Annotated in this window: 31 protein-coding genes, 1 tRNA gene and 1 pseudogene (1 of these 33 running past the window's edge); 7 read left to right on the top strand and 26 right to left on the bottom strand. The window is 69.0% G+C overall.

All coding sequences use genetic code 11. The features are described 5' to 3' along the window. Positions 1-1,877, top strand: partial view of an efflux RND transporter permease subunit gene (locus K8625_RS41060; RefSeq protein ID WP_223785771.1) — the 3' portion only. Its footprint begins 1,717 nt before the window's first position; only the last 1,877 of its 3,594 coding nucleotides appear in the window; its start codon lies beyond the left edge, outside the window; the stop codon is at positions 1,875-1,877. 96 nt (positions 1,878-1,973) lie between these two features. Then, positions 1,974-4,853, top strand: a complete 2,880-nt coding sequence (locus K8625_RS41065; RefSeq protein WP_223785772.1) for a PAS domain S-box protein — start codon at positions 1,974-1,976, stop codon at positions 4,851-4,853. An 8-nt stretch (positions 4,854-4,861) separates the two neighbouring features. Here the strand turns inward: K8625_RS41065 and K8625_RS41070 are convergent, their stop codons facing one another. Next, positions 4,862-7,666, bottom strand: a complete 2,805-nt coding sequence (locus K8625_RS41070) for an aminotransferase class I/II-fold pyridoxal phosphate-dependent enzyme (RefSeq protein ID WP_223785773.1) — start codon at positions 7,664-7,666, stop codon at positions 4,862-4,864. Positions 7,667-7,925: 259 nt separating this feature from the next. Here K8625_RS41070 and glsA point away from each other — a divergent pair, with 259 nt between their 5' ends. The 3 genes from glsA to K8625_RS41085 all read left to right on the top strand — a co-directional run bounded on the left by glsA (position 7,926) and on the right by K8625_RS41085 (position 12,384). Then, positions 7,926-9,089 carry a glutaminase A gene (gene glsA / locus K8625_RS41075; RefSeq protein WP_223751570.1) on the top strand — a complete coding sequence of 388 codons (1,164 nt, stop codon included), beginning with the start codon at positions 7,926-7,928 and terminating at the stop codon, positions 9,087-9,089. A 256-nt stretch (positions 9,090-9,345) separates the two neighbouring features. Continuing rightward, positions 9,346-10,542, top strand: coding sequence for a porin (locus tag K8625_RS41080; RefSeq protein WP_223785774.1), 1,197 nt, complete (start codon positions 9,346-9,348; stop codon positions 10,540-10,542). Between the two features lie 423 nt (positions 10,543-10,965). Continuing rightward, positions 10,966-12,384: a sigma 54-interacting transcriptional regulator gene (locus K8625_RS41085; protein ID WP_223751568.1), complete on the top strand. Its 1,419-nt coding sequence runs from the start codon at positions 10,966-10,968 to the stop codon at positions 12,382-12,384. 3 nt (positions 12,385-12,387) lie between these two features. On the opposite strand, the gene K8625_RS41090 is transcribed toward K8625_RS41085, so the two are convergent. The 5 genes from K8625_RS41090 to K8625_RS41110 all read right to left on the bottom strand — a co-directional run bounded on the left by K8625_RS41090 (position 12,388) and on the right by K8625_RS41110 (position 22,048). Further along, positions 12,388-13,788: a serine/threonine-protein kinase gene (locus K8625_RS41090; RefSeq protein WP_223785775.1), complete on the bottom strand. Its 1,401-nt coding sequence runs from the start codon at positions 13,786-13,788 to the stop codon at positions 12,388-12,390. A 3-nt stretch (positions 13,789-13,791) separates the two neighbouring features. Beyond that, positions 13,792-15,282: a hypothetical protein gene (locus K8625_RS41095; protein ID WP_223785776.1), complete on the bottom strand. Its 1,491-nt coding sequence runs from the start codon at positions 15,280-15,282 to the stop codon at positions 13,792-13,794. A gap of 165 nt (positions 15,283-15,447) precedes the next feature. After that, entirely contained in the window at positions 15,448-19,329 is a 3,882-nt protein-coding gene (locus K8625_RS41100; RefSeq protein ID WP_223785777.1) for a serine/threonine-protein kinase, read from the bottom strand. A gap of 13 nt (positions 19,330-19,342) precedes the next feature. Beyond that, entirely contained in the window at positions 19,343-21,214 is a 1,872-nt protein-coding gene (locus K8625_RS41105) for an OPT family oligopeptide transporter (RefSeq protein WP_223785778.1), read from the bottom strand. Between the two features lie 84 nt (positions 21,215-21,298). Further along, a complete protein-coding gene (locus tag K8625_RS41110) occupies positions 21,299-22,048 on the bottom strand; it encodes a MerR family transcriptional regulator (protein WP_223785779.1) in 750 nt (249 codons plus the stop codon). 54 nt (positions 22,049-22,102) lie between these two features. Between K8625_RS41110 and K8625_RS41115 the strand changes: the two genes are divergently transcribed. After that, positions 22,103-22,612, top strand: coding sequence for a GyrI-like domain-containing protein (locus tag K8625_RS41115; RefSeq protein WP_223751562.1), 510 nt, complete (start codon positions 22,103-22,105; stop codon positions 22,610-22,612). 59 nt (positions 22,613-22,671) lie between these two features. Continuing rightward, positions 22,672-24,048: a hypothetical protein gene (locus K8625_RS41120; RefSeq protein WP_223751561.1), complete on the top strand. Its 1,377-nt coding sequence runs from the start codon at positions 22,672-22,674 to the stop codon at positions 24,046-24,048. An 11-nt stretch (positions 24,049-24,059) separates the two neighbouring features. On the opposite strand, the gene K8625_RS41125 is transcribed toward K8625_RS41120, so the two are convergent. The 20 genes and pseudogenes from K8625_RS41125 to tuf all read right to left on the bottom strand — a co-directional run. Beyond that, positions 24,060-25,064, bottom strand: coding sequence for a carbohydrate kinase (locus K8625_RS41125; RefSeq protein WP_223785780.1), 1,005 nt, complete (start codon positions 25,062-25,064; stop codon positions 24,060-24,062). Between the two features lie 34 nt (positions 25,065-25,098). Next, entirely contained in the window at positions 25,099-25,833 is a 735-nt protein-coding gene (gene recO / locus K8625_RS41130) for a DNA repair protein RecO (RefSeq protein WP_141326210.1), read from the bottom strand. An 8-nt stretch (positions 25,834-25,841) separates the two neighbouring features. Beyond that, complete coding sequence (locus K8625_RS41135; RefSeq protein WP_223751559.1) at positions 25,842-26,228, bottom strand: RodZ family helix-turn-helix domain-containing protein; 387 nt, start codon at positions 26,226-26,228, stop codon at positions 25,842-25,844. A 22-nt stretch (positions 26,229-26,250) separates the two neighbouring features. Next, positions 26,251-27,012 (bottom strand): social motility TPR repeat lipoprotein Tgl, encoded by a 762-nt coding sequence (gene tgl, locus K8625_RS41140; RefSeq protein WP_141326208.1) that lies wholly within the window; start codon positions 27,010-27,012, stop codon positions 26,251-26,253. 33 nt (positions 27,013-27,045) lie between these two features. Further along, positions 27,046-27,510, bottom strand: a complete 465-nt coding sequence (locus tag K8625_RS41145; protein WP_046713319.1) for a hypothetical protein — start codon at positions 27,508-27,510, stop codon at positions 27,046-27,048. 25 nt (positions 27,511-27,535) lie between these two features. Beyond that, positions 27,536-28,264, bottom strand: coding sequence for a hypothetical protein (locus K8625_RS41150; RefSeq protein ID WP_223751557.1), 729 nt, complete (start codon positions 28,262-28,264; stop codon positions 27,536-27,538). Positions 28,265-28,393: 129 nt separating this feature from the next. Further along, positions 28,394-29,134: a lytic transglycosylase domain-containing protein gene (locus K8625_RS41155; RefSeq protein ID WP_141326206.1), complete on the bottom strand. Its 741-nt coding sequence runs from the start codon at positions 29,132-29,134 to the stop codon at positions 28,394-28,396. Next, positions 29,131-29,481 (bottom strand): phasin family protein, encoded by a 351-nt coding sequence (locus tag K8625_RS41160; RefSeq protein WP_141326205.1) that lies wholly within the window; start codon positions 29,479-29,481, stop codon positions 29,131-29,133. Before K8625_RS41160 ends, K8625_RS41155 begins: the two co-directional genes overlap by 4 nt. 171 nt (positions 29,482-29,652) lie before the next feature. Beyond that, a complete protein-coding gene (locus K8625_RS41165) occupies positions 29,653-30,144 on the bottom strand; it encodes a hypothetical protein (protein WP_223751556.1) in 492 nt (163 codons plus the stop codon). A 218-nt stretch (positions 30,145-30,362) separates the two neighbouring features. After that, entirely contained in the window at positions 30,363-34,577 is a 4,215-nt protein-coding gene (gene rpoC, locus K8625_RS41170) for a DNA-directed RNA polymerase subunit beta' (protein ID WP_141326203.1), read from the bottom strand. 133 nt (positions 34,578-34,710) lie between these two features. Then, the gene (rpoB, locus tag K8625_RS41175; RefSeq protein WP_223751555.1) at positions 34,711-38,940 is read right to left on the bottom strand and encodes a DNA-directed RNA polymerase subunit beta; all 4,230 of its coding nucleotides are present in this window, start codon (positions 38,938-38,940) and stop codon (positions 34,711-34,713) included. A 178-nt stretch (positions 38,941-39,118) separates the two neighbouring features. Further along, complete coding sequence (gene rplL, locus K8625_RS41180) at positions 39,119-39,493, bottom strand: 50S ribosomal protein L7/L12 (RefSeq protein ID WP_223751554.1); 375 nt, start codon at positions 39,491-39,493, stop codon at positions 39,119-39,121. A 99-nt stretch (positions 39,494-39,592) separates the two neighbouring features. Further along, positions 39,593-40,114, bottom strand: a complete 522-nt coding sequence (gene rplJ, locus K8625_RS41185; RefSeq protein ID WP_141326200.1) for a 50S ribosomal protein L10 — start codon at positions 40,112-40,114, stop codon at positions 39,593-39,595. Between the two features lie 387 nt (positions 40,115-40,501). Further along, positions 40,502-41,212: a 50S ribosomal protein L1 gene (gene rplA, locus K8625_RS41190; protein WP_141326199.1), complete on the bottom strand. Its 711-nt coding sequence runs from the start codon at positions 41,210-41,212 to the stop codon at positions 40,502-40,504. A 34-nt stretch (positions 41,213-41,246) separates the two neighbouring features. After that, positions 41,247-41,693, bottom strand: coding sequence for a 50S ribosomal protein L11 (gene rplK, locus K8625_RS41195; RefSeq protein ID WP_015349101.1), 447 nt, complete (start codon positions 41,691-41,693; stop codon positions 41,247-41,249). Between the two features lie 134 nt (positions 41,694-41,827). Further along, the gene (gene nusG / locus K8625_RS41200; protein ID WP_046713309.1) at positions 41,828-42,370 is read right to left on the bottom strand and encodes a transcription termination/antitermination protein NusG; all 543 of its coding nucleotides are present in this window, start codon (positions 42,368-42,370) and stop codon (positions 41,828-41,830) included. Further along, positions 42,370-42,813 (bottom strand): preprotein translocase subunit SecE, encoded by a 444-nt coding sequence (gene secE, locus K8625_RS41205; protein WP_223751553.1) that lies wholly within the window; start codon positions 42,811-42,813, stop codon positions 42,370-42,372. The genes nusG and secE overlap by 1 nt, the downstream gene beginning before the upstream one ends. Before the next feature lie 101 nt (positions 42,814-42,914). Then, a tRNA-Trp gene (locus tag K8625_RS41210) sits at positions 42,915-42,990 on the bottom strand. A 23-nt stretch (positions 42,991-43,013) separates the two neighbouring features. Further along, the gene (gene rpmG, locus K8625_RS41215) at positions 43,014-43,178 is read right to left on the bottom strand and encodes a 50S ribosomal protein L33 (protein WP_015349099.1); all 165 of its coding nucleotides are present in this window, start codon (positions 43,176-43,178) and stop codon (positions 43,014-43,016) included. 101 nt (positions 43,179-43,279) lie between these two features. After that, positions 43,280-43,414 (bottom strand): annotated as a pseudogene (tuf, locus tag K8625_RS41220) (elongation factor Tu); the annotation flags it as partial.

A 43,414-nucleotide genomic window follows, 5' to 3' on the forward strand; every position in this document is an offset into this window, starting at 1 on the left:
GCTCGATGTCCATGGGGTGGAAGCCGCGCATCGCCGCGTGGCTCGGTCCCACGAAGCTGGCCACCGCCATCCTCTTCGCCACCCTCACCAACATCGCCGCCTACCTGCCCTTCCTCTCGCTGCCTGGAGACACGGGCAGGTTCATCCGCACCCTGCCCATCGTCCTCACGCTCTCCCTGGTCGCCTCGCGCGTGGTCTCCATGACGTTCATCCCGCTGCTGGGCTCCGCCATCCTCCGCGCGCCCGAGACGGAGACTCCCGCATCGGAACAGAAGACCTCGCGCTTCGCCCGGAGATACCAGCAGGTCGTCGGCTGGGCCATCGACCACCGGCTGCTCGTCGTCGGCGTGGCGCTGCTCGTCCTCATCGCGGGCGCGCTCGTGGGCACCCGCGTCCGCTCCGCCTTCTTCCCCAAGGACCTGTCCTATCTGTCCTACGTGGACGTCTGGCTGCCCGAGGACGCCACCCTCACCGCGACGCGCGACACCGCCAGGGACGCCACCCGCATCCTCCAGGAGGTGGCCGAGGAGTACGGCAAGGCCCACCCGAGCGACGGCAAGCCGCGCCAGGTGCTCGAGTCGGTGACGGAGTTCATCGGCGGCGGAGGTCCCCGCTTCTGGTTCTCCGTCGCACCGGAGCTCCAGCAGCTCAACTACGCGCAGCTGGTCATCCAGGTCCGCGACAAGGAGGACACCCGCATGCTGGTGCCCTTGTTCCAGGACGCGCTGTCACGCCGCATCGCCGGGGCGCGCGTCGACGTGCGCGAGCTGGAGACGGGCAAGCCCGTGGGCATCCCCGTGTCCATCCGGGTCTCCGGCGAGGACATCTCCGTGCTGCGCGACATCGCCGAGCAGGCCAAGGCCATCTTCCGCTCCGTCCCCGGCACCGCGCGCACGCGCGACGACTGGGGCAGCGACACGTTCTCCGTGAAGCTGGAGGTGGACCCGGACCGGGCCAACCTCGCGGGCGTCACCAACCTGGACGTGGCCACGTCCTCCGCCTCGGCGATGAACGGCATGACGGTGGGTCAGCTGCGCGAGGGCATCCATCAAATCGACATCGTCGCCCGGCTCCGCGCCGAGGAGCGCGCCCAGCTGGGTGACATCGAGAACCTGTACATCAGCTCGCGCAGCGGGCCCCAGAAGGTGCCCCTGCGGCAGGTCTCCCGCGTCGCCTACTCGCTCCAGACGGAGAAGATCCGCCGCCGCAACCAGTTCCGCACCATCACCATCTCCACGTTCCCGCAACAGGGCGTGCTCGCGTCGGAGGTCCTGAAGGAGGCCCGTCCAAAGCTCGATGAGCTCCAGCAGCACCTGCCCATCGGCTACACGTTGGAGATCGGCGGCGAGGCGGAGGAGCAGAAGAAGAGCTTCGCGAGCATGGTCGTCGTGCTCGGCATGCTCATCGTCGCCATCTACGTGGCGCTGGTCATCCAGTTCAAGAACGCCGTCAAGCCGCTGGTCGTGTTCGCCGCCCTGCCCTTCGGCGCGGCGGCGGCGCTGGTGTCGCTGGTCCTCATGGGCGCGCCCTTCAGCTTCATGGCCTTCCTGGGCATCATCAGCCTGATGGGCGTCATCGTCAGCCACATCATCGTGCTCTTCGACTACATCGAGGAGGCCCACGAGCGCGGAGAGTCCCTGCGCGAGTCCCTGCTCGACGCCGGGGTCCACCGCCTGCGGCCCGTGCTGGTGACGGTGGGAGCCACCGTGCTGGGGCTCATCCCCCTGGCGCTGCACGGCGGCCCGCTGTGGCAGCCGCTCTGCTACGCGCAGATCGGCGGACTCACCGTGGCCACGGTGCTCACCCTGCTGCTCGTCCCCGTCCTCTACACGCTCTTCGTGAGGGACCTGCGCTGGATTCATTGGGAGGAGCGCTGAAGCAGGCGGCGGAGCGGTCGCCGCCGCGACATTGGTCAACGACAGGACGTGACTCCAGTTTCGTGGATGGAGGTTTCGTCGCGCCCTCTGGAAAGGGTGCTCGACTGGCTGGTCCCGCTCGTGTGCACGTTCACCGTCCTGGTGACGGCCACCGTGCTGGCGGGCTGGGCGATGGCCAGCGAGCGGCTCACCCGTGTGGTCTTCCTCCCGGGAGCCGGGGTGATGATGCCCCTCACCGCCGTGGGGCAGTTCTCCATCGGCTGCGCGCTGTGGCTGCTGAGGAGGAAGTCGGCGGAGCGCCTGGCAAGGGGACTGGGGCTGGCACTGGCGCTGCTCGCCATGGTGCTGGGCGGACTGGTGCTGCTCGAGTACCTGACGCGGCGGGATTTCGGGATCGCCCCCCTCTTCTTCGCGGACACCCTCACCCGGCTGTCGCCACACATGCCGGGCCGGCCGTCTCCCCTGACAGCGGCGAGCCTGGTGCTGCTCGGGTCCGCGCTGCTGCTGCTGCACGTCAGGACCCGCTCGGGGTGGCATCCGGCCCGTCCGCTCGCCCTGCTCGTCGCGCTCGTCTCCGCCCAGGCCCTCATCGGCTATGCGTATCTGGAGGAGGCTCCGCTGACCGCGTTCATCGGGCAGCGGGCCTTCGGGCCCTACACGCCCATGGCGCTGCACTCGGCGCTGTTGTTCCTGCTGCTCTCGGTGGGAATCCTCTCCGTGCATCCCCGATATGGACTGATGGGGGTGCTGCTGCGGGACGATGCCGGCGGCCTCATGGCGCGCAGGCTGTTGCCCGCCGTCATCACCCTGCCACTGCTCGTGTGGGGGCTGCGGCTGGTCAGCGAGGAGCTCGGCTTTCGCAGCGGCCCGTTCGGCACGTCGGTCTTCGCGCTCGTCACGGTGCTCGCCTTCGTGCTCCTGCTGGCTCGCAACGCGAACGCCCTCTCCCGACTGGATGCGCGCCAGCGCGAAGTGGCGCAGTCGCTGCGCATCTCCGAGGCCCGCTTCGCCGGCATCGTCAACAACGCCGCGGACGCCATCATCGCCGTCGACGAGCAGCGGAACATCACCCTGTTCAACACCGGCGCCGAGCGCATCTTCGGCTACGCCGCGGGCGAGGTGCTGGGCAGGTCGATGGACCTGTTGCTGAGCGGCCCCCTGGACCTCCCGGCGCGGGAGGCCGCCGGAACAGGCCCGGGCGACGAGGAGGGAAGACCCCTGTCCGGCCGTCGCAGGAGTGGGGAGGTGTTTCCCGCGGAGGCCACGCTCGCCGACGTGCGGGTGGATGATGTCGCGTTCAGGGCCGTCATCCTGCGCGACCTGAGCGCGCGGGTGCGAGCGGAGGAGGCCCGGCGCAACCGGGAGGAGCTGTTCCGCACCGCCTTCGACCATGCCCCCATCGGCATGTCCCTGGTTGGCCTGGACGGACACTTCCTGAACGTGAACGAGGCGCTGAGCCAGATGCTCGGGTACACGCGCGAGGAGCTGTGCGCGATGACATTCCAGGACCTCACCCACCCGGAGGACCTGGAGGGGGACCTGCTCCAGGTGGGGCGGCTGCTGGATGGGGAGCTGGGCACGTATCAGCTCGAGAAACGCTACCGTCACAAGCTGGGCCACTTGGTGTACGTCCTGCTCACCGCGTCCCTCGTCCACGATTCGAAGGGCAGACCGCTGCACTTCATCTCCCAGGTGCAGGACATCTCCGAGCGCAAGCAGCAGGAGCGGGAGCAGCGCCTGCTGGCGGAGGCCGGGCCCAGGCTCGCCAGCTCGCTGGACCCGGGGACGACGGTCACCACGGTGTCGCGGCTGCTCGTCCCAGCGCTCGCGGACTTCTGCGTCGTGACGATGATCGACGAGCACGGGAAGGTCCAACGCCGCGAGTGCCTCGCCTCCACGCACGAGAGGACGCTGTTGATGGAGGAGCTGTTCGGCGCGTATCCGCAGGCCCACCTGCGGCGGGGACATGCGTTGGCGGAGGTCTTCACCAGCGGCCAGTCGCTGCTGCTGGAAGAGGTCCCCGCGTCGCTCCTGGAGAGCACCGCGGAGGATGCCCGGCACCTGGACCTGCTTCGACGGCTCGCGCCCCGCTCCATCATCGTGGTGCCGCTGAGCGCGCGCGGGCACACGGTGGGCGTCGTCGCGCTGGGCACCTCCGAGTCCGGGCGGAGCTACGGGCGTCGGGACCTGGCGCTCGTCGAGGAGCTGGCGCGGCGCGCGGCGCTGGCCATCGACAACGCGAGCCTGCATGCGCGCTCCGAGCAGGCCACGCACCTTCGCGACGAGGTGCTGCGCATCGTCGCCCATGACCTGCGCGCGCCCCTGAATGTCATCTCGCTGAGCGCGGGGACGATGATGAAGCGCTCGCCGGCGGAGCGCGCCGCGGACTCGCGTCCACTGACCTCCATCCAGAAGGCGGTCACCCGGGCGACCGCGCTCATCGCGGACCTGCTGGATGTCGCGCGGATGCAGGGCGGCAGCCTCACCGTGGACCGTCGGCCGGAGTCGACGATGGCGCTGCTCACGGAGGCATTGGAGCTGCACCGGGCGCTGGCCGAGGCCCAGTCCGTCCATCTCCAGTTGGACGTCAGCCGCGACACGCCGGACCTCTTCGTGGACCGGGACCGGGTGCTGCAGCTCTTCTCCAACCTGATTGGCAACGCGCTGAAGTTCACCCCGATGGGCGGCTGCATCGTCCTGCGCGCGCGCCCGTGGGGGGAGATGGTGCGCTGCTCGGTGAGCGACACGGGCTCGGGGATTCCCCCCGAGGACCAGCACCACCTGTTCGAGCCCTTCTGGCAGGCCCGGAGCCGCGCCAAGGAAGGCGCGGGCCTTGGGCTCACCATCGTCAAGGGCATCACCGAGGCCCATGGCGGCCGGGTCTGGGTGGACAGCCAGCCCGGACTCGGCACCACCTTCTACTGCTCACTGCCCGCCATCCACTCGGCGGACAGCTCCCTCACCTGGCACGTCTGAGGCCGCGCTCAGTGCGTCGCGGGCGTGGACCCGTTGTGGCCCGGCGCGTGGCGTGGGCCGCGCGTACGGGGCTCGGGGACCTCCGGTGCCGGGGTGCTCGCGGCGCGCTCCAGTGCGTCCTCCGTGAAGACACTCAACCCGAGCTCCGGCCGGTAGCCGTGGACCTCCTTCACGTCCAGCTTCCGCATGAACTCCACGATGCCCGGGCTCACCTCCTGCCCCGGCACCAGGATGGGGAAGCCCGGCGGATACGGCACCACGAAGCGCGTGGACACCAGCCGCCGCCCCGAGTCCAGCGCCTGCGCGGCCTCCGGCAACGTCACGAACTCCGCGTTCTCCTCGCGGTACGCCAGGAAGAAGGCGCTGCGCAAGTCGCCCTCCCCCACTCCGCCCGACGGCTGGAACGCCGGATGGAACCCGCTGAAGTCCGGCAGCGGCGGCAGCTCCTCGGTGATGGCGCGCACCTTCGCGTCGAACAGCCTGCGCTCCGCGCCCGTCGCCTGCGCCAGCGTCGCCTCCAGTCGCTCCGCCTCGTGCCGGAGCCCGTCCAGGAGGAACGACAGCGAGCCCCACGTCACGCCAATCGTCGCGTTCATCAGCACCGTGTTGATGGACGTGTGGTTCACCTGGATGCCCAGCCGCTCCATCAACACCTTGCTCCGGAACTCGAACCCGTTGCGCCCGGTGAGCGCGGTGAAGAGCGTCAGGCGCGTCGGGTCCAGCACGAACTCGTCCTGCGCCCACGCCCGCGTCATCTCGTCCACGCCCGCCGAGCCCGGCCCCACGTAGCGGTTCAACCCCGAGCTCCGGAACACCTCCGGCACCATCTGCTCCGCGTCCAGCAGCCGCAGGTAGCGATGCAGCAGCGGGTCCTCGCGCAGCCGCTCGCGCATCCGCATCGCCAGCTGGTAGGCCTCCTTCACCATCGCGAAGCCCTCCAGGTCCATCTGTCGGCGCGCCAGGTCCAGCGACGCCACGAGCTGGTGGTTCGGCGACGTGGTGATGTGCGTGAAGTACGCCTCCGTCAGAGGCGCGGCCGCGCGGCGCTCGAAGTCCTCGTCCCAGACGTGCAGCATCGAGGCCTGACGGAACGCCGACAGCGACTTGTGCGTGGACTGTGTCGCGTACACGCGCACGCGCACCTTGTCCGGGTCCGGCAGCAGTCGCTCCTCCAGCGCGCGGGCCCCCGCCACCGCGTCCCCGTCTCCGCGCCGTGCACGCCACGCCCGGTACTCCTCGCGGTACGCGCGGCTGCGCAGCCGCTCCGCCAGCTTCTGCGCGGTCCGCATCGCCGTGCGCTGACGCGCCAGCGGCATGAACGTGGCGTAGGCGAACCACGCCTCATCCCAGAGGAACGCCAGGTCCGGCTTGATGGCCAGCAGCTCCTCCATCACCCGCTCCGGGTGGTAGACGAGCCCGTCGAAGGTGCAGTTGGTCAACACCACCAGCTTCACCCGGTCCAACCGCCCCGCGGACTTCAGCTCCAGGAGCTTCGCCTTCAGCGTGCTCAGCGCCACGCCGCCGTACATCGCGAACTCCCGCACCGGATACGCATCCAGGTACACCGTGTGCGCGCCCGCCAGCACCAGCCCGTAGTGGTGCGACTTGTGGCAGTTGCGGTCGATGAGCACCACGTCACCGGGCTGGAGCAGCGTCTGGTGGACGATCTTGTTCGCCGTCGACGTGCCGTTGGTGACGAAGAACGTCTGCTGCGCGCCGAACGTCTTGGCCGCCTTCTCCTGCGCCTGCTTGATGGAGCCCGTCGGCTCCAACAGGGAGTCCAGTCCACCCGCGGTGGAGGAGGACTCCGCCATGAACAGGTTGGGCCCGTAGAACTCCCCCATGTCCCGCAGCCAGCGCGAGTTGTACACCGAGTGGCCTCGGGCAATCGGCAGCGCGTGGAAGTTGCCGATGGGCCGCGAGGCGTAGTGCTTGAGCGCGTCGAAGAACGGCGTCCGGTAGCGCTCGCGCACGCCGTCCACCACCGTGACGTTCAGCTCGTGCGCGGACTCGTACCGGTAGAAGACGCGGTCGAACAGGCGCTCGGTGTGCATCTCCCGCCCCACCAGGGACTCGTCGGTGATGAGGTAGACGTTGAGGTGTGGACGCAGCCGCCGCACCCAGCGCGCCACCACGAGCCCCGCCTCGTCGCCGTTGCGCTCCGCCTCCGTGAGGATGGGCTCCAGCGTGGAGCGAAGCTGCTTCACGGGCGAGCGCGAGCGCAGCGGCAGGTCCTGCCGCACCACGCACACCTGCACGTCGTCGTTGACGAGCACCGCCACCAGCGCGTCCTCCACCGAGCGCACCTGGAGCAGCTCGTAGAGGAACTGGTGCTCCCCGCGCTGCGCCTCGAGCATCCCGCGGTGGACCCGCTCGAAGTCCGCCGCCGCCATGTCATCCACCACCAGCGTGGTGAAGTAGTGCGAGCCCTCCGGCGCCGCCGCGCGCGTCCCATCCAGGTCCGTGAGCAGACAGGCGCGGTCGCGATGCAGGCTCAACAGGCCCACCAGCCGACGCACCTCCTCGGCCAGCTCCTCCACATCGTGCCGACGCGCCATCTCCGCCAGCCTCTGCAGCCGGGCCTCGCCCGGGAACACGAAGAGCCGCTCGATGGGATGCACCTCCGCGAAGAGCGAGAGCACCTGCTCCATGTGCTCGGGCGACACCTGCCCCTCGGCGTGCCGCGCCTCCAGCCGCGTCACCTCCTCCCGCAGCCGGTTCCACACGTCCAGTCGGACCTGCTCGGGATTGAAGACCGCGGACAACAGGTGTGCCTGGACACCGGACTCCAGCGAGCTCAGGGGCTCCGCCATGGCGGCACGCCCTCCTTTCGTCGACGGGCACGGGCGGAGCGCCGTGCGACTCGACGTCGGACAAGGTAGGCGCCACGTCATCGACGCGAAGCCCGGACGGCGGGGAGGGTTCCTGGGCCCACGCATGGACGCGAGGGCCTCTTCGCTCGTGCGCTCCCGGCGTTGCCGCGCGGCCGGGCGGCCCCCACTCCTCAACCACCGAAGCCGACGCGCCAGCAGCCTGCGCTCGCGGGCGCCCACGTCGCTGGGAGGAGATGACATGAAGCTCGCAAGTCGCGGTCGCAGAAGCTGGTTGCTCTCCACATGTCTGCTGGCCCTCACCGGCCCCGGTGTCGCGCTCGGCGCGGCGCCCAGGTCCAAGCCCGCCGCGTCCCAGACGACCGCCCGCCCCTCCCCGGGAGACGAGGCGATGCCGTCCGAGACGGACATCCAGCAGGCCCTCCAGAAGGCCCACACGCAGTTCAAGGGGAACAAGGAAGGCAAGAACGCGGACTACATCCCGTACCTGGCCACGGTGAACCCCAACCTCTTCGGCCTCGCGCTCGTCACCGTCGACGGGAAGATCTACACCGCCGGCGACGCCGCCTCGCCCTTCCCCATCGAGTCGCTCTCCAAGCCCTTCACGCTGGCGCGGCTGATGGAGGAGGTGGGCGCCAAGAAGGTCGAGGACAAGATTGGCGTGGACGCCACCGGGCAGCCGTTCAACTCCATCGTCGCCATCGAGATGAACGAGGACCACCGCGCCGGCAATCCGCTGGTCAACGCGGGCGCCATCACCTCCGTGAGCCTGATTCCCGCGAAGACGCCCGACGAGCGCTGGAGGAAGATCAGCGGCAACTTCAACGCCTTCGCGGGCGAGCCGCTCTCCGTGAACGAGGAGGTCTACAAGTCGGAGACGGCCACCAACACGCGCAACCAGTCCATCTCCGCGCTGCTGGAGTCCTATGACGTCCTCGGCTCTCCGCGCGAGCAGGCGCTCGACCTCTACACGCGGCAGTGCTCGGTCAACGTCACGGCCCGGCAGCTGGCCACCATGGGCGCCACGCTCGCCAACGGTGGCATCAACCCCGTCACGGGTGAGCGGGTCATCAGCCCGGACACCGCGCGGCGCACCCTGGCGCTGATGGCCACCAATGGTCTGTATGAGAACACCGGCGAGTGGCTCTATCAGGCCGGCGTCCCCGCGAAGAGCGGCGTGGGCGGTGGCATCGTCGCCGTGGTGCCGGGCCGCTACGCCATCGCGGCCTTCTCCCCGCCGCTCGACAAGGCGGGCAACAGCGTGCGAGCCCAGCGCGCCATCACCCATGTCGTGAACTCGCTGGGTGACAACCTGTACGCCGCCACGCCTGGCGGCGCGGGCACGATGGGGACCGGTGGCGCGGGCCGCGACGGCGCGGAGCAGAAGACGCCTCCGTCGCCATAGACCCTCGCCGCCGTGGTTCGCGGGCGCCTCTTCCCATCACGAGGGAGGGGCGCCCTCTCACGTTGCGTGTTCGATGAGCCCCGTCCACGAGGGCGAGGCCGCTGTCCGTCAGCCATCGTCGCGCCGCGCCCGCCGTCCGCTCGCGGATAGCGCACGACGCCCCCGACTGGCGCCCTCCAGCCGCATGCCCACCGTGCCGCTCGGCCCCTGGCGAGTCGCCTCGCTTGGGGACCGCGCTCATTCGAGGGAACAGGGCATGCGCTGGATACGAGTGGCGGCGGTGGTGGCGGGCGTGAGCGGACTGCTCGCCCCGACGGAGAGTCACGCGCAGGACGAGAAGAAGGACGACGACAAGCCCACCATCACCGGAGGCTATGATGAGAAGAACGGCTTCCACGTCCAGTCCGAGGACGGGAACTACCTGCTCGGCATCGGGCTGCAGGCTGGCTACAAGCTCGAGCCCGTCTTCCTGGATGGCAAGGCCGAGTCCCGCACGGCCTTCTCGTTCCTGCGCCCCATCATGCGCGGCAACGTCTTCCGCCCCTGGATTCGCTTCTGGACGTCGCTGGAGCTGGCGGACCCGCCGCTGTACCTGCTCGACTCGCTGGTGGAGATCCAACCCTGGGACGAGCTGGGCGTGCGCGCGGGCCAGCAGTACACCCCGCTGAGCCGTCACGAGTCCTGGGGCCCGCAGCAGATCCTCTTCCCCGAGTTCTCCACCATCGCCAACTACTACTGGACCGGTCGCGACAAGGGCGTGACGTTCTTCGGGACCATGGACCGGCTGGAGTACTACGTCGGCGTCTACGGCGGCTCTCCGCTGCGCAGCGTCCGCTCCGAGTCCGACAAGTATCAGCTCAACGCGCGCGCCACCTTCTCCCCCATGGGCAAGCCCGGCTACGGCGAGCTGCCGTACATCATGTCCGGCGACAAGGAGCCGCCTCCACTCAACGTGTCCTTCACGCTGCAGGGGGCCGCCGGCGACGTCTCCCAGGTGAAGGAGAACTTCAACCCGGAGTCCGGCGTCTTCGAAATCCTGCGCGAGGGTGAGCGCCGCTTCGTCACCGGCGGCGTGGACCTGTTCATCCAGGCGCGGCGCTTCAGCCTCTTCGGCGAGGCGTACATCAGCCGCGTCGACCCGATGAACAACGCGCGCAACTTCTCCAGCTTCGGCGCGTGGGTGCAGGCGGACTACGTCGTCTACAAGAAGACCGTGGATGTGGGCGTGCGCCTGAGCTACCTCAACCCGAGCTTCGACCTGGACGACGACCTGCTCTACATCGGCGAGGCCCAGCTCGCCTGGTTCGTCAACGCGCCGCACCTGGCGTTCAAGCTGCGCTACCAGATTGCCCACCAGGAAGCCGCCAACGGCGCGGAGGACGCCTCCGTCGTCATTCCGAAGGACCCCGGCACCTCGCAGCTCATCACCCTGCAGCTCAACCTGGCGTTCTAGCGCCCCCGTCTTGCGAGCATCCAGGCGGCGCATGCCGTGCGCCTGTCGATGGCCAGGAGACGCCGCCGCCAGGCGCCCCATCGACGGCAGGGCCCGCACCTGTAGCGCCCCACGCTACAGGCGGGCCGGATTTGTAACCCTCCAGGCTACGCCCCTGTCTCGAGGGCGGGAGTGACCCCAGGGTGAGGGTGGAACGGCACACCCGCTGCATTGTCGTGGACTGCCACACGGTCGGGCGCAACCCACCACGACCGTGCGCTCCGTGCAGCAGGGGGGCCGGGGGGCGGAGAGGGGGGACGCGGGGCCCGGCCGGGAGACAGACCGAGCCGGGCCTCCGCGGGGGCTTTCACGGAGCAACCTGACGGATGGGACAGGATGGACGACCGGAACTTCGCGTCACGTGGCCATGGTATCTTGAAGCTCATGTCTGCTTCCGACCGGGCCCGCACACCACCTCCGATTCCCGACGTGAAGAGTGATCCGGTCTGGAAGGTCGAGGCACGGGACTCCGGCGACGAGGCGCTCCACGTCACGCTCCCCTACGAGCAGGGCCGCCGCGCGTATGACGCCTCCACCGTGCGCCGCTTCCGGCTGACGGTGGTGGAAGGCCCCCAGTCCGGCAGCACGTGGGAGTCCACGGCGGACACGTGCTCGGTGGGCTCGCATCCGCTCAACGACTTCGCGGTGGATGACTCCACCGTGTCGCGCTTCCACTGCGAGATTCGCATCGGGCCCAAGGGGCCGCAGGTGCGCGACCTGGACAGCCTCAACGGCGTCATCCTGGACGGCGTCCTGGTGATGGAGGGCGTGCTGCGCAGCGGCTCGCTGCTGCGGCTGGGCCGGGTGGTGCTGCGCTTCGACTTCAGCGCGGAGAACAACCGGCTGCCGGTGTCGGAGAGCACGCGCTTCGGGACGCTGGTGGGCGCGTCGGTGGCCATGCGCGTGTGCTTCGCGATGATGGAGCGCGCCGCGTCGCGCGACGTCACCGTGCTGCTGGAGGGCGAGACGGGCACGGGCAAGAGCCAGGCGGCCCAGGCCATCCACGAGGCGGGCCGGCGCAAGGACGGCCCCTTCCTGGTGGTGGACTGCGGCGCCATCCCCGCGCACCTCCTGGAGAGCGAGCTGTTCGGGCACGAGAAGGGCGCCTTCACCGGCGCGCTCCAGCGCCGGGCGGGCGTCTTCGAGGAGGCCATCGGCGGCACCGTCTTCCTCGACGAGATTGGCGAACTGCCCGCGGAGCTGCAGCCCAAGCTGCTGCGCGTGCTGGAGAACCGGGAGATCCGCCGCGTCGGCAGCAACACGTACCAGCCGGTGGACGTGCGACTGATGGCGGCCACGCACCGAGACCTGCGCGCGGAGGTGAACGCGGGGCGCTTCCGCTCCGACCTCTTCTTCCGCCTCGCGGTGCTGAGGATCGCCCTGCCCCCCCTGCGTCAGCGGCCCGAGGACCTGCCGCTGCTGGTGGAGGGCATCCTGGGCACGCTGGGCGCGGACAAGGAGCGCACCGCGTCCCTGCGCACGCCGGACTTCCTGGCCCGGCTGCGCTACGCGGCGTGGCCCGGCAACGTGCGCGAGCTGCGCAACTACCTGGAGCGCTGCCTCGTCTTCGAGGAGGCGGTGGAGCTGACCGAGGACGAGTCGCGCTCGGGCAACCCCATGGAGGTGGACCCCACCCTGCCCTACGCCGACCAGCGCCGCCGCGCCGTCGACGACTTCGAGCGCCGCTACCTGCGCGCGCTCCTGGAGAAGCACCAGGGCAAGGTGGCCCAGGCCGCCGTCACCGCGGGCATGGACCGGGTGCACCTCTACCGGCTGCTGCGCCGGCACGGCATCAAGCCGTGAGCCTCACCGCCGTCCGGTGACGCGGGACCAGAGGGCCCCGCCACCGGGCAACGGCGCCGCGAGGAAGCCGGACTCCAGCCCTCTCAGCGCCGACTCGGTGGCCACCAGCCCTCCGTCCGTCGCGTCCGCCACCCAGCCCGGCAGGTGCAACAGGCTCGCGCCCACGCGGCCCTCCGCGCCCGGCAGCTGGTCCACGTGGACGGTGATGGCCAGGCGGACCGGGGACGCGGTCTCGCGAGCGTCCTGGTCTCGCGCCCCCTCCTGTTCCAGGAGGGACAGCGCCGCCGCCAGCACGCGCTCGCGCACGGCGCGCTCGGAGGCCGCGTCATCGGGCAGCGGCGCCAGCGCCATCAGACAGCCGCTCCCCTCCAGCCGCACCTCCAGCCCCACCTCGCGGGCAACCAGGCCCGTGCGCTCCAGCAGGGAGTCCATGCGCTCCAGGCTCGTCGAGTCGGGCGCGTGGGACATGCGGGCCTCCGCGTAGAGCGCCACCGCGTGGCCCGGGTTCGCGCGAGGCCCCACGCCCCCCACCGCTCGACGCAGCTCCTCCAGGAACAGGGCCACGTCCGGGTAGCGCTCCTCGCGAGTCTTGGCCAGGCAGCGCGACACCACGTCATCCAGCCCCGAGGGCACGGGCGCGCGCTCGGTGGGCCTGGGGGGTGGCGCGTGCAGGTGCTGCTCCTCCACCTCGTGCCGCGTGGCGCCCTGGAACGGCGGCTGCCCGGTGACGAGCTGGAACAGGAGCACGCCCAGCGCATACAGGTCCGTGCGCGCGTCGGGCACCTCACCGCGGATCTGCTCGGGCGCCATGGACAGCGGCGTGCCCAGGGCGACGCCCGTGTGCGTGAGCGACGAGGCCCCGGGAACCCCTGGCGTCAGCGCCTTCGCCACGCCGAAGTCCACCAGCTTCACCCACGGGGACTCGCCCCCGCCGGACAGGCGCATCACGTTCTGCGCCTTGAGGTCCCGGTGCACCACGCCCGCCGCGTGCGCGACGCCCAGCGCGGCGCCCACCTGCTCCAGCACCTCCAGTGCCTCACGTGAGGACAGGGGCCCTCGCGCGGACAGCTCCGCGGCCAGGTCGCGGCCCTCCAGCCACTCCATGGCGATGAAGGGCCGGCCCTCCGGGAGCTCGCCATGGTCGAGCACCTGGACGATGTGCGGATGACTCAGCCGCTGGAGCGTCGCCGCCTCCCGTCGGAAGCGGCGCAGCGCGGTGTCCGTGGACAAGGCCGACGACTGCAGGACCTTGAGCGCGGCGAGCGTCCCGCTCGTCGCATCCCGCGCCCGATAGAGGGTGGAGACCGGCCCCCGGTAATGGACACGCTCCACGACCCAGCGCCCCACCAGCGCGCCGGGCCGCAGCTCCTCACCGTAGAGGGCCTCCACGCCTCCGCTCGTCATCGACTAGCGCTCCTTGCTCGTGCGAATCGTCCGCGAGCACAGCTTGAGCGCGCGCTCACCCTTCACCGGGCCGCAGGCGTCATGCAGGAACGTCGTCACCGGCTCCCTCCACAGACCGCCGAACGGATCCCTGCACCGCTCGTAGTCGCCATCCCCCGGCACCTCCGGGCCATCGTCGATCTCACACCGCCCCTCGCCCTTCGTCGCGCTCCCCCAGCAGGGGCCCGCCACCGTGGACGCGCAGTTGGCGCCGGTGCCGGGCAGCGCGCAGACGCGGTACGAGGAGTACGCCGCGCCGTTGCTCCACTGCGGGTCGTAACAGGAGTACATGCGCTTGTAGATGGCACCATCCACCACCGCGTCATCTCCCACCACGCGATAGCGCGTGATGTCGCCCTGGCGGACCTCCTCCACGTACACCTGCGTGGCCAGCGCCTTCGAGTCGAAGATGTTGCCGTAGAAGGCGCCCTCGCGAACGCCGAAGACCTCGGCCTCCGCCAGCGGATACGCCGCCAGCTCGGAGGAGTCCGCGGCCACGCTCGCGACGCCGCTGTCGTTGCTGTCATACGGCGCCGTCATCACGCTGAAGTATCCCTCCGCCGGGCAGGTGAAGCCGACCACCGGCCCCGTGCCGGAGCAGCTGGACTCCGACTCGCCGAGCGCCGTGTCGCTGGCGGAGCCACAGCCCACCACGCCCGAGCAGACCCGCAGCGCCATGCGCCCGCCGGTCGAGGCCCCCAGCGTCGGCCCCGGGCAGGCGACGGCGCCGCCCGCCCCGACCCAGACCTGCGAGCCGGGCAGACAGGAGCCGATACCGTCCGGCGTCCACCCGCAGTCGCGCTGCGCGCCCGTCTCGCCCTCATGGCAGCCCTCGAAGCTCGGCAGCTTCGTCGCCGTGGTCGGGTCGTACTCCGCCGGCCGCGACACCGGCTCCAGGTAGAAGATGCTCGGGTTGCCGGAGACCTCGCCGCGGATGGACAGCTCCACGCGGCGGCCGAACGCGTTGTTGCGCGCCAGCAGGCACGCGGAGACGCGGTTGAGGCAATCGGGCGTCGGGGCCGACGTCAGCCACGACGTACACAGGCCCGCCTTGCCCTGCCACAGGTTGGCGCCCGGCGTCGGCCCGCGAGGGTTGTAGTACCAGAGCACCTGGTTGGGCCCCAGCGCGCAGCTCACCAGGTAGCTCATGAACGTCTGGGCATCCGGATCATGCAGCTGCTTGCGGATGTACGCGTCCCCTCCCGATGCGCTGAACAGGTCCTGCAGCTTCTGCGTCGCCAACATCCGGTTGGCCAGCGCGTTGGTGGAGAGGGCGTTGAGGACCAGCGCATCCGTGGACAGCGAGTTCGCGATGCGAATCTCCGCCCGGCTCTCCCCGACGTCGGACGTCGGGGCGTCGGCGACGGGCACGCTGCTCCCTCCCCCACAGCCGGCCAGGGCCAACAACAGCAAGGACACGACACCCGACGGGGCGCGACGGACAGTGACACCCATGGACGCTCCTCCAGTGAAAAACATGAAATTGGAGAAATACCCCCCCACTGAAGCACGCTCCAGGCCAGCCGCGCCGCCCGTCACCTTGCCGGCGGGAAACCGCCCTGGGAGGTCGTCCGCTGTAGCGTGGGAGGTCACTCCCCGGCGGGTTTGTGACGTCCCGCGCTACACCCGCCCCACCGTGTCGCGCAGGGCCTCCCAGCGGGTCCGCCAGAGCGGAGCGGAGGCGATGGCGCTCTCGGCGCGGGTCAGCCACGTGCGGGCTTCGTCCGGGAGGCGGGAGCGGAAGGCGGAGTGGGCGGCCTGGAGCAGCAGCTCCGCCTTCTCGTCGGGAGAGGCCAGCTCGCGGGCCTCGTCCTCCAGCGCCGTCCATGCGGGCGACTCGTGCACTCCGCCTCCGCGCTCGGCCTCGCGCACCTGGAGCTCCACCAGCTTGCGCATGACGGCGGTGGGCGGCAGCGAGGCGGGCGGGCAATGGAACTCAATCCAGCGCAGCTGGCGGGACGCCTCCTCCCAATCGCCGAGCGCCACGCCGATGCGCGCGAGCAGCAGCGCGTCCACGGGCACCGGATGTTCGAGGAAGAAGCGCACGCCGAGCTCATGGGCCCGGCGCGCCAACGGGAGCGCCTCCTGCAGGCGCCCCTGCATGTAGAGCACCTCGGCGAGGTTGAAGGTGGACCAGCGCTCCACCTGCGCGTGTCCCAGCTCGCGTCCCAGGCCCATCGCGCGCCGCAGGTCCTCCTCCATCCTCGCCACATCGCCCTGCCCCAGCCACAGGAGCACGCGGTTGATGAGCGTGGCGGCCAGGTGCAGCGCATCGCCCGCGGCCTCGCAGCGGGCCAGGGCCTCCTCGAAGCGCGACGCGGCCTCCTCCGTGCGCTCGAGGAACGTCAGCGACGAGCCCAGCATGGTGAGGGCCACCACCAGGGTCTCGTGCTCCCTGGCGCGCTCTGCGCCCTCGATGACGGAGTCGAGGATGCGGGCCGCATTGCCCCACTCCCCCTGGCGCACGTGCAACCGTCCTCGGGCCAGGGTGCAGCGCAGGGACAGGCGCGGGTCGTCGAGCTGCTCGATGCGCTCCAGCGCCTCGCGAGCACAGAGCGTCGAGCCCTCCACGTCCTCCATCCAGTCGCGCGCGGTGGCCTCCTCCAGGAGCAGGTCCACGCACAGGGCCTTGTCGCCGCGGACCTCCGCCAGGGCGCGCGCGGCGGCCAGGTCACCGAGCCCTTCGTGGAAGCGCTGGAGGCGATGGCGCACGCGTCCTCGTCCCGCGAGAGCCCGTGCCCGCTGCTCGGAGTCGCGGTCCGGCAGCAGCGCGAGCGCGCGGGTGTAGAGCTGCTCGGCCTCCACGGAGCGGTGCGCGCGGCGTGACTCCTCGGCCAACACGAGGAACGCGGTGGCGGCCTCGTCGTGCGCGCCGCAGGCCGCGGCGTGGAGGGCGCGACGATGACGTTCGACGGGTGAATCCCCGGTGGTCGCCAGTCGCGCGGCGGCATGCAGCGCACGCCGAGTCACCGGAGGCAGGAGCGCTTCGATGGACTCGCGCAGCAAGGGGTGACGGAACGCGAAGCGGCCCAGGCCCACGGGCCTGAGGAGCCCCGCGCGCGCCAGACGCTGCAGGCCCGCGCCCGCGTCCAAGGAGGTGGCCATGCCCACGCCCTCCTCCGCGGGCCCGAGGTGTCGCAAGGCCGCGTCCACGCGCTCGACCTCCAGCTCCGTGCCGAGCACCGCGCACAGTCGCGCGAGCCCGCCGTACGCATCCGGCAGTCCATCCAGCGCGCGACTGGCGAGCCGCTGGAAGAGCGGCGTCACGGACACGTCGAGCAGCGCGTCCGGGGCGATGTACCAACCGCCCCCGGGCGAGGCCCTCAGCGCGCCCGCGGTCCGCAGGGCCACGGCCAGCTCGACGAGCGACAGCGGCACGCCCTGGGCCAGCTGCTCCAATCGCGCGAGCACCGGCTCCGGGATGTGCTCGGCGGGACGCAGCAGGTGCAGCATCAGCGCGCGACTGGCCTCGGGAGGCAGCGGCGGCAGGACATGTCGAGCGGCGCTCGCGCTGCGCTCGCCCAGGTGGGGCCGCAGGCCGAGCAGCGCCGGTCGAGCGACGACGCAGACCCAGAGCGGCGCGGACGCGCCCGTGAGCGTGGCGACCTCCAGCGTGTCGAGCGTCGTCGGGTCCGCCAGGTGCGCATCATCCAGCAGCAACACCCGGGGCAGCTCGCGAGCGCGGTGACGAAGCGCTTCGGCGAGCCAGCGCGCCGCCGCGTGACGTGCGTCCGCGAGCGGGACGCCGCTGGTCCTGGGGGACTCGGGCAGCAGCGAGGGCCCGTCGACGAGAGCGGCGCGCAGGGTCTCGAGCAGCGCCTCCGGCGAGCGGACGTCCGGAGCCGTGGCGCGCAAGCGGATGACCTGGGCCTGGCCGCTCGACTCCAACCGCGCGGCGAGCGCTTCGATGACGCGCGACTTGCCGAGCCCCACGTCCGCGGTGACGACCGAGAAGCCCGGGACGCTCTCCGAGAGGCTGCGGAACGCCTCCTTCGCCAGCGACTCCAGCAGGTCCTCGCGGCCGAAGAGCGGAGGCGGTTCGGAGGAGGCGCTGGACGCCGCGCTGTCGAGCAGTCTCAGCCGCCCCACGTCCGAGGTGGAGTCCAGGAGGCTCGCGGTGTCGCGGCCCACGGCCTCGGTGGCGCTGGAGTCCAGGCGCGCGGCCGCGGCCTCCGTGACGCGCGTCTCACCGGGCACCCATGTCTGCGGCCACCAGTCCGCGGGCGAGTCCAGCGCGGCCCCCGCCAATCGCAACGTGGACGCACCGACGCGCACGTGCAGCTCCGCCAGATGGAGCACGGCCGAGGCCTCCGACTCCTCGAGCAGCTTCCTCGCGGCGAGCGCGCCCGCGCGCACGTTCGCCTCGGCGGTGAGCGACTCCGCGAAGGCGATGACGTAGCCACCGGGCCTCACGCGCGCGATGAGCCCGCCGCGCGGTTCGATGGCGGCCTTCACCGCGTCCAACGCCAGCGGTGTGTGGAGCCCGAGCAGCGCCACCTGCCGAGGCCCCGCGCCCGACGAGAGCGGCTGCTGCGGGGACACGGCCTCGCCCGGCGCGACGGGGCCGAGCGCGGTGGTGGCGCGACATGCGGCGTCGAAGGCCGCGAGCACGTCGGGGGCCCTGGCGAAGCGCTCCAGCGGCGACTTGGCCAGACAGGAGCGGAGGACATCGTCGAGCGCGGCGGGGACCTCCGCGCGCTCGGAGACCTTCGGCGGGCGCAGGCTGACGTGTCCGTGGCGGATCTGCTCCGGGCTGCCGACGAAGGGCGGCGCGCCCGTGAGCAGCTCGAAGAGGACGATGCCCAGCGAGTAGATGTCGGCGGGCGTGCTGGCCAGACGCGCGTCCAGACACTGCTCCGGAGCCATGTACAACGGCGTGCCCAGCCGCTGCCCCGCGGGCGTCACTCCGGGCGGGAGCGCGTCCGCGTCGTCCGGGTCCTCGAGGTCGTGGAAGCGCGCGAGCCCCAGGTCGAGGAGGCTCAGCGCGCCGCCCTCGCGCAGGAAGATGTTCTCCGGCTTGAGGTCGCGGTGCGCCACGCCCGCCGCGTGCATGTGCTCCAGCGCCGAGCACAAGCCACGGAGCAGCTCCCGCACGCGCGGCAGCGACGCGGCGCCTGTGCCCGGCAGCGCCGCCATCCACGCCGCGAGCGTCTGCCCGTGCAGGTGCTCCATCACCAGGAACGGTCGTCCGCGCGCGACGCCGTGCTCCAGCAGCTCCGGGACGATGGGAGCCCCCACGCGCCGCAGCGCCGCGGCCTCGCGCGCGAAGCGCTCGTGATGCGGCCCATGCCCGACCTTGAGCGCCACCTCGCGACCATCCGAGTCGCGATACGCGGTGAACACCTGCGAGAAGCCACCACGCCCCAGCGGCGCGGCGCCGCGCACGCCCGGCACGTCCGTGAGCGTCAGTGTCCCGGCGAGCGAGCCGCCTGGAACACTCGCGCCGTGCACGGGACAAGCCGCGCCCGGAGCAAGGCGACGGTGACAGTTCAGGCAGCGCATCGATGAGGAGACGCTACCAGAGCGACTGCGACAGGACGATGGCGACGCCCACCAGCCCCTCGCCCGCGATGCAGCCCGCCGCGAGCGTCACCACCCGCCCTTCGGCTGTCGTGGATTTCACGTAGCTCACGACTCCGGAGATGACGCCGCCCAGGAAGAAGCCGAGCGCGTACGACGCGGGCAGCAGACAAGCCAACCCCATGCCCAGGGGCGAAGGTATCCACCGGCCCCACCGTGCGGGGAGCAGTCGCTCGGCGAGCACGAGGAGCGCCGCCAGGAGCGAGGCCCACCCGACCGCGGCGCGGGTCATCGGCGGCAGGCTGTCGAGGCCCGAGGCGAGGATGCGCGCGACACCCGCCGTGCTGAAGACACCGGGTGCGGGGAAGCGCTCGCCGCCCAGCGCCTCCGCGTTCGGCACGAGCAGGAAGAACAGCGGAACCACCGCGAGCGCGCCGATGCCCGAGCCGATCAACTGCGCGAGGAACAAGCGACGGGGGTGGGCCCCCAGCAGGTGTCCCGTCTTCAAGTCGGTGAGCAGGTCCGCGGACGACGACGCCGTGTTCACGGTGATGCCCGCCGTGGCGAGGTTGGCCTGCACCTGGTTCGGCAGCAGCACCCCGTAGGTCACCTGCGTCACCTGCCCCAGGGCGCCCACCGGCGTCGAGTCCGTCTCACCGGTGACACGACAGGAGATGAGGCACAGCGCGAAGGACATCGCCACGGCGAGCGCTCCGTGCGCCACGGGAACCCCGAAGCCGACGTACGCCACGGCGACGGACGCGGGCGTCAGCACGACGAGCCCCGTGAGCAACCAGCTTCGCGGAACCTGCAGCGCATCCACCGGATGCGGCCTTCCGGGCGCTCGGGAGAGGACACCGCGGAGGGCACGACCCACGACACGGCCCTGGAGCAGGAAGTGCAGCAGCGAGCCGACGACGAGCGCGGCGGTGCCGGGCCACAGGCTCCACTCGAGGTAGCTCCCCTCCTTCGCGTCGACCACGCCCGAGGCGAACACGCGGGGCGCGACGACGCCGTGGATGAGCACCGCGCCCAGCAGCATCGACGTCGTGATGCGCGGCCCCAGCAGCACGCCGGCGCCGATGGGCAGCAGGCTCAGCTCCAGTCCGAAGCCCAGGCGCTCCAGGGTGAGTCCACGCCAGGTCCCCGGCAAGGGCACGGAGACAGGCAGCTTTCCCCACGCATCGCGTGCCAGCGTGACGAGTCCGGAGAAGAGCCCGCCACCGCCGAGCAGTCGCAACCGGGAGGACGCCTCCGAATCCGTGCCATGCATGGCGCGGATGGTGGTCGCCGCGGCGGTGCCTGAAGCGAAGGGCAGCTGCTCATGGTCCACGAGCTGTCGCTTGAAGGGCACGGCGAACAGGACACCGAGCGCGGACAGGAAGAAGGTCCACGCGAGCAGCATCGGCCCGGAGGGATGGTGTCCGGTGACGACGAGCCACGCGCCCTGCACGGACACGAGCGCGCCACCGGTGGCATAGCCCGCGGCCGAGGCGACCGCCTGCGCGTTACACGTCTCCAGCGGAGACAGCGGCGCGCCCGCGACGCCGGGCACCAGGCGCCGGAACAATCCATGGGCGCCCTGCGCGAGCAGCACGGCGGTGATGGCGACACCGAAGACGATGCCCGTCTTGAGGCCGACGTAGAGGTTGGTGGCACAGGTGACCAGACCGATGGCCGCGCCCAACAGCACCGAGCGCAGCGTGAGCTGCGGCAGTCGGTCTCCCTGGTACACATGCTCCAGCCAGTACGAATCCGTCGCCTCGGGCGAGTCCCCTGGGATGCTCAGCAGGGTCAATGACGCGGCGGACGGCGAGAGCGGAGGCGCCGTTGCCTCGGGCGATGCTTGAGGGGGGGACAAGGCCATGGGCCTCTCCATCTTTCCACCCCGCCCTCTTCCGCACGAGCCCCTCCCGTCGCTTCCAGGTGGACACGCGGTGACCGGGAGGCTTCAGCGACGCTGCACGGCCAACATGAGCAGGTAGCGGTCCGGCGTTCCGGGAAGGTAACGCTCCAGGTGGAGTGAGCCTGGACGGAAGCCCAGCTCGTCGAGGAAGCGGAACACGCGGTGCGCGGCCACGTCGTCGAGCAGGCCGCACTCCAAGGTGGCGAAGAGCGTGGGCGGGACCTCCTGACGCCGCGCCCCCGCGGGAGTCCGCCTGCTCGCCTTGATGCGGAACCCGACCTCCCCCGACAGCGTCCCATCCTGGGAGTCGAGCGTCCTCACGTAGCCACCGGTGAGCACCGGCACGCCCCGTTGCTGGAGGGCCCGCTTCCTGGAAGCCACCTCGGCGCGGAACGGGAGCGGCGCCTCGTCCGCGCTCGCGGGAAACCAGACAAGGACGGAAGGCTCGTTCCAGTGCTCCAGATGCAGCGGGGGGCGCTCGGGTGTCAGGCCGCGCAGGTACTGGTTCGCGACCTGGAGCGAGAGCAGCCTCGCGGCCATCTCCTGGCGCCATGAGGACAGCATCGCCTCTCTCGCGCGGACGTCCTTGCGGAGGAAGTCGCGGATGGCGCGCAGGGGGATGCCCGCGGCGCGAAGGCTCCCGAGGAAGCGCGCCTCCGCGACCTGCTTGGGCGAATACGCGCGGTAGCCATTCTCCTGCCGCCCGGCGGGGACGAGCAGGCCCTTGCGCTCGTAGAAGCGCAGGGCGCTCGCGGAGATGCCACAGCGTTCGGAGAACTGGGAAATCGACAGCATGCGACGACATTCTCCTGGAGCTTCAACCAGGTTCAAGGTGCAGGGTATGGCCGCATGAACATCTCCATCGTCTCCCTGGGTGGCCTGTGCCTGGTCGGCCTCAAGGTCGTGGGGCGCCGCAGCGAGCTGAGCCACCGCGTCCCCCTGGCGTGGCTCGAGCTCGTCGCGCGCCTGGGCTCCATTCCCAACGCCGTGAATCCGGACGTGCTCTACGGCGTGTTCCCGGAGAGCGACCACCTGAAGGAGAGCGTCGACGGTGTCTACACGTACAGCGTCTGCGTCCAGGTCCGTCACCTCGGCTCCGTTCCCGAAGGGATGGACGGTCGGGAGCTTCCTCCGCGCGAGTACGCCTTGGCGACGGCGCTGGGCGAGGCATCCGCCATCGACGCGGCGTACATGGGGCTCGCGCAGTGGGAGACGGCGCAAGAGCGGAAGACGGATGTGGGAGCGGACTGTCTGGAGCGCTACGAGCGTCGCCGACAGTGGGTGACGCCCCCCTACGAGCGCTTCGACTACGACATCCTGCGGCCCTTGCTCGCCAGCAAGTCGCCCAGGAATGGGTGAGCGTCGAGCCTGGACACGCTGGCTTGCCTCGTGCGGAAGCGCTTTCCTAGCCTATCCGCATGAGCTCGACATTCAGACCTTCATCCTCCCTGTTGCTGTTGAGCCTGGTGCCGGCCTGCGGTGCGCCGGGCGAGTCGGAGGTGACGGAGCGCTTACCCGTCGGACAACGGGAGCTGCTCGGAGCGAGTGAGCTTGTGCCGGCCCCCTGGACCTCCACGTACGGAGGCATCGAGGGCTTCGGGGACGTGGCGGTGCAGTCGAGCGGACAGGTGGCGTTCGTGGCCACGTCGTCGTGGGACATCCTCGTGGCGCGGTTCGACCCGAGCGGTCAGCCCCTCTGGGCGAGGCGCTTCGGTGACGAGAACTACCAGCAGGCCACGGGCCTCGCGGTGGATGGCGCGGGCAACATCGTCATCACGGGGGATTACTGGGGCTCGCTCGACTTCGGTGGAGGTCCCCTGCCCTGCCGTGGTGAGCCGGGCGTCCCGAGCGCGTTCCTGGCGAAGTTCGACGCGCAGGGCACGCACGTCTGGAGCCGCTGCTTCGGGGACGGCGGACAGCAGCAGACGGGCTCGCTCGTCACGGCGAGCAACGGCGACGTGCTGGTGAGCGGATACTTCGAGCGCTTCATCGACTACGGCGCCGGACCGATACCCGGGACGGGTGCGCTGAATCAGTTCGTCGCGAGGCTCGCCGGAGACACCGGTGCCCTCGTCTGGCACAGCCAATACGAAGCGGGCACGGCCACCGCGCTCACGTCGTTGGCGCTGGATGCCCAGGACAACCTCTACCTCAGCAGCGGCTTCCTGGACGTGCTGTCGGTCGACGGCGTGCCCTGGCTCACGACGCCGGGCTTCAACGTCTACGTGATGAAGCTGGACGCGCATGGCCTGCCCCTCTGGGCGAAGGGCTACGGCGAGCTGCGGAGCCAGACGCTCTGGCGGCTGGCCGCGGACCCTCAGGGCCAGGTCGTCGCGACGGGCGCATTCATCGGCACGGTGAACCATGGCGGCGGACCGCTCTTCAGCGCGGACGGTGACGTGTTCGTCTCCGCGTTCGACGGTGATGGCAACAACCGCTGGAGCCGGAGCTTCGGCGGGGCCGGGTTCGACTGGGCCTACGACGTGGACGTCGACCCCCTGGGCAGCCCCGTGGTGACGGGCACGTTCACCAGCCGCATCGACTTCGGTGACGGGCCCCTGACGAGCGCGGGAGGCGATGATGTCTACGTGGTGAAGCTCGGTCGTGACGGCGAGACGTGGTGGAGCCGAGGCTTCGGCGATCTGCGCAACCAGTCCGCGATGCGCGTCGCCACGGCGGGCCGACGGGATGTCGTCCTGTGGGGACGGCTGCTCGGCACGTTGGACTTCGGCTCGGGTCCGGTGACGGGGATGTCGCCCACGGACTCGTTCCTGACGCGCGTCTCGCCGGAGTAGACGCGAACCGCTCAGCGAGCGTCAGGTCGGGAGGGCCACACCGAGGAGAGCTCCTCCGCGCGTGGCAGGCCCTCCACCGCGCCGGGCTTCTCGACGACCCGCGCCCCCACGGCGCACGCGAAGGTCGCCAGCACCACCAGCTCCTCGCGCGTGGCGGACTCCAGCGCACGGGTGCCGCCGTACCAGCGCACCAGCCCGTGCAGGAGCCCCGCGACGAAGCCATCCCCCGCGCCCGTGGTGTCGACCACCCGGGTTCGAGGCGCCGGCACGTGGACGTCCTCGCCCTTCCAGCGAAACAGCGCGCCCCGCTCGCCGAGCGTCACCACCGGCAGCCTCACGCCCATGCCGGACAGTCGCGTGAGCGCCTCCTGGGGGGACTCCGTGCCGGTGACGAAGCCGATCTCCTCCTCGGACAGCTTCACCACGGTGCACAGCGGCAGCATCCGCGCGAGCAGCGTCTTGAGCTGCGTGGGCTCCTCCCACGCGTGCAGCCGCAGGTTCGGATCACAGCTGACGATGCGGTCCGCCTCGCGCGCCAGGCCGAGCATCCGCACCGTCGCCAGTTGGGCATCCTCACGCTGCAGGGAGTTGGAGCCGCAGTGCACCGCGCGGGCGCGCAGCAGGAAGTCCGCGTCCACGTCGGTCTGCCCCAGGAGGAACTCCGCGGAGCGGGTGCGGAAGAAGGTGAAGCTGCGCTCCCCTTTCGCATCCAGGGAGATGAACACCAGGCCGGTGCGCGCCTCCGTCGTCTGTCGCAGGTGGCTCACGTCCACGCCCTCGCGGGACAGGCTGTCCTTGAGGAAGTGGCCGAACTCGTCCGAGCCCACCACGCCGAGCATCGCCGGCTTCAGCCCCAGCCTCGCCAGCCCCACGGAGACGTTGGCGGGAGAGCCACCGGGACAGGGGTGCCACGCGGGCACGTCGCGCACGCGCTTGCCCTGCTCGGAGGGAAGGAAGTCCACCAGCGTCTCACCGAAGCACACCACGTCCAGCGGCGACTCCTGCCCCTCGCTCATGTGACCTCTCTCGTGTGACGGCTTCGGACCCGCGTCAGTCCAGCCCCACCTGGGCCATGAAGTCCACGCTCTTGAGGCGTCGTCCCAGGTGGTGGGCGATGAAGACGTTGAGCAGTCCGCGCGCGCGGGCACGAAGGTCCGCGGGAAGCGGCGTGCGGGCCCCTTCCTGGAGCGCTCGCAGCCCGGACAGCAGCGCGGACGGGACGAGCACCGCCTCCCGAGCACGGGCGCTGCACGGCTCGCACACCGCGCCCCCGTGCGCCTGGTCGAACCGGGGCCGCTCACCGGGCGCTCCTCCACACAGCGAGCACGCATCGAAGCGCGGCATCAGGCCCGCGTGGGCCAGCGCCGCCAGCTCGAAGGCCAGGAGCGACGTGGGCCCCGCCTCCTTCGCATCCAGGCGGCCCAGGTAGCCCTCCAGCAGGATGAAGAGCTCCGGGTGCGGTTCGTGGTCGCGCGTCAGCTCGCGGCACAGCTCCACCGCGTACAGGGCCCGGGCGATGAGCGACAGGTCCTCGCGCGCGGCGTAGTACCCGGCGACGATGTCCGTGGAGTCCAGCCGCACCGTGGAGCCGCGCGTCTCGACGATGTGCACGCGCAGCCGCATGAACGGCTCCAGCGCGCCCGCGAAGCGCCGCTTGCTCTTGCGCGCCCCCGCGGCGAAGGCCGTCAGCTTCCCATGCTCGCGCGTCAGCAGCGTGACGAGCCGGTCCGACTCGCCGTAGTCCACGGTGGACAGCACGAGCGCATCGTCGTCGTAGCGCTCCATGGCGTCATTCAACGCGCGAGCGGAGAAGGAAGCTTCCCGCTCAGCACGAGGAACACGTAGAGGCCCAGCGCCAGGGCCACCAGGAGGACGGACAGCCCCACGTAGGCCCGCTTGCGGCGCTCCTGCTCCAGCTGCGCGGGCGACGGCGCCGGCACCGAGCGGTCCACCTCCTCGTACCGGAGGATGGCCTCCTCGGGGGACAGGCCAATCACCTGGGCGTAGGCCTTGATGTAGTTCACCACGAAGATGCGCGAGGGCAGCCGCTCCACCTGCCCTGCCTCGAGCGCGGCGATGAGCGTCGGGGGAATCTTGGTCTCTCGCGCGACATCCTCGCGAGACATGCCTCGAAGCTCCCGCTGCTGGCTGAGGTACTTGCCGAAGTCGACGTGGTCCACGGTGCGCCCAGATAGCAGAAGACTAGAGCTTTTCGAGCAGCCTTCGGCAGTCGTCCTTCAGCTCCTGTTCTCCCGCCTTCGCCTTGGCCTCGCAAGTGGAGAAGGCCTGCCGGGCCCCTTCCGCCTGCCCCTGCTTCGCCAGGCACACGCCCTCGCGCATGTGGGCATCGGCCGCGTCCGGGCAGTTCTCGCGGTAGCGGGAGAAGTTACGGCACGACTCGTCCAGCTTGCCCGTCTCGTCGAAGATGATGCCCAGGTTGCGGTAGCCCATGCAGAAGCCGGGGTTGGTCGTCACCGCCGCCTTGAGGCTCCCCACGGCCCGCTGCGTGTCGCCCTTCTTGTAGAAGGCCCAGCCCATGTTGCCCTGCGCGATGTACGGCGTCACGTAGAGCATGTCGTTGAGGACCTGCTCGTACAGCTTGATGGCCTCGTCGTAGCGCCCCTGGTCCAGGTGCACGTTGGCCAGGTTCGTGCGGGCCTCGGAGAAGGTGGGACGCACCTTCAACGCGCGCTCGTAGTGGCCAATGGCCTCGGCCGGGCGCGCGAAGACGAGGTGCAGCAGGATGCCGATGGCGTTGTTCGCCTCCGGATAGTCGGGATCACTCTCCAGCGACACCTGCAGCTCGCGCAGCGCGTCCTGGACGTGGCCTTGCTGCTGGGCCTGGAGCGCCAGGTCGTAGTGGATCTCCGCCTTGCGGCGCTCCTTCTCCGTGGGGACATGGGCACAGCCGGCGAGCGCGAGCACGAGCGCGAGTGGGCGGAACGCGGAGGCGAAGCGGAGCATGGGGCGGTTCTCGACGACGGGGGTGAGCAAGACTCAGAAGGCCGCGAGGAAGCGGCCCAGGGTGGTGGTGACGTTCTTCTTCTCTTCGGCGCGAGCCTTCACCGCGGGCACCAGCGTGGGGTCCTTGAAGAAGACCGGCAGCGTCTTGAGCCACTCGTCCTGCTGCTCCGGGGGCTGACCGCGCCAGTTGGCGTCATCCATCATGAAGCCGAGCGACTCGACGAAGGCGAGCGCGTCCGACTCGTCCTCGCGGTACTCGTCCGCCGTCGTGTTGCGGCGGCCGGACAGGTACACCGCGCAGTCCTCGGCCTCCGCCAGGTAGAGGTACACGAAGACGGCCGCGCCCTGCCCTCCGCGCAGCCCCACGACGAACGCCTGCGCCGGCCCGGCCTGCTTGCCGGGGATGGCCACGTGCGGCGTGTTGAGCGAGGTGTGCAGCGCGAGGATCTGCTCGCGCGTCGCGGGAAGGCCGCGGTAGCGCTCATCCAGGTTGAACACGTCGTGTCTCCGAGAGTCTCGCCCCTCAGCGCGTGGTGAGGGTGAACTCCTGCGTGATGTCCTTCGACTCCGCCGCCGACGTCTGGAAGCGGATGAGCGGGTTGTCGATCATCACGTTGCCACCGCCCTCGTTGCCCTCGCCAATGATGACCCGGAACAGGTGCTTGGGCGAATCGCTGCGCTTGGAACCGGTGGAAATCTTCCGGGCCATCAGCATCACCTGGTTCGCCCCGGGCTTGAGGTGCTGGGTGATGTCCGCGACCACCTGGTCCTCGTTGCCGCGCAGCTTCCGCAGCCACCGGGAGTTCACGTACACGTCGATGTCGTACTCCGTCATCCCGGGCACCGTCTGCTCCGTCACCAGCCAGTAGCGCTGGGTGATGCGCGTCGGCTGGGTGGCCGCGGCCACCGTCGGCTGCGCCGAGGCCATCCCCGCCGTGGGTACCGCCTGCGCCGCCGGAGCCGCCGTGGCGGCGCCACCCGCGGGGACGGCCTGCGCGGCGCTCGGCGTGGGGACCGCGGCCTGGGCGGGAGCCGCCGGAGCGGGCGTCGTCACCGTCGAGACGCGGTAGCCCGCCGCCTCGATGTGGACGTTGCCGGACTCGTCGATGCGGACGGTGGCCTTCTCGAACTTCTGGTTGGTGACGCCGTCGATCAACACGCCGTTGAGATAGACGGAACCCGCCAGGGTGCTCAGCGGGGCCAGCGCCACCAGGGTGGCGACGAGCGCCGCGCGCGAAAAGGGACGATGCATGGGTTCACTCCTCGGAATCTTCAACAGTCCCGGGCACTTGCAACGCTTAGCGCACCCTGGGGACCGGGACAAGGCGCACATGCCTCCGCTTGGAGCGGCCATGGCGCGGCGAGATTCACACGGGGTGTATCAAGGCGTGGGGACGGCGTCCGCCTCGCGCTGGGCGAGCGCCCAGTCTCCGCCCAGGCCATGGCCCTCGCGGAAGCGGCGGAAGTCGCGCCGGACGGCCCGGGGGTAGCGCCGGAAGCGGTCCAGCTCGCCCTGCTTGATGGCATTGCGGATGCGGGTGGGGCCGGCGTTGTAGGCCATCAGCGCCAGCTCCAGGTCGCCGCCGAAGCGGTCCTGCAGCGAGCGCAGGTAGCGGATGCCCAGCCGCACGCACAGCGCCGTGTCGGCCGTCACCTCTTCCCGGGAGAGGCGAAGGCCCTCCTTCTCCGCCAGGAAGTGGAGCGTGCTGGGCTTGATCTGCATCAGCCCCCGCGCGCCCTTCTCGGACACCGCCTCCTCGGCGAAGTCCGACTCCACGTCGATGAGGGCCAGCACCAGGAGCGGATCATACCCCGCCGTCCGGGCCTCCTCGGCGATGGCGTTGCCGAGCTGCCGGCGCAGGGTGAGGCCCAGGCCCGGAGCGCGCCGCGCGAGCACGAGGTCGATGAGGGACGCCTCCGGAGAGGGGCTCTCGGCGACCACGCGCTCGGACAGGACAGGCTGGACCGAGCGCTCCTCCAGCAGCGGCACCAGCCGCGCGGACACGACGAGCGCCACCCCCGCCAGCAGGGGGAGTCGGGAACAGCCTGAGCTCAGAGCGTGGAGAGATTCGAAGAAACGCGTCGCGAACGACCTCCCGCCCGTGGGGGCGGGAGAAGTCACTTGCGTTGCTCCAGGGCCTGGATGCGCTCGGCCACGCGCTCCAACCGGGAGCCGAACGCCTGGAGCTCCTCGCGACGGGGCAGCTTCATCCGGGTGAGGGCCGTGCGAACCCGGTCCTCCACGTTGTGCTCCAAGTCCCTACGGTGGCCGGCCAGGCGGTCCGAGAAGGCCTGGGCTTGGCGCTTCACCTCGTCCTGGCTCCAGCCGGCCACGGACGCCACCTTCTGTACCGCGCGGGAGGCCTCCTCTTCGGCCGTGCTCACCGCGAGGAGCGCCTGACTCCAGATGCGCTCAAAAGTTTCCGCGACAGGGTTCTTCTCTCGGGGGGCCTCGGGCTTGTTGTCCAATGGGTCTCTCCGGGAGGGGGTGTACCAGACCCGTGGGCCTGGAACAGTCGAACGGACCTGCCACGTAATCACACCCCCGGGGTGAAGGAAACGAGAACGAGCCCCCTCCCCTGCCTCATGTCCACTCGTGGAGTGGGAAGGGGGCACCATGCGTCAACCACCCGTCGCTGTTCAGGCGCGGGGAGAGGAGTCCGTGCCCTTCGAGGCACCCGAGCGTCGGATGGGCTTCAAGAGCGAGTCCACCTTGCGCGACAGCTTGGACAGCTCCTTGTTGAGTTCCTGCAGCTGGGACTGGCTGGCCACGCCCACCGCGCCCACCACCTTGGTCTGCAGCCCGTCCAGGCGCTTCTTCAGCTCGGCGCCGGCCGCGTCCACCTTCTTGCCCAGCTCCTTCACGCGCGGGTCCGTCAGCAGCTCACCGGCCTGGAACTTGGTCCACAGGGCCTGGGCCTCCTTCGTGGCCTCCTGGCGGCGGGCGTCCAGCGCCTTCACCACCTTGCCCGCCTCACCCTCCAGCTCCTCGATGCGCTTCTGCGCCTGCGCGAGCTGGGCCTTGAGAAAGACCTCCACGTTGGAGAAACCGCTCTTCGCCGCCTCGGCGCTCGCGTCCACCGCGGGGGTCGTCTCCTCGTGCTTCGTCTCCGCCTGCTTCGTCGTGGCCATGTGTCGTCCTCCCCTTTTCACCCGGCACCGCCGGGCAGTAACCCAGTGAGTCAAAAACTCTCCGCGCAAAACATAACGCGGCGCGCCATGACCGTCAAGGACGACGTCCCGGAAAGCCCGACTAACTGGGTCTGAAAATGAAACCGCCGCCCCGGCACGAAGGCCGGAGCGGCGGGAGGACTGCACCCAGGCTCGCCCGAGGGGCGGCCTGGCGAGCGCTAGGCGGCGCCCGTCGTCTGGGTGCCTTCCGGACGGGGAGCCGGAGCGGACAGGGGCCCACCATCGCCGTGGGCACCGGCCAGCGCGGCCTCCATCTCGTTGACCTCGTCGGTCGGGCTCTCCACCTCGATGTCGAGGTGCTTGTAGTTCGGCAGACCCGTACCGGCGGGGATGAGCCGACCCATGATGACGTTCTCCTTGAGGCCGCGCAGGTAGTCCACCTTGCCGTTGATGGCGGCCTCGGTGAGCACCTTGGTGGTCTCCTGGAAGGAGGACGCCGAGATGAACGACTCGGTGGAGAGCGAGGCCTTGGTGATGCCGAGCAGCAGCGGCTCACCCACGGCCGGGCGCTTGCCCTCGGCCATGATCTTCTCGTTCTCCTCCTCGAACACCCACTTCTCCACCTGCTCGTCGACCAGGAAGTTGGTGTCGCCCACATCCGTGACGCGCACCCGGCGCAGCATCTGCCGGACGATGGTCTCGATGTGCTTGTCGTTAATCTTCACGCCCTGGAGGCGGTAGACCTCCTGCACTTCGTCCACCAGGTAGCGCGCGAGCTCCTTCTCGCCCAGGACCTTGAGGATGTCGTGCGGGTTGGCCGCGCCGTCCATCATCGCCTCGCCGGCCTTCACGCGGTCGCCGGAGTGGACGCTGATGTTCTTGCCCTTGGAGATCAAATACTCCTTGGCCAGGTCCGTGCGCTGCTCGCCGTTCACCTCGGGGGTGATGATGAGCTTGCGCTTGCCCTTGGTGTCCTTGCCGAACGACACCACGCCGTCGATCTCCGCGATGGCCGCGGCATCCTTCGGCTTGCGCGCCTCGAACAGCTCGGCCACGCGGGGCAGACCGCCCGTGATGTCCTTCGTCTTGGTCGTCTCGCGCGGCACCTTGGCGATGACCTCGCCCGGGTGGATCTCATCGCCGTCGTTGACGGTGATGATGGAGCCCTGCGGCAGGAAGTAGCTCGCCGGGTTGCGGGACGAGGGCAGGTCCTTCGTGTTGCCCTGGGCGTCGCGGATGGAGACGCGCGGACGCGCCTCCGGGTCCTTCGACTCGATGACCGTCTTGCGCGACAGACCCGTCACTTCGTCCAGGGTCTCGGACATCGTCACGCCCTCGATGATGTCCTCGTAGCGCACGGTACCGCCCACCTCGGTGAGCAGCGGGATGGCGAACGGATCCCACTCCGCCAGCAGCGTGCTCGCCTCGATGCGCTGGCCTTCCTTCACCAGGATGCGGGCGCCGTAGATGACCTGGTAGCGCTCGCGCTCGCGGCCGGAGTCGTCGACGACGACCAGCTCGCCGTTGCGGTTCATCGCCACGAGCGTGCCGTCCGTCTTCTGCACCGTGATGAGGCCCGCGAACTTCACGCTACCGGCGTACCGGTTCTCCAGGCTGGACTGCTCCGCGCGCCGCGTCGCCGCGCCACCGATGTGGAACGTGCGCATCGTCAGCTGCGTACCCGGCTCACCGATGGACTGCGCCGCGATGACACCCACGGCCTCGCCCACGGACACCTTGCGGCCACGCGCCAGGTCACGGCCGTAGCACTCCACGCAGATGCCGCGCTTGGCCTGGCACGTGAGCACCGAGCGGATCTTCACCTTGTCCAGGCCGCTGTTCTCGATGCGGCGGACGCGGTCCTCGTCGATCTCCTCGTTGGCGCGCACCAGCACCTCGCCCGTGACGGGGTCGAGGATGTCGTCCAGGGCCACGCGGCCCAGGATGCGCTCGCCGAGCGGCTCGATGATCTCACCACCCTCGACCAGGGCCCCGATGAACAGACCGTCCATGGTGCCGCAGTCGTACTCGTTGATGATGGCGTCCTGCGCCACGTCAACGAGACGGCGGGTGAGGTAACCGGAGTTGGCCGTCTTGAGCGCCGTGTCCGCCAGACCCTTGCGGGCGCCGTGCGTGGAGATGAAGTACTGGAGCACCGAGAGACCCTCGCGGAAGTTCGCGGTGATGGGCGTCTCGATGATTTCGCCGGACGGCTTCGCCATCAGTCCGCGCATACCGGCGAGCTGACGGATCTGCTGGGCGCTACCACGCGCGCCCGAGTCGGCCATGATGTAGATGGGGTTGAACGACGGCTGCTTGCGCGACTCCCGCTTGCCGTCCTTCTCCCGCGAGGCCTCCTCCTGGGAGATCTGCTGCATCATCTCCTGGGCGACCTTCTCCGTCACCTCGGCCCAGATATCGATGACCTTGTTGTAGCGCTCGCCGTCGGTGATGAGACCCTCGAGGTACTGGTTCTCGATCTCCGACACCTCCTTGCCCGCGTAGTCCAGGAACTCCTGCTTCTTCGCGGGGATGATCATGTCCTTCAGCGCGATGGAGATACCAGCGCGCGTGGCGTTGAAGTAGCCGAGGCTGCGGATGCGGTCCGCGAGCAGCACCGTCTCCTTCTCGCCGGTCAGGCGGTAGCAGAGGTCGATGAGGCCGCCGAGCGACTTCTTGTCGAGCACCTTGTTGATGGCGTCGAAGCCCACGCGGCGGGGAACCACCTCCCACAGCAGGACGCGGCCGACGGTGGTCTCCTTGCGCTTGCCGTCGATGCGGCAGACCACCTTCGCCTGCAGGTGCACCTCGCCGTGGTCGTACGCGGCGCGGACCTCGTCGGGCGAGCTGAACACGCGGCCCTCGCCGTTGGCGAACTCGCGGGCGCGGGTCATGTAGTAGATGCCGAGCACCATGTCCTGCGTCGGGACGATGATGGGCTTGCCGTTGGCGGGGCTGAGGATGTTGTTCGTCGACATCATCAGCACGCGGGCCTCCATCTGAGCCTCGATGGAGAGCGGCACGTGCACGGCCATCTGGTCACCGTCGAAGTCGGCGTTGAACGCCGCGCAGACGAGCGGGTGCAGCTGGATGGCCTTGCCCTCGATGAGCACGGGCTCGAAGGCCTGCATGCCCAGGCGGTGCAGCGTGGGCGCGCGGTTGAGGAGCACCGGGTGCTCGCGGATGACGTCCTCGAGGATGTCCCAGACCTCGGGACGCTCCTTCTCCACCATCTTCTTGGCCGACTTGATGGTGGTGACGTAGCCCTTCTCTTCGAGCTTGTTGTAGATGAACGGCTTGAACAGCTCGAGCGCCATGATCTTCGGCAGGCCGCACTGGTGCAGGCGCAGCTCGGGACCGACGACGATGACGGAGCGGCCCGAGTAGTCCACGCGCTTGCCGAGCAGGTTCTGGCGGAACCGGCCCTGCTTGCCCTTGAGCATGTCGGACAGCGACTTGAGCGGGCGCTTGTTGGGGCCCGTGATCGTCTTGCCGCGGCGGCCGTTGTCGAACAGCGCGTCGACGGCCTCCTGCAGCATCCGCTTCTCGTTGCGGATGATGATGTCCGGAGCGTTGAGCTCCTGCAGGCGCTTGAGACGGTTGTTGCGGTTGATGACGCGGCGGTACAGGTCGTTCAGGTCGGAGGTCGCGAAGCGGCCACCGTCGAGGGGAACGAGCGGGCGCAGGTCCGGCGGGATGACCGGAATCACGTCCAGCATCATCCACTCGGGCTTGTTGCCGGAGACGCGGAACGCCTCGGCCACCTTCAGGCGCTTGGCGTACTTCTTCCGCTTCGCCTCGCTGGTGGTCTCGCGCATGTCCTTGCGCAGCGCCTCGGACAGCTTCTCCACGTCCAGGCCCTTGAGCATCTCGCGGACGGCCTCGCCGCCCATGCCCGTGGTGAAGGAGTCCTCACCGTGCTCCTGGTAGAGCCGGTGCATCTTCTCCTCGCTGATGAGCTCACCGGCCTGCAGCGGCGTCGACTTGGGGTCGAGGACGATGTAGCTCTCGCAGTAGAGGACCTTCTCCAGCTCCTTGAGCGTGATGTCGAGCAGGTTGCCGATGCGGCTGGGCAGCGACTTGAGGAACCAGATGTGGGCCACCGGCGTGGCCAGGGTGATGTGACCCAGACGCTCGCGGCGGACCTTCGACTGGATGACCTCCACGCCACACTTCTCACACACCACGCCACGGTGCTTCATGCGCTTGTACTTGCCGCAGTTGCACTCGTAGTCCTTCACCGGCCCGAAGATGCGGGCGCAGAACAGGCCGTCACGCTCCGGCTTGAACGTGCGGTAGTTGATGGTCTCGGGCTTCTTCACCTCACCGTGCGACCACTGGCGGATCTTGTCGGGCGACGCCAGCGCGATGCGAATGGCGTTGAACGACAACGGGTCCTTCGGCTTCTCGAAGAAGTTGAAAATGTCCTTCACGTTGCCTCCGAAATCTCGTGAGGCGTCCCCCGTGGGGAACGCCAGCTGATTCGGGCCCCCGCCCCGGACCCGGCCGCGCCCACCCCCTCACGGGGTGGCGGGCGGCCGGTCAGGCGGGCGCGCCGGCTCTAACTCAGGCCTCGGTCCCGGTCTTGCGCTCCTCGCCGTCACCGCCGCCGAGGAAGTCGCCGCCGAAGCTGCGCTGCCGCTCCGGGGGGGCGCTCTCGAGCAGCTCGACGTCCAGCGCGAGCGACTGGAGCTCCTTGAGGAGCACGTTGAACGACTCGGGCAGGCCGCTCTCCAGGACGTTGTCGCCCTTGACGATGGCCTCGTACATGCGCGTGCGGCCCACCACGTCGTCCGACTTGACGGTGAGGAACTCCTGCAGCGTGTACGCCGCGCCGTAGGCCTCCATCGCCCAGACTTCCATCTCGCCCAGACGCTGACCGCCGAACTGCGCCTTGCCGCCCAGCGGCTGCTGGGTGACCAGGGAGTAGGGCCCGATGGAACGCGCGTGGATCTTCTCGTCCACCAGGTGGTGCAGCTTGAGCATGTACATCACGCCCACGGTGACGTTCTGGTCGAACGGCTCACCCGTGCGGCCGTCGAAGAGCACCATCTGGCCCGTGCGGGGCAGCTTGCCCTCGTCGAGCAGCTGGTGGATCTCCAGCTCCTGGGCGCCGTCGAACACCGGCGTCGCCACGTGGATGCCGCGCTTGGAGCGACGGCACAGCTGGCGGATCTCCTCCTCGTCCAGCTTGTCGAGGAACGCCGCGAACGGGGTCTCCGCGCCGTAGATGACCTTGAGGCGCTCCTTGATGGCCTCCGCGCCCCAGTTGTCCTCCACGTAGCGCTGCAGCGCCTCGCCGGTGCCCTTGGCGGCCCAGCCCAGGTGCGTCTCGAGGATCTGCCCGATGTTCATGCGGCTGGGAACGCCGAGCGGGTTGAGGACGATGTCCACCGGACGGCCGTCCTCCAGGTACGGCATGTCCTCCTCGGGGAGGATGCGGGACACGACGCCCTTGTTTCCGTGGCGGCCGGCCATCTTGTCGCCCACGGCCAGCTTGCGCTTGATGGCGACGTACACCTTCACCATCTTGATGACGCCCGGAGGCAGCTCGTCGCCCTTCTTGATGCGGGCGATCTTCTCGCCGAAGGCCAGCTTCACGGCCTCCTTCGTCTCCTCCAGGTTGCGCAGGATGTCGCGCACGCGGGAGTCGAGCGGGTCGCCGACGGAGATCTCACCCCAGTACTTGTAGGGCACCGTGGCCAGCAGCGCGTCGTCGAGGATGTCCCCCTTCTTCAGGAGGATCTTCCCCTTGTCGTCCACGAGCTTGCCCTGGACCTCCTTGCCGCGGACCAGCGCGCGGATGCGGCCGATGGCGCTGTCCTGGAGGACCTTGATCTCGTCGTTCTGGTCCTTGAGGAGCTTCGCCTCCTCCATGGACTCGATCTGCTTGGCGCGCTCGTCCTTCTCCACGCCCTTGCGGCTGAACACCTTGGCGTTGATGACGGTGCCCACCACGCCCGGGGGCACGCGCAGGGAGCTGTCGCGCACGTCGCCGGCCTTCTCGCCGAAGATGGCTCGCAGGAGCTTCTCTTCGGGAGACAGCTGGGTCTCGCCCTTCGGGGTGATCTTGCCCACCAGCACGTCGCCCGGCTTCACCTCGGCGCCGATGCGGATGATGCCGCTCTCGTCCAGGTCCTTGAGGGCCTCCTCACCCACGTTCGGGATGTCGCGGGTGATCTCCTCCTTGCCCAGCTTGGTGTCGCGCGCGATGCACTCGAACTCCTCGATGTGGATCGACGTGAAGACGTCGTCCTTGAGGATGCGCTCGCTGATGAGGATGGAGTCCTCGAAGTTGTAGCCCTGCCACGGCATGAACGCGACGACCACGTTCTGCCCCAGCGCCAGCTCGCCCGTCTCGGTGGCCGGGCCGTCGGCGATGACGTCACCCTTCCGGACCTTGTCGCCCTTGCTGATGATGGGCTTCTGGTTGAGGCAGGTGTTCTGGTTGGAGCGCTGGTACTTGAGCAGGTTGTAGATGTCGACCTCGCTCGACACGTCGCTCAGCGAGGCCGGCACGTCCGCCTTCACCACGATGCGGCCGGCGTCCACGCTCTCCACCGTGCCGTCACGGCGCGCGACACACGTCACGCCCGAGTCGCGCGCGACGATGGCTTCGATGCCCGTGCCCACCAGCGGAGCGCTGGTGCGCAGCAGCGGAACCGCCTGGCGCTGCATGTTCGAGCCCATGAGGGCGCGGTTGGCGTCGTCGTTCTCCAGGAACGGGATGAGCGACGCGGCCACCGACACCAGCTGGTTCGGCGACACGTCCATCAGGTCCACGTCCTCGGCGCGCGCCTGGACGAACTCACCGCCGCGGCGGCTGGACACGAGCGCGTTGACGAACTTGCCCTTCTTGTCCGTCTCCGCGTTCGCTTGCGCGATGGTGTGCTTCTCCTCCTCGAGCGCCGAGTAGAAGGCCACGTCCGTCGTCACCACGCCCGCGTCGACCTTGCGGTACGGCGTCTCCACGAAGCCGAACTCGTTGACGCGCGCGTAGGTGGACAAGGACGCGATGAGGCCGATGTTCGGACCTTCCGGCGTCTCGATGGGGCAGATGCGGCCGTAGTGCGTCGGGTGGACGTCGCGGACCTCGAAGCCCGCGCGCTCACGCGTGAGGCCGCCGGGCCCGAGCGCGGACAGACGACGCTTGTGCGTGACCTCGGACAGGGGGTTCGTCTGGTCCATGAACTGCGACAGCTGGCTGGACCCGAAGAACTCCTTGATGACCGCCGTGACGGGCTTGGCGTTGATGAGGTCGTGCGGCATGAGCGTCTCGATCTCCTGGAGACTCATGCGCTCCTTGATCGCCCGCTCCATGCGAACCAGACCGATGCGGTACTGGTTCTCGAGCAGCTCGCCCACCGCGCGCACGCGCCGGTTGCCGAGGTGGTCGATGTCGTCGATGGTGCCCTTGCCGTTCTTCAGATCGATCAGGTAGCGGATCACCTCGAGGATGTCCCGCTTGGTGAGGATCTGCCCGTCGAGCGGCTCCTCGAGGCCGAACTTGAAGTTCAGCTTGAGGCGACCCACCTTGGACAGGTCGTAGCGCTCGGGGTTGAAGAACAGGTTCGTGAACAGGTTGATGGCCGTCTCGGGCGTCGGCGGATCGCCAGGACGCAGACGACGGTAGATCTCCATGATGGACTGCTCGGGCGTCTCGAGCTTGTCCAGCATGAGCGTCTCACGCAGGTAGGGACCCACGTTGAGGTTGTCGATGAAGAGGACCTTGAACTCCTTGATGTTGCGCTTGAGGAGCTCGTCCACCTTCTCCTGCGAGACTTCCTCGTTGCACTCGAGGATGACCTCGCCGGTGTTCTCGTCCACCACGTCGTACGCGGACACCTTCGTGAAGAGCTCGTCCGCGTCGATGGGGAGCGTCTTCATCTTCGCCGCCTCGAGCTTCTTGATGGCGACGCGGGTGAACTTGCGGTTCTTCTTGACGATCAGCTCACCCGTCTTCGTCTTGATGTCGCGGGTGGCGCGCTGGCCCGGGAGCAGCTCCAGCTCGACGCTCTTCTCGAAGTCCGTCGCGCTCTGGAGGTAGATGGTCTCCGTGGCGTAGTAGTAGTTGAGGATCTCCTCGGTGGAACCCTTGAACTCCAGCGGATTCTTCTTCGCGGTGTCGCTGACGGCGCCCAGGGCGCGGATGAGCACCGTGGCGGGCAGCTTGCGGCGCCGGTCGATGCGCACGTACAGCAGGTCCTTGTGGTCGAACTCGAAGTCGATCCACGAACCGCGGTAGGGGATGATGCGCGCGTTGTAGAGCAGCTTGCCCGACGAGTGGCTCTTGCCCTTGTCGTGGTCGAAGAACGCGCCCGGGCTGCGGTGCAGCTGGCTGACGACCACGCGCTCCGTGCCGTTGATGATGAAGGTGCCGTTCTGGGTCATCAGCGGGATTTCCCCGAAGTAGACCTCCTGCTCCTTCACGTCGCGGATGGACTGCGCGCCGGTCTCCTCATCCTTGTCCCACACCACCAGGCGGACGACGACCTTGATGGGCGCGGAATAGGTCATGCCACGCTGGTGGCACTCATCGACGTCGTACTTCGGCTTCTCCAGGTGGTAGCTGACGAACTCCAGCGACGACGTCTCGTTGAAATCCCGAATCGGGAAAACCGAGTTGAAGACACCCTGAAGGCCGATGTCCTCACGCTTCTCCGGGGCGATATCGGCCTGGAGGAACTTCTCGTAGGACTGCTTCTGGATGTTGATAAGATTGGGAATGTCGATGATCTTCGCGATCTTCGCGAAGGTCTTCCGCACGCGGAAATTGTTCTGGATCTGCGTCGGCATTCTGGCTCCGGGGACGGCTGCTCGGGCGGGGCAAACTTCAATAACGCGCGGCGGCGCCGGGAAATTTGCAACGGTCAAATGGGCAAAGCCGGCAGCCCCCCTACTGGGAGCGCCGGCCTGCTCATCCGGTCAGGAGGCTGCTTGGAAATTCCCGGAAACCAAGCAGCCCCTGTACGACTTACTTGATGTCGACGGTGGCGCCAGCGGCAACGAGCTGGTCCTTGATCTTCTTGGCGTCGTCCTTGTTGACGCCCTCCTTGACCGTCTTGGGCGCGCCCTCGACCAGGTCCTTGGCCTCCTTCAGGCCCAGGCCGGTGATCGCGCGGATCTCCTTGATGACGTTGATCTTGTTGGCGCCGGCGTTCGACAGCACCACCGTGAACTCCGTCTTCTCCTCGACCGGGGCGGCGGTCGCAGCACCACCCGCGGGGGCGGCAACGGCGACGGCGGCGGCGGAGACGCCCCACTTCTCCTCGAGGGCCTTCACCAGGTTGGCGGCCTCGATGATGGTCAGGCCGGAGAGCTGCTCAACGATTGCATTCAGGTCAGCCATGGAACTCGTCCTTCTGGGTTTGACTAACGGCCTGCGTCCCCGTGGGAGCTACGGCCGTCAAGGTTGGTGTAGAGAAACTTCTCGGATGAATCAGGAAAACTAACCCTGCGCCTTGTCCGCGTGGGCCTGAACGACCCGCGCGAGCTGGGAACCCGGGGCGGCAATCGTCCGAACCAGCTTGCCAGCCGGCTGGTTGAGCATGCCGAGCAGCTGCGCCCGGAGCTCGTTGAGACCCGGCAGCTTCGCCAGCTGCTTGACGCCGTTGACGTCGACCTTGCGGCCGTCGACCACGGCGGTGCGGATCTTGATCTTGTCCTCGAGGTCCTTCGTGAACTCGGTCAGGATCTTCGCCGGGGCCACCACGTCGCCGTAGCTCAGGCACAGAGCCACCGGACCCGTGAAGTCATCAGCGATGACAGCCACGTCCGTGCCCTGCGCGGCACGGCGCGCCAGCGTGTTCTTGATGACCTTGTACTCGACGCCGCCCTCGCGGAACTTCTTGCGCAGCTTCGTCACCGTCTCCACATCCACCTTGGAGAACTCCGCGACGATGGCCGACTTGGTCCGCGAGAACTTCTCGTGGAGCTCCTTGATCATCTCCTCCTTCTCGCTCTTCAGCACTTTGACTCACCTCCTTCTTGGCCCGTCTTCCGACGGGCGTGATGCCTGGGCCAAAGTGGCAGAGCGAGAGGAGCCTCCGAGAGACACCACACCGCACCTCCAGTCTCGGCAGGGCTGGCCTTGCGGCCGTTTGAACCCGACAGAGGAAGCCACGCCCCGACCGGTTGTCCGGTTCCCAACGGGGCACTTCTCCTCTGACCGGGTCCCTGCTGTCATGAACCAGGTCGAAGCGCACGCCTCATGACGTGGCGCTCCAATTGCAAAAGCCGGGGGCCTATACCCCCGGCTTCGGCAAAGATCCAGAACTTTCGAACCTGAGACGTCAGGCAGGCGGCAGCTCTGACTCCCCCACTGCGGGGAAGTGAGCACCGCCCGCCTGCTGGCCGCCTAGCGGTGGCGGGCCAGAATCTCCTGGGTATCGATCTTGATGCCCGGGCCCATCGTCGTGGAGATGGCGATGCCCTTCAGGTACACGCCCTTGGCGGTGGCCGGCTTGAGCTTCATCACCAGGTCCACCAGCGCGTTGAAGTTGCCCTCGAGCTTGTCCACCGAGAAGGAGGCCTTGCCCATCTTCGCGTGGACGATGCCGGCCTTCTCCGCGCGGAAGTCGACCTTACCGCCCTTGGCGTCGCGGATGGCCTTGGCCACGTCCATGGTCACCGTGCCGACCTTCGGGTTCGGCATCAGGCCACGAGGACCGAGCACCTTACCGAGGCGACCCACGATACCCATCATGTCCGGGGTGGCGATGACGGTGTCGAAGTCGAGGAAGCCCTCCTCGATGCGCTTCTGGAGGTCCTCCGCGCCCACGATGTCCGCGCCCGCGTTGCCAGCCTCGGTGGCGCGCTCGCCCTTGGCGAACACGGCCACGCGCACGGTGGCGCCCGTACCGTTCGGGAGGACCACGGCGCCACGGACCATCTGGTCCGCGTGCTTCGGGTCCACACCCAGGTTGATGGCCACGTCGACCGTCTGGTCGTACTTCGACGCGCGCGCATCCACCGTCTTCTTCAGCAGCGCGAAACCCTCGGCCACCGTGTAACGCTTCTCGCGGTCCACCAGCGCGGCGGCCGCCCGGAACTTCTTCCCATTAGCCATGACAGAAATCCTCGTCCGTGAGTGGGGCGGCGGCCTAGCCGACGACGTCGATGCCCATGGAGCGCGCGGTGCCAGCAATGGTGTTCATGCAGGCCTCGAGCGACGCGGCGGTGGTGTCCTGAATCTTCTTCTTGGCGATCTCCTCGAGCTGCGCGCGGGTGATCTGCCCCACCTTCTCCTTGCCAGGCTTCTTCGCTCCCGAGCCCTTCTTCTTCTCGGTGTGCAGGCCCGCCGCCTTCTTGATGAGGACGGCCGCCGGAGGCGTCTTGAGGATGAACGTAAAGGAGCGGTCCTGATAGACGGTGATGATCACCGGGATGATCAGACCCTCCTTGGCCTCCGCCTGCGTCTTCGCGTTGAACTGCTTGCAGAACTCCATGATGTTCACGCCCTGCTGACCGAGCGCGGGGCCGATCGGCGGAGCGGGGTTCGCCTTGCCGGCGGGAATCTGCAGCTTGACCTGACCTGTGACCTTCTTCATCGGCTGACAACTGCCTTTCGAGGGGGTGGTCCAGACGGGCCTCCAGACGGGGAGGCTCTCCCACCCATGGGACCGCGTCCTGACGGACGCGGAAGTACCGCGAGGCGCGCTCTATCCGAGTCGCCCGCGAAAAACTAGCCGGTGGTCTTCTCCACCTGCATGAAGTCCAGCTCCACGGGGGTGGCGCGACCGAAGATGCTCACGAGCACCTTCACGCGACCCTTCTCCGCGTTGACCTCTTCCACCGTGCCGTTGAAGTTGGCGAACGGGCCGTCCACCACACGCACCGTGTCACCATCGTCGAACTGCACCTTGGGCTTGGGCTTGAGCGTGCCCTCGGAGATCTGCGACGTGAGGTTCGCGACCTCCTTCTCCGAGATGGGCCGCGGCTGCTCGTTCTGCCCCGTGCCCGGGAAGCCGGTGATCTTCGGCGTGTTCTTCACCAGGTGGAGCGTCCGGTCGTTCAGCTCCATCTGCACGAAGATGTAGCCCGGGAAGAACTTGCGACGAGAGGTCTTCTTCTCGCCCTTCACCATCTCCACGACCTGCTCCATGGGGATGAGGATCTCACCGAACTGGTCCTGGAGCCCCTCGAGGCGGATCTTCTCCTCCAGGCTCTTCTTCGCCTGGTTCTCGAAGTTCGAGTAGGTGTGGACCACGAACCATTTCATCGCCATTACAGCTTCCCCCACAGGGACGGCAGCCACTCCACCATCAAGTTGTATGCGACGGTGTCGATGCAGAAGAGCAGCACCGCGGCCACGAGCGAGGCGACGACCACGGCCACGGTCGACGTCCGGGTCTCCGGCCAGGTAGGCCAGGACACCTTCATCAGCTCGGACGCGACCTCCATGGAGAGGGTGTGCGTCTTGGGGTGGAAGTAGCCGGCCAGTGCGAGGCCCACGGCCGCCAGGTAGCCCACGAGCGTGGACACCTTCCAGTCCAACCCCTCGACGAGCACCGCATCGGGCCATCCGAAGCTGGCCCACAGCGCTCCGAACAAGCGCTCCAGGAACAGCGCCAGGATGATGCCGGCGAGGAGGTAGAAGATGACCACGAGCCGCTTCGGATCCATCGCCGAGCGGTTAGCCTGCTGGCTGGCCTCTGATGCCGTCGCCATGGTGCCTCACGAGGTACTGCGAAAGCGAAATTTCACGAACTGCGGAAACACAGGAACCCCCGGTACCTCCAGGTACCGGGGGCCCCGCTCCCACTGAGACTTGGCAGGCCAGGAGGGATTCGAACCCCCAACACGCGGATTTGGAGACCGCTGCTCTACCGTTGGAGCTACTGGCCTAGAATCTCTCAGGAACTACCGACCTAGACCTTACCTTCCTTATGGTCCGTGTGCTTGCGGCACCGCGAGCAGAACTTGCTCAGCTCGAGCTTGTCCTGGCTCTTCCGCTTGTTCTTCGTGGTCGTGTAGTTCCGCTCCTTGCACACCGTGCATTCGAGCGAAATGATGGAACGATTGCCCTTCGGCATGGCCTACCTCTTCAGACACGGAAGGGGAAGGTTACCATCAGGCACCTTCCCCTCGGAATCCGGTGTTTGGGGCCAGGGAGCTTGAAAGCTCCCCGGGCGGGTTACTCGATGACTTCCGCCACGACGCCGGCGCCCACCGTGCGGCCACCCTCGCGAACAGCGAAGCGCAGCTCCTTCTCCATCGCGACAGGGGTGATCAGCTCCACCTCGATCGCGATGTTGTCGCCCGGCATCAC

The sequence above is a fragment of the Myxococcus sp. AS-1-15 genome (assembly GCF_020037055.1).
Lineage (GTDB): Bacteria > Myxococcota > Myxococcia > Myxococcales > Myxococcaceae > Myxococcus > Myxococcus fulvus.

What these genes read in the sequence shown, in the direction of transcription:
- rplK (WP_015349101.1), bottom strand. Translation starts at nt 41,693, where the DNA reads ATGAAGAAGGTCACAGGTCAGGTCAAGCTGCAGATTCCCGCCGGCAAG.
- K8625_RS41150 (WP_223751557.1), bottom strand. Translation starts at nt 28,264, where the DNA reads ATGCATCGTCCCTTTTCGCGCGCGGCGCTCGTCGCCACCCTGGTGGCG.
- K8625_RS41085 (WP_223751568.1), top strand. Translation starts at nt 10,966, where the DNA reads ATGTCTGCTTCCGACCGGGCCCGCACACCACCTCCGATTCCCGACGTG.
- K8625_RS41120 (WP_223751561.1), top strand. Translation starts at nt 22,672, where the DNA reads ATGAGCTCGACATTCAGACCTTCATCCTCCCTGTTGCTGTTGAGCCTG.
- K8625_RS41100 (WP_223785777.1), bottom strand. Translation starts at nt 19,329, where the DNA reads ATGCGCTGCCTGAACTGTCACCGTCGCCTTGCTCCGGGCGCGGCTTGT.
- rplA (WP_141326199.1), bottom strand. Translation starts at nt 41,212, where the DNA reads ATGGCTAATGGGAAGAAGTTCCGGGCGGCCGCCGCGCTGGTGGACCGC.
- secE (WP_223751553.1), bottom strand. Translation starts at nt 42,813, where the DNA reads ATGGCGACGGCATCAGAGGCCAGCCAGCAGGCTAACCGCTCGGCGATG.
- K8625_RS41080 (WP_223785774.1), top strand. Translation starts at nt 9,346, where the DNA reads ATGCGCTGGATACGAGTGGCGGCGGTGGTGGCGGGCGTGAGCGGACTG.
- rplL (WP_223751554.1), bottom strand. Translation starts at nt 39,493, where the DNA reads ATGGCTGACCTGAATGCAATCGTTGAGCAGCTCTCCGGCCTGACCATC.
- K8625_RS41090 (WP_223785775.1), bottom strand. Translation starts at nt 13,788, where the DNA reads ATGACGAGCGGAGGCGTGGAGGCCCTCTACGGTGAGGAGCTGCGGCCC.
- glsA (WP_223751570.1), top strand. Translation starts at nt 7,926, where the DNA reads ATGAAGCTCGCAAGTCGCGGTCGCAGAAGCTGGTTGCTCTCCACATGT.
- K8625_RS41110 (WP_223785779.1), bottom strand. Translation starts at nt 22,048, where the DNA reads ATGCTGTCGATTTCCCAGTTCTCCGAACGCTGTGGCATCTCCGCGAGC.
- recO (WP_141326210.1), bottom strand. Translation starts at nt 25,833, where the DNA reads ATGGAGCGCTACGACGACGATGCGCTCGTGCTGTCCACCGTGGACTAC.
- K8625_RS41125 (WP_223785780.1), bottom strand. Translation starts at nt 25,064, where the DNA reads ATGAGCGAGGGGCAGGAGTCGCCGCTGGACGTGGTGTGCTTCGGTGAG.
- K8625_RS41165 (WP_223751556.1), bottom strand. Translation starts at nt 30,144, where the DNA reads ATGGCCACGACGAAGCAGGCGGAGACGAAGCACGAGGAGACGACCCCC.
- K8625_RS41070 (WP_223785773.1), bottom strand. Translation starts at nt 7,666, where the DNA reads ATGGCGGAGCCCCTGAGCTCGCTGGAGTCCGGTGTCCAGGCACACCTG.
- K8625_RS41095 (WP_223785776.1), bottom strand. Translation starts at nt 15,282, where the DNA reads ATGGGTGTCACTGTCCGTCGCGCCCCGTCGGGTGTCGTGTCCTTGCTG.
- tgl (WP_141326208.1), bottom strand. Translation starts at nt 27,012, where the DNA reads ATGCTCCGCTTCGCCTCCGCGTTCCGCCCACTCGCGCTCGTGCTCGCG.
- rpoB (WP_223751555.1), bottom strand. Translation starts at nt 38,940, where the DNA reads ATGCCGACGCAGATCCAGAACAATTTCCGCGTGCGGAAGACCTTCGCG.
- K8625_RS41115 (WP_223751562.1), top strand. Translation starts at nt 22,103, where the DNA reads ATGAACATCTCCATCGTCTCCCTGGGTGGCCTGTGCCTGGTCGGCCTC.
- rpmG (WP_015349099.1), bottom strand. Translation starts at nt 43,178, where the DNA reads ATGCCGAAGGGCAATCGTTCCATCATTTCGCTCGAATGCACGGTGTGC.
- nusG (WP_046713309.1), bottom strand. Translation starts at nt 42,370, where the DNA reads ATGGCGATGAAATGGTTCGTGGTCCACACCTACTCGAACTTCGAGAAC.
- K8625_RS41105 (WP_223785778.1), bottom strand. Translation starts at nt 21,214, where the DNA reads ATGGCCTTGTCCCCCCCTCAAGCATCGCCCGAGGCAACGGCGCCTCCG.